Source organism: Bariatricus sp. HCP28S3_F11 (genome assembly GCF_052065395.1).
GTDB lineage: Bacteria > Bacillota > Clostridia > Lachnospirales > Lachnospiraceae > Allocoprococcus.
In genome coordinates this window covers 1-40,608 of the sequence record NZ_JBQHUC010000029.1, presented here as the reverse complement: position 1 = coordinate 40,608, position 40,608 = coordinate 1, and the positions used below count along the sequence as shown (strand labels likewise).

The window sequence follows — 40,608 nt, the reverse complement described above, 5'->3', positions numbered from 1 at the left end:
TGATTATATTGTACCACATCCGGCACATTAGAACAAGTGTTCTCTCGTATTTTTTTGCAATTCATCTCGCCACCTAAAGAGGTGGGAGAATTCTTGCTATATCTTGTTAAATTTGAGGACCTTATTGAACCGGAGCCTCATATCCAGCGAAATTCCTCCCAGAGTCGGCTCCACACCTCTTGTCACACTGCTGCCCCCGCCATATACATACAGTGGGATCTTGTGTTCTGTACAGTATGCCACGATCTGTTCCACCTGCTCAGTCGTATCCGGATAAACAACTGCATCGGGCAGCGAATCGATCTGATGTCTTCTGAGACGGATTGCATCGTATCCGGTCTTTCCATAAGCAACTGCCAGTCTCGGGTAGTCCTCTGTCGTGACATACTTTTCCCCAACAATCTTCTTCAGTGCTTCAATATGCTCCGTAGCAAGGCGGGACGGCTGATCAAGTACGACCTTCTCCATACCGATACTGCCATCGTACTGCTGGAAATCCGCATCCGTCATTTTAAATTTTTCTTTCATCATTTTGTACAGCGACTCTTTCGGATATTTCACAAAATCCGGATCGCCCCAACGGAAAATGGAACGATAACTGTCTTTCGGCGCAGCCTCTTTTACCCATTTGGGTTCAAATCCTTTATATGGTTTACTCATGTTACACTTCTCCTTTCATCAGGTCACTCGTTATCACGACATCGACGCCCAGCCCCAGTACATTTTCAATCACGATATCCCCCGTACCGAGCGGCTCTGTCACCTGCACTTTACTGATTTCCTTCATCACATCAAATATTCTTTCTTTTGGAATCTCCGCAGAGACTTTCACCGGCACGACCGGAACATTTTCGGAGGTTTGAGATTGCGGAACCTTTTTTCATACAGAATTTTGTCTCCTGAAAGGCAGGTAAATACCGCTTCCTCCATCTCTGCTCTGCTTCGGAAATAAAGAACGATCTTTTCCGTTCCAGCGCTCTTTTCGATCCTCTGTGGTACAACATACTGCAGGGAATCTCCCGCCTCCAGTTCTAAGTATTCCCGTTTTTTCTTTTCATAGACGGCAGCTGCCTTTCCCGCAGCGATCCCGCTCTCTGTCACATAATCCACAAGATCATTGACATGGAGCGCATTTCCACAGCAGAATATTCCTTCTTTTTCAGTCATAAAATGCTCATCACAAACCGGCCCTTTCGTATGCATATCCATTGGTATTCCCAGTGAACCTGCAATTTCATTCTCCGGTATCAGCCCCACAGAAAGGATCAGCGTATCACACTCCACAATTTCTTCTGTTCCTGCAATCGGTTCCATCTTATCATTGACTTTAGAGATCTCCACGGCAGTCAGACGACTGTCTCCGAATACACGGGTCACCGTACTGGACAAATGAAGCGGAATTCCATAGTCTTCCAGGCATTGGACAATATTGCGGGTAAGACCTGATGGGGTTGGCTTTGCCTCATACACACCAATCACTTCCGCTCCCTCCAGAGTAAGACGGCGCGTTTTCTCAGAAAATACCCAGATCACTCGAAACGTCTGTCTTATCCAAAAAACGGCACAGCCCTAAGGCCATGCCGTTTTTTTTATCCTTTATTTATCCTAGTACACCGAATAATAAGTAACTGACACCTTGACTTGTCTGATTGTTTCATCTGCAGTGTTGTCGTCAATCGACGTAGTCACCGCTACGCCTCATTCCTCCTTGCATATGAAACAATCATCCTGCGTCAATGTATCAGAAACTTATTTTTCGGTGTCCTAGTCTTCTCCGTACAGAGTAACCAGTTTCTTCAGATATTCATATCTTGCTTTTGCTTCAGCTTCATTCTTAGCGAACATTACTTCTGCTTTTTCAGGATTGAATCTTGCTAATGCGTTGTAACGAACTTCTCCGTTCAGGAAGTCTTTGTATCCTTCCATCTTAGGCTCCTTGCTGTCAAGAGTGAACTTAGCGCCTTCTGCAGCCGGATTGTAACGGAAGTTGTTCCAGTATCCGCATTCTACTGCTAAAGCTTCTTCTGTCTGAGCTTTGCTCATACCTTTCTTGATACCATGGTTGATACATGGAGCGTAAGCAATAATCAGAGACGGTCCCGGATATGCTTCTGCTTCAGAGATCGCTTTTACAGTCTGGTTGAAGTCAGCACCCATAGCGATCTGTGCAACGTATACATAGCCGTAGCTCATTGCGATAGAAGCAAGATCTTTCTTCTTAACTTCTTTTCCGCCTGCTGCGAACTGAGCGATTGCGCCGGTCTTGGTAGCCTTAGAAGACTGTCCGCCTGTGTTAGAGTAAACTTCTGTATCGAATACCATGATGTTGATGTCTTTTCCACTTGCAAGAACATGGTCAACACCGCCGAATCCGATATCGTAAGCCCATCCGTCACCACCGAAGATCCACTGCGATTTCTTAGCAAGGAAATCCTTATTATTAACGATATCTTTGCATAATTCACAATCGCATCCTTCTAATGCTGCAACTAATTTATCTGTAGCTGTTCCGTTTGTAACTCCGCATGAGTAGGTATCTAACCATTCCTGGCAAGCAGCTTTTGCTTCTTCACTGCATCCTTCTGATGCTGCGACAGCTTCAACTTTCGCTTTCAGGCCTTCTCTTAATGCTTTCTGAGCTAATAACATACCGTAACCAAACTCAGCAGCGTCCTCGAACAATGAGTTAGACCATGCAGGTCCCTGTCCCTTAGAGTTTACTGTGTATGGTGTAGACGGTGAAGAGTTACCCCAGATGGAAGAACATCCTGTTGCGTTAGCGATGTACATTCTGTCACCGAATAACTGTGTAACTAATTTAGCGTATGGTGTCTCACCACATCCTGCACAAGCTCCTGAGAATTCAAGAAGCGGCTGTTTGAACTGAGAACCTTTAACGGTATTTTCTTTGAATTTAGCAACAACTTCCGGTTTCACTTCGATTTCTGTACCAAAGTCGAAGTATACCTGTTCGCCTGCGTTTGCTTCCATGTTTTCCATAACAAGAGCTTTTTCACCCTTCTTTCCTGGACAAACGTTAGCACATGAGCCACATCCTGTACAGTCATATGCTGAAACAGTCATTGTGAACTTCAGTCCCGGCATACCGATCATATCGATTGTCTTGATTCCTTCCGGTGCTTTTGCAGCTTCTTCTTCTGTAAGTGCTACCGGACGGATTACAGCGTGCGGACATACATATGCACAACGGTTACACTGGATACAGTTTTCCGGTTTCCATACCGGGATATCTACTGCGATACCACGTTTCTCGTATGCTGCAGTACCGGACGGTGTAGAACCATCTACATATTCTGTGAATGCAGATACCGGCAGAGAGTAACCTTCCTGAGCGTTAACTTTAGCCTGAATATTCTTAACGAATGAAACAGCGTCTTCTCTTCCACCCTTAACTTCCGGTGTGAATAATCCCTCATCTGCGCAGTCTTTCCAGCTTTCCGGAACTTCTACTTCATGAACCTGTTTAGCACCTGCTTCGATTGCATCGTAGTTCATCTGAACGATCTTATCACCCTTCTTGCCGTAAGTAGCTTTTGCTGCTTTCTTCATCAGGTCGATTGCTTCTTCTTCCGGAATGATGTTAGCCAGTTTGAAGAATGCTGACTGAAGAACGGTGTTAATACGTCCGCCAAGTCCGATTTCTTTACCGATCTTGATTCCATCAATGGTGTAGAACTTGATTCCGTGGTTAGCGATGAATGCTTTCACCTGTCCCGGAAGATGCTTGTCAAGCTCTTCTGCATTCCATGGACAGTTCAGAAGGAATGTACCGCCGTCAACAAGTTCCTGAACCATGTTGTATTTATTTACATAAGACGGATTATGGCATGCAACAAAGTTTGCCTTATGAATCAGGTAAGTAGACTTAATCGGTTTCTTACCGAAACGAAGGTGAGACATTGTTACACCGCCTGATTTCTTTGAGTCATAATCAAAGTAAGCCTGTGCATACATATCCGTGTTGTCACCGATGATCTTGATGGAGTTCTTGTTGGCACCAACAGTTCCGTCAGCTCCAAGTCCCCAGAACTTACAGTTGATTGTTCCTTCCGGAGTAGTAACCAGAGGAGCACCAACTTCAAGAGAAAGTCCTGTCACATCATCAACGATACCAATTGTGAACAGTGATTTTGCTTCGTTCTCGAATACAGCTACGATCTGAGCCGGTGTTGTATCTTTAGAACCTAATCCGTAACGTCCGGAATTGATCTTAACGCCGTCGAATTTGCTTCCCTTTAATGCTGCAACAACATCAAGGTACAGAGGTTCTCCCTGAGCACCAGGTTCTTTTGTTCTGTCTAATACGTTGATGTATTTAACAGTATCCGGAATTGCATCGATCAGGGCCTGAGCGCAGAACGGTCTGTAAAGACGAACTTTAACAACACCGACTTTCTTGCCCTGAGCAAGTAAGTAATCAATTGTCTCGTCGATCGTATCACAAACAGATCCCATAGCTACGATCACGCTTTCAGCGTCTTCTGCTCCATGGTAGTTGAACAGTTTGTAATTTGTTCCGATCTTTTCATTTACTTTGTCCATGTATTCCTGTACGATTGCCGGCATAGCATCGTAGAACGGGTTACATGCTTCACGAGCCTGGAAGAAGATATCCGGGTTCTGAGCAGAACCTCTCTGGCAAGGATGATTTGGATTGAGAGCATGCTTACGGAAAGCATCAATTGCATCCTTATCTACCAGATCTTCCAGATCTTCGTAATCCCATGTCTCGATTTTCTGAATCTCATGAGAAGTACGGAATCCGTCGAAGAAGTTGATGAAAGGAATACGTCCTTTGATTGCTGCACAGTGAGCAACCGGTGTTAAGTCCATTACTTCCTGTACACTGGATTCACACAGCATAGCGCATCCTGTCTGACGGCATGCATATACGTCTGAGTGATCTCCGAAGATTGATAATGCATGGCTTGCGATAGCACGGGCAGATACGTTAAATACACCCGGAAGCTGCTCACCAGCGATCTTATATAAGTTAGGAATCATAAGAAGTAAGCCCTGAGAAGCTGTGTAAGTTGTTGTAAGCGCACCTGCTGACAGGGAACCGTGAACTGTTCCGGCTGCACCTGCTTCAGACTGCATTTCAGTTACCTGAACAGTCTGTCCAAAAATATTCTTTCTTCCTTGAGTAGCCCATTCATCTGTTGCCTCAGCCATTACGGATGAAGGGGTGATTGGGTAAATAGCAGCTACGTCTGTGTATGCATACGATGCATGAGCGGCTGCATGGTTACCATCCATGGTCTTCATTGCTCTTGCCATTTCTTGTTTCCTCCTTATTTATGCCAATTATTTAACATATATATTTATTATAGTCTGTTGATTTTCAAAAGTCCAGTAGTTATTCATCGAAGATTGTTCCTTTTCGGATACACCAACCGGACGTACTCTGTTTTATTTCCCGTGAAACATCTTCCTTGCATTTTTCGCATTTTTCTTAGCTTCCTTTTCGCGCATTCTCCGCAGTCTCGTTTTATCATCCTGCTGTCTGTTGTAAACAATCAGAATCAACGCCGCCACCGCAAGAAGCCCGGATAGAATCTGTGACACCGGGAGTTCCAGTCCGGTAACAGTCAGTTGATCTGTGCGAATTCCCTCGATCCACATTCTGCCTATCCCGTATCCGAACAGATATACCAGGAATAATTCGCCTTCAAACTTCCTGTATGAATAATAGAAAAAAATCACAATCAGAACCAAAAGGCACCAGAAAGACTCGTAAAGGAACGTCGGATGTGCCTGAATGAATCGGACCTCATCAATCAATTCAATGTGATTTCTCATGCGGTCTGTCACATCGGCAACTCTAACCGAATCGATCGGTAACATCATCGCAAATAACCCATCCGTATATTCTCCGAACGCTTCACGGTTAAAGAAATTTCCCCAGCGCCCCAACATTTGACCAACCAGAAGTCCTACACAGGCGGTATCCAGCATCTCGGCTGCCGACAGCTTCTTGATCCATGCAAATATAAAAACCGTTATAACCGCCGCGATCAGTCCTCCGTAAAGAGCGAGGCCTCCTTGACGAATATTAAAAATACTCAGCGGATGATCCTTATACAGCTCCCACGAAAAAGCTACATAAAACAACCTGGCGCCGATGATTCCGAATATCACTGCAAATACCGCAAGATCCAGATAATCCTCCGGATTCTGTCCCGTATACCTCGCAATCAGCACGGTAATAAGCGTGCCTATAAGTATAGCGGCTGCAATAATGATTCCATAATATGCGATATCAAATCCTAAAATCGAAACTGCTCTGCCCACATGTTTCAATTCAATTCCCAAATGAGGAAAGATGATTGCTTCTGACATATTATCCCCTTCTTTCTTTCGTTATACTACCCCTGATATTTTAAATTTACTAATTGATTATACATTAAACCGGAACAAAATGATATCGCCATCCTGAACCACGTATTCCTTGCCTTCCAGTCTGACAAGTCCCTTCTCCTTTGCTGCATTGTACGTACCGCAAGCCATCAGATCATCATAGGAGACAATCTCCGCCCGGATGAATCCACGCTCAAAATCAGAATGGATCTTGCCTGCCGCCTGCGGCGCTTTTGTTCCTTTCTTGATCGTCCATGCACGCACTTCCGGCTCCCCGGCCGTCAAATAACTAATCAGTCCAAGAAGACTGTAACTTGCCTTGATCAGTTTCTCCAGTCCGGATTCTTTAAGTCCCAGATCCTCAAGAAACATTTTCTTCTCATCATCCTCAAGCTCCGCGATCTCCTGCTCAATCTGTGCACAAACCACAAACACTTCACAGTTCTCATTTGCCGCATATTTACGCACACTCTGCACTCCTGCATTCGAAGCACCGTCATCCGCGAGATCATCTTCTTTCACATTTGCCGCAAAAATTACCGGTTTGTAAGTCAGAAGATTGTAGCTTTCCAGCCATGCCTGCTCGTCCTCATCCTGAACCCCGTCAAAAGTCTTAGCAAGCTTTCCTTCCTCCAGATGCGCCTTGATTCGCTCCATAAGAGCAAGTTCTTTCGCAACCATCTTATCATTTCTCGCAGCGCGAACAGCTTTCGAAATTCTTCTTTCCAATATTTCCAGATCCGAAAAAATCAATTCCAGATTGATCGTTTCAATATCACGGAGCGGGTTAATGCTTCCGTCTACATGTACAATGTTGCTGTCCTCAAAACATCTCACAACATGAACAATCGCATCCACCTCACGGATATTGGCAAGGAACTGATTGCCAAGTCCCTCTCCTTTGGATGCACCTTTTACCAGGCCGGCGATGTCTACAAATTCAATCGCTGCCGGGATGATCTTCTTTGTGTGGTACATTTCCCCGAGGACGTTCAGGCGCTCGTCCGGAACGGTAACAACACCCACGTTCGGGTCAATCGTACAGAACGGATAGTTCGCAGACTCTGCACCGGCTTTGGTCAGTGAGTTGAAAAGTGTACTTTTTCCTACGTTTGGTAATCCTACGATTCCTAATTTCATAATTTTCTCCTTTGCAGGGACGTTTCTTTTGCCACGAGCAGCGCCCTTTGGTGCGCTATTGTTTGCATATTCCCCAAAATATTACTTAATTTAATAATAATCAAAAATATTTGACGTGTAAATGCTACCACAGAAATAAAAAAAACTCAATATTTTACTCTTTACTTTTCTTCAAAAAGCTATATTATAGAATTATCGGAAACACAAGTTTCATGAAACATCCGTTCTTTTCAATTTTAATTTTGATTAACATTCCTAATTTTCACCCGTTTTTCGTTTCAAATAATCAAATATCAGCTTGGAGGGATTTTTATTGACAAGACATGCACGAAAAAAATCATCTACTCAGACTTATCATGTAGTAATCAAAAGAACCGACAGGCAACTACTTTTCGAAGAATCCAAAGATTATTTAAAATATCTGGATATTTTAGAATACTTTAAAGATCAATTTAAATTTGAGATTTACGCATACTGTTTGATGTCAAATCACGTTCATCTGCTTCTTCACCACCCGGCCACCGTTTCACTTGAATCTATATTCCGTCACATAAACACACCTTACGCCTGTTGGTTCAACGCCAAATATGATCGTACCGGTTTTGTTCAAGATTGCCACTATTTTAGTGAACCTGTTGATTCGGATAACGCTCTGTTGACTGTACTTCGCTATATTCATTATAATCCTGCCAAAGCCGGGCTGGAGAAATCCCCCGGATCCGGTTATCAATGGAGCAGTTATAACGACTATACCGGAAGGACGGGCGGATTAACCGACACAGCCTTTGTTCTCAGATTACTGGATACGATTGTTTTATTACATAAAAGAGGCATCTCGATTCGGCAGTTAAACCGCCTTACCGGGACACCTCGCGGTGTGATTGACCGAATTATTTCCCATCAACAGTCCTAATGCCAGCGCACTAGTGACCAAAGGGCACTGGTCGTGGCAGAAGAACCGTCCCCACTAGTCCCGGGTCTCCATCACCACCAGCACTCCGGACGTGAATTCAATTTCCACCTTATCTTCTTTAAATTGATTGCTTACAGTCAGGCTGTCACATGGCTTCAGAGTATGGTGGCTGAGCGGCCATTTTGTTCCTTTCAGATTCAGGTCGAACACTTCTCCCGAGAGTGAGAAAATGGACAGATATTTTCCGTATGCTTCTGATTTTTTCAGGACACACGGTTTATCGATTACCCGTATTTTATTTTTTTCGTCCAGTATGTATGCTTCTACTCCTGCCTGGCAGGCAACATACAGTGACTGGACATTGGCCCAGAGGTGATCGATCCTTCCGCCGGTCGCGCCGAGAATGATGATTTCTTTGCTTCCCAATGTGATTCCGAACCGGATGGCGATTTCTGTGTCGGACGCGTCTTTGATCGGGTTATATTCCCGTACCGGCACATGTGTCTCTTCTTTGTAGTATTTGATGACTTCAGGATCGATGCTGTCGAAATCTCCCACAATATACTGCGGCATGATCTGATTGTGATATAAATACTCTACACCTCTGTCCACACCGATTATGCAGGCTCCCTCGTTTTCGCCAAGTATCTTTTCTACGAACCCCTCGTCCAGTGCTCCCCCTGTGATAATCACGGTTTTACTCATAGCTTCTTAAACTCTCCATAAATTCCCTTGTATTTGCAGCCGCGTCACCTTTAAATACTGCAGAACCGGCCACCAGAACATTGGCTCCTGCATCAAGGATTTCGCGGACATTGCCCAGATGAACACCGCCATCCACCTGAATGTCGGTTTCTGTTCCTTTTTCTTCCAGCATGTTTCTCAGTCTCCGAACTTTATCAAGAGTCTCCGGAATCAGTTTCTGCCCGCCGAAGCCCGGATGAACGGTCATGACAAGAAACATATCTGCTTCTCCGATGAACTCCTCCAGCACCGTCTCGGGTGTCTCAGGGCAAATGGAAATTCCTGTCTTTACCCCCAGTTCGCGTATTTTCGCGAGTGTTGCTCTCACATCTTTACATGCCTCATAATGAATGGTGATGATATCTGCCCCTGACTTTGCAAATTCTTCTACATAACGGATCGGTTCTGTGATCATCAGGTGTACATCCAGAACTTGTCCGGTCACTTTTCTGACAGATTTGAGGACCGGCATTCCAAAAGAAATACTCGGCACAAAGACTCCGTCCATCACGTCAAAATGCAGATATTTCGCTCCTTCACTCTCTGTTTTTTGAATTTCATCTCCAAGTACGGCAAAATCTGCCGACAAAATGGAAGGTGACAATACATATTCCATTTTTAATATCTCCTTTTCTCCTTTTGTTCCAGTTCACAATACATCTCCAGATAATCGTTGTATCTTGTCCGGTGAATGTTCCCTTCTTCCAGCGCATTCTTGACCATACACCCCGGCTCGCTCACATGATTACATCCGAGGAATCTGCATGTCCCTTCATATTCCCTGAATTCCGGAAAATACGATTTCAGTTCTTCTTTTTCAAAATCATTGGTATACAGCGAAGAAAAACCCGGTGTATCCATGATATATGAATCTTCATCCACAGGAATCAGTTCGGAATGGCGTGTCGTATGTTTCCCGCGCTCAATCTTCCGGCTGATGCTCCCTGTCTCCATGTTGATGTTCTCCTGCAGGCAATTGATCAAGGAAGATTTACCCACCCCCGAAGGTCCGGCCACAGCCGTTATCTTCCCTTTCAACACCGCTTTGATTTCCTGAATATTTTCTTCTTTATAAGCACTCGTAAAGATAACCCGGTATCCGCATGATTCATAAGTTGCCTTTAATTCTGCTATTTCCTCTTCTCCTGCAAGATCCTGCTTGTTAAAGCAGATCACGACGGACATCTCCTGTCGTTCCATCATTACCAGAAACCGATCCAGAAGATTGAAGTGCGGTTTCGGCTTTGTCACTGCAAACACAACCAGTGCCTGATCAATGTTCGCAACCGCAGGCCGAATCAGTTCACTCTTTCTCGGAAGTATTTTCGTGATATTTCCGGTTCCTTCTTCTTTGTCAAGGACTTCATATTCTACCAGATCTCCCACCAGCGGTTTTATTTTCTCTTTACGGAAAATCCCCTTCGCCTTGCATTCATAAACAGCGAATTCTACTACGTCATAAACGTAGTAGAATCCTGCAATTCCTTTTATAATTCTTCCCTGCATAAAACAGTTCCTTCTATCATTTTCTTTAGCTTCCTACTGCTGAGTCTCATCGTCGCTGCCTTCATCGGGGTTTCCACCGCTTCCGTCACTTACATACAGTTTGACCGTAGAACCGATATCAACAGAGGTTCCTTCTCCCGGCTCTACCGAGATAACGGTTCCGGAAGGTTGATCACTGGTCTGTGTCACTTCCTCATAGAAAAGTCCTCTTGCCGAAAGTGCACTGATTGCATCGGCCAGACCTTTACCGGTTACAGACGGAACCTTCACCTGATCAGCCGGTTTCTTCCCTTTGCTGACCACATAGCTTACCGATGTACCGGAGCTCACCTTACTTCCCGGTGTCACGGACTGGGAAATGATGAGGCCTGCTTCATACTTGTCACTGTACTGCTCACTGCTGCCACCATCTTCAAGACCTGCACTTGCAAGCAGTTTCTGTGCCTCAGATACGGTCTTGCCCCTCAGGTCCGGAACATCCTTCTTCTGGGCGCCCTTGCTGACGATCAGTGTGATCTTGGTATCAACCGTCACTTTTTCTCCTGCTGCCGGATTCGTTCCGATCACCACACCATTTTCCCACTTGTCACTGTATTCAGAATCCACTGAAAAATCTGTGAATCCCTGTGCCTTCAGCGTCTTCTTTGCCGCATCTTCATCCATTCCCTCGACGCTCTCAATCGTAACTTCCTTCTCTCCTGAACTGATCACGACCTCGATCACGGTCTTCTTTGCAACCTTTTCGCCGGCTTCAATACTCTGCCGGATCACTGTATTCTCCGGATATTTATCCGAATTCTCCTTGCTCACTACTTCCATCACGAGATTATGCTTACTGCACATCTCATCAGCCACTTCTTTATTCTCGCCAACCAGCTTTGGAACCTCAATATTCTTACTATCCGTTTCCACTGCTTCTGTTCCCGGTCCGAATTTAAATACACCGGCCGCTTTGCCGATCACGAAGATCAGAATGAAAACAATGATCACAGCGACTACGATCGTGAGGATCTTCATCATCTTATTCATTCTTGGATTGACATCATTGCTCCTGCTGCCCTTCCGGCTTCTGTATTTCTCTTCTTCCTCGTCATCGTACCCATCATCATCATAATCATCACCGTACGATTCGTCTTCTTCGCCGTATTCGTCATCGTAGGACTCTTCATCATACTCGTCATAACCACGTCCGTTCCGGATACGCCCCATCTCTTCCTGGGAGATCATGACGGTGTTGCCGTCATCATAGGCCTGCCCCATATCCACAAACCTGCCGTCCGGATCCACCAGCGCCCGCTTCAGATCCTGAATCAGAAGACTGATATTCTGATATCTTCTCTCCGGGCTCTTCTGCGTACATTTTAAAATGATTTTTTCAAGAGCAGGCGAAACACTTGGCACAATCTCAGAAGGAGGCGTCATCGTTTCCTGAAGATGCTTCATGGCCACCGCCACGGTAGAATCCCCGTCAAACGGGACTTTTCCGGTTGCCATCTCATACATCGTAATACCGACTGAATATATGTCGCTCTTCGCATCACAGAAGCCGCCACGTGCCTGTTCCGGTGAAACATAATGTACCGATCCCATCGCACTGGAAGTGACGGTATGAGAAGATACTGCCTTTGCAATACCAAAATCAGTTACTTTTACCTTTCCTTCTTTGGAAATAATGATATTCTGCGGTTTGATATCCCGATGAATGATCTCATGCTTGTGTGCCGCTTCAATTCCGGTACACATCTGGATCGAAATACTGAGAACCTCTTTGTTGGACAGCCTTCCTTTTTTCTGTATATATTCTTTTAATGTAATTCCTTCCACCAGCTCCATTACCATATAGTAAAGTCCCCGGTCTTCACCCACATCATAAACATTGACAATATTCGGATTCTGAAGTCCTGCCGCAGCCTGAGCTTCCGAGCGGAATTTCCTTACAAAATTCTCATCTTCTCTATACTCTTTCTTCAATACCTTGATCGCCACATACCGGTTCAGCATGCAGTCGCGTCCCTTGTAAACATCCGCCATACCGCCAGCGCCGATCTTACTCAGCACCTCGTAGCGGTTGCTCAGGAAAATACCATCTTTTACCATATACTCACCTCATTAGAAAATGGCTGTGCCAAAACGACACCGATATTGTCCTTTCCCCCATTTTCATTGGCGCGGTCGATCAAAGTGCGCCCCGCCTCAACAATATCTCTTGCCCCCTTAATAATTGCAAAAATCTCTTCATCATCCACCATATTGCATAGTCCATCGGTACACATAAGAATCGTGTCTCCCTTTTTCAGGCTGAATTCAAAGAAATCCGCCTCCACGTTCTCCTTCACACCAATTGCTCTTGTGATGATGTTCTTATCCGGATGGTTCCTTGCCTCTTCTTCATTAATCCCGCCAAGTCTTACCATCTCTTCAACCAGAGAATGATCTCTGGATAACTGTCTGATATCTTTGTTGATCAAATACAGACGGCTGTCACCAACGTTAACAAAGTAAAGTGTATGATCGATCACCGTCGCCACAACGAGCGTAGTTCCCATACCTTCCAGTTTGATATCCTTGCCCGCCGCTTCAATCAACTTGTGATTCGCTGTCTGTACAGCATCAAGCAACACTTCCTCCGGTCCTTCTTTTAATGTATGCTTCAGTTCCTCCTCCAGAACCTCCACCGTATATTTGGAAGCAAAATCTCCCGCTTTATGTCCACCCATTCCGTCTGCCACAACCAGAAGATTCGGCAGTACTCCAAGCGGCTCATCAGTAGCAAACACATAATCCTGATTAATTTCGCGTTTTCTTCCCACGTCTGTCATGGAAAATATCTTCATAATCATACTCCTCGCATTGTCTTACGTCTCAACTGTCCACATGCCCCGTCTATATCAGAGCCCATTTCTCTTCTTATAGTAACATTTATCCCGCTTTTTTCAAGCTTATTTTTAAATTTCGCGGCACTTTTTTTATCCGGTTTCTCGTAATTTCGCTCCTTGATCGGATTCACCGGAATCAGATTCAAATGGCAGTTTCTATCCTTCAAAATCCGGATCAGTTCGCCTGCGTCTTCTTCCGTATCATTAACTCCGTGAACCAGGCTGTATTCAAATGTGATCCTTCGCCCGGTTTTCCGAAAATAATCGTCACATGCCCTCAGTACTTCTTCCAAATCATATTTATTTGCCACCGGCATCAGACTTTTCCTCTTTTCCTGCGTAGAGCCGTGCAGGGAAAGAGCCAGTGTGATCTGAAGTTTCTCATCCGCGAGCCGGTAAATATTCGGCACAATTCCGCAAGTTGAAGCAGTGATATTTCTTTGACTGATATTTAATCCATGTTCATCACTAATCATATGAATAAACTTCAGGAAATTGTCATAATTATCCAGCGGTTCTCCCGTTCCCATGATAACAATATTGGAAACTCTCTCCCCGCTGATCTTCTGAATCTGGTAAATCTGGCGCAGCATTTCCGAAGGTGTCAGATTCCTCTCCAGGCCATCCAGCGTAGACGCGCAGAAACGGCATCCCATACGGCATCCCACCTGTGACGAAATACAGACAGAATTCCCGTGCTTATATTTCATCAGCACGCTCTCCACCATGTTGCCATCCTGCAGGCAGAAAAGGAACTTGTTTGTCCCATCGATTTTCGAGATCTGTCGCCGCACCATCTCCACTTTTCGGATCTCATAATTCTGATCCAGCTTTTCTCTGAGTGAAAGCGATAAATTCGTCATCTCATCAAAGCGATCTGCAAGCTTTTTGTGAAGCCACTCGTAAATCTGACCGGCGCGAAACGGTTTTTCCCCAATCTCTTTCATCTCATTTTTCAATTCATCCAGCGTGAACGAAGCAATATCCTTTTTTGATTGTAGCATTTCTTCCATTCTACTGTCCTCCCGCCCTGCGTTTCAGCACGGCAATATAGAATCCGTCCGTTTCTCTGGACGGGAAAATCTGCTTTTCATTTTCCAACGAATATTCCGGAAAACATTCCAGAAACCATCTCGTATTTTCTTCATTTTCTGACCGCCAGATCGTGCAGGTACTGTAGACCAGCGTCCCTCCCGGCTTCACATAATCATGAACCGCAGCCAGAATTTCTCTCTGCAACTCTGCGAGCTCCTTCTCCTGTTCCGGTGTCATCTTATACTTCAGATCTGTTTTCTTTCCGAGAACTCCGAGACCGGAACACGGCAGATCAGCGATCAGGACATCCGCTTTCAGTGCCGATGCAGCATCGTACACCGTTGCATCCTGCTGAATAGCTTCAACATTTTCAAATCCCATACGGCAGATATTTTCCCGGATCAGTTCCACCTTATTCTCCGTCAGATCCCGCGCCTCCACGTGTCCGCTTCCTTCCAGAAGCTGTGCTGCATGAAGGGCTTTCCCTCCGGGAGCCGCACACACATCGATCACGTAATCACCATTCTTGATCCCGGCACTTTCTGCCACCAGGATCGAAGCAGCATCCTGCACCTGAAATGCTCCGTTTCGAAAGCTCTCGAGCGCTCCGAGATAATCATATCCGGAAATCAAGAGTGCAGAGGCGACCTGTGAATGTTCTTCCACTGTCACCCCTTCTTCTTCCAACTTCTTTTTCAGTTCCGCTCGTGACATTCTATTTTCATTCACCCGGATCGTTGTCGGACGTTCCAGATAGAAACTCTGCAGAATCTGCTCGGTCTGTTCCTTTCCATAATCAGCCAGCCACTGTTCCACGATCCATAGCGGCATCGAATATTTTATCGAAAAGTATTCCGCTGTGTTATTCTCATCTGGATATGAAATTTTCTCCAGATTTCTCGCAATGTTGCGAAGCACGCCATTTACAAATCCCTTCAAGCTCTTGAATCCCTTTTTTACCGCCAGGTTGACCGCTTCATTGCACGCCGCACTTGTAGGCACCTGATCCATATATTCCATCTGGTAAACCGCACACCTTAAAAGATTACGGATAACCGGTTTCATCTTATCAGTTTTAACTTTTGAAAACTGATTGATAATATAATCCAGTTCTATCCTTCTCTCCGTCGTCCCCTCACACAATCTGGTGAGGAAGGCACGTTCCTGTTTTCCCAGATACTGATACTTTTCCAGCACCTGTCTAAGCGCGATATGACTCTTTTCGCCGCGTTCTATCTCCAGCAGAACCGCCAGCGCAAGCTCTCTTTCACTGATTTCTTTAGTCATCGTTTCTTCGTCCTCTCGTAAGGATCAATAAACGCAGAAGCTGCAGGATCGCAGATGCTGCGCTTGCCACATAAGTGAGCGCCGCTGCGCGAAGTACCGATCTTGCCTTACCTGCCTCATCCGGATACAACATCCCTGTCCCTTCCAGAATATTCATTGCTCTTCTGGAAGCATTGATTTCAACCGGAAGCGTAACGATCTGGAACAGTACAGCCGCAGAGAACAGCAGTATTCCGATATTGATCAGAAAAGCCGCCATATCCCCGCGCATAAACAGGCCGACAATGATCAGAGGCCATGAAATACTGGATCCGAAATTTGCCACCGGCACCAACGCCCCCCGGATACTCAAAGGTGCATAATGGGTCGCGTGCTGAATGGCATGTCCGCATTCATGGGCAGCTACCCCTAAAGCTGCAACCGATGTGGAACCATACGTAGAATCAGAAAGTCTGAGTACCTTATTGGACGGATCATAGTGATCGGTCAATTTTCCTGAAACTCGTTCCACACGGACGTCGTAAATCCCAGACTGTCTAAGAATCTGTTGGGCAGCCATTGCCCCGGTGATCCCCGCATGGTTCCTTACGCGGCTGAATTTTGCATAAGTCGAATTCACTTTCGCAGAAGCGGCCATACAAAGAACCACTCCGATCAAAACAAGTACATAGGTTGAATCAAAATACATTGGATAATACACACTAATTCCTCCTTATCCCAAATGCTCCCCCACTTTTACCTGATACCCTCTTAAAAAGGCATCTGCTTCCATCCGCTTTTTCCCCGGAATCTGAAGCGCACGCACGCGCAGCTGACCGTCTCCGGTCTGCACGGCAAAATCATCTTTCGTCACATCCGTAATCGTGCCCGGAGCTTTTTCTGTATTTTCTCCCGGTACCGCGTCTGCTTCCCAGATCTTCATCGTTTTCCCATTCCAGTCTGTATAGGCGCTCGGCCACGGATTCAGTCCCCGGATCAGCCGTTCAATCTCAACCGCGGACTGTTCCCAGTTGATATCACCCAGCTTTTTATCCAGCATTCTTGCGTATTCCGTCGGACTCTCCCCCTGTTTCTGTGGCGTCAAGTCCCCTTGGACCAATTTGTCCAGTGTATGAACACAGAGCTTTGCCCCTGCCTCGGCAAGCTTGTCGTGCAGGCTGCCCCCGGTTTCTTTCTCATCCAGAATAATCTCGGTCTTTTCCAGCATGTCTCCGGTATCAAGACCTTCATCCATCTGCATGGTCGTCACACCGGATATTTTTTCTCCCCGGATGACAGCCCACTGGATCGGCGCTGCTCCCCGATAGCTCGGGAGCAAGGATGCATGAACATTGATACACCCATATGGGGTCATTTCCAGAATTTCTTTCGGCAAAATCTGTCCAAATGCGATTACAACACAGACATCCGCCTGATATTTCTTTAGCTCTTCCACACACTCGGGATCACGCACTTTTTTCGGCTGGAATACCGGAATCCCGTGTCTCAGCGCACATTCCTTCACAGGTGTGAACTGCATTTCCTTTCCTCGTCCCTTCGGCTTGTCCGGCTGTGTGACCGCAAGAACCACTTCATGACCGGCCTCGACCAGCGCCTCCAGTGTCCCGACCGAAAAATCAGGAGTTCCCATAAATATAATTCTCATTTCAATCCTCCTTCTTTTCATCGAATGATACAAGTTTCCTATTCTTCTTCATAATTCGTATCGTGCAGCTCTCCCTCAACCTTTTCCACATAAAGGTGCCCATCCAGATGATCCAGTTCATGGCAGATTGCTCTCGCCAGAAGTTCCTCACCTTCAATGATATACTCTTCCATGTTTTCATTAAGTGCCCGTGCCTTCACATAATTCGGTCTGGTTACCACACCGGCTTTTCCCGGAACACTTAAGCATCCTTCTTCTCCGGTCTGCTCTCCGGAAGTCTCCAGAATCTCCGGATTAATCATCACGATCGGTCCTTCTCCTACATCGATCACGACGATTCGTTTCAGAATTCCCACCTGCGGTGCCGCAAGTCCCACTCCGGCTGCCTGGTACATTGTGTCCAACATATCCTCGATCAGGATCCTTGTCCGAAGTGTCATCTTCGGGACTTCCTTACAAACCTTTGTTAATACGTCATCTCCCATTTCTCTGATTGTTCTGATTGCCATTTTACATCCTCCACTTCTCATTAAAATACGTTCATCGGGTCAAAATCGAACTGAATCCTCATCTTTGCAAATCCACTGTTGACCTCAATATATTGTTCCATTTTATTTTTAATTCCAACCAGCACATTGCCAGATTCATCCTTAATATACAGCACTCTGCGGTACACATCTTTCACTTTTCCCACATAAGGACTGGCGGGGCCGATAATCTTAGAACGGGTTCCTCTGGACACACGGAGCGCATACTCCTTCAGATAATGTGCACCTTTTTCCAGAAGTGCTTCATCTTCACCGGAAAGCAATACCGCCAGCAGATGTTCTGCCGGTGGATACCCCATGAGTTCCCGGTAATTCATCTCTTCCTCATAGAATGCTCTGTAATCCTGCCTGGCCGCAGTCTGGATGCTGTAATGATCCGGACTATAAGTCTGGATCACGACTTCCCCTTTTTTGTGTCCTCTTCCGGCTCTTCCCGCCGCCTGCGTGAGCAGTTCAAAGGTTCGCTCCGCCGAACGGTAATCGTCCGAATACAGAGACATATCTGCCGCCAGAATACCCACAAGAGTAACGTTGGGAAAATCATGTCCTTTCACGATCATCTGCGTGCCGATCAAGATATCTGCCTCTTCTCCGGCAAATGCCGACAGAATCTTCTCATGTCCTTCCTTGCTGCGGGTGGTATCCAGATCCATTCTGAGCACCCTTGCTTCCGGAAATTCCCGTTTCACCAGTTCCTCGATCTGCTGCGTACCTGCGCGGAAACCACCGATATGGGGCGACCCGCAGGAAGGACATACCTTTACCTGTGCCCGCTCGTACCCGCAATAATGGCAGACCATCCTGCCGTTTTTATGAATTGCAAGTGAAACATCACAATGAGGACATTTTACTACATATCCGCAAGACCTGCAAGAAAGGAATCCTGCATATCCTCTCCGATTCAGGAAAAGCATTATCTGCTCTCCTTTTTTCAGCCGGTCCTCCATCAGGCTGTGCAGCCGGTCGCTGAGAATGGACCGGTTTCCTGCCGACATTTCCTCACGCATATCCACCACATCCACCGTCGGAAGCAGACTTCCTTCTGTCCGGCCGGGAAGCTCCAGCATACGATACTTTCCTTTCCGACATCGGTAAAATGCTTCCAGTGACGGAGTGGCCGAACCAAGCACGACACTTGCTCCTTCCAGCCTTGCTCGCTCTTCCGCAGTCTCTCTGGCATGATACCGGGGAACCTGTTCACTTTTGTAAGCCGACTCATGCTCCTCATCGATCACGATCAGGCCAAGATCGGGAAATGGTGTGAAAAGGGCTGATCTCGGTCCGATCATCACATCCAGTTCCCCATTCTTCGCACGCATCATCTGGTCATACCGCTCCCCCGGCGAAAGTCGGGAATTCATGATCGAAACCCTGCTTCCGAACCGGCGGCAGAACCGCATGACGGTCTGATACGTCAGTGCGATCTCCGGAATCAGCACGATTGCCTGCCTGCCGCCAGCTACCACTTCCCGGATCATTTCCATATATACTTCTGTCTTCCCGCTTCCCGTGATCCCGTACAGCAGATAGGTGTGATAATCCTTTTTCCGGTAATCTTCCCGGAATGTCTCAATGGCTGCCTTCTGCGCCTCTGTGTACACAACGGTCTTTTCTTCCCTCTCCGTCTTCTTGACCGGATTTCGGTAGATCTGCTCTGAATAGACTTCCAGTACATTCTGTTTCTCCAACGCGCGCACTACTTCCTGTGTGATATTCAGTTTTTTCATGACTAGCGACGCATCAATTTCTTCATCATCCAGAAGTGCCTCCATCAGCCGTGCTCTCGCCTTCTGATTCTTGTGCCGGTATTCCTCCAGCCTCGCACGTCCCTCCTCCACAGAAATCAGCCTTCTTATGATCCTCTGTTGTTTGGCTTTTTCTGTTTTCTTGATTGGCAGAACCGTCCGAAGTGCCTGAATCATGGTCCCTCCATACTGTTCCTTCATCCAGGCCGCAAGTTCTACAAGATGCGATTCAATTGCTACACTTTTCTCTGCAGGTCTTAGTATTTCTTTCATCTTATCCGGTTCATAGTCACATGTTTCTGAAAAACCAACCACATATCCATGCCTTTCATGATTTCCTCTTCCAAAAGGAACCACGACTTCCATACCGACATGCAGAACTTGTTCCAGCCATTCCGGTACCCGATATTGGAAGATCCGATCCAGTTTTTCATTTGTAATATCTATGATAATATCTGCATACATCCTATTTTTCTTCACTTTCTGTCTGATGTCTTTTTTTGATTGCTTCGAGCACAAGTTCCCTGTCATCCATATGATACCGCATCGAACCGATTTCCTGATAGGACTCATGTCCCTTTCCGGCAATGACAAGGATATCTCCCGGTTCCGCCATGGAAATTGCCAGCGAAACCGCTTTTTTCCGGTCTTCTTCTACCAGATACATTCCCTTTGTCATTTCCATCCCTTCTAGAATCTCCCGAATGATCTGCATCGGTTCTTCCTCCCGGGGATTATCTGACGTGATGATCGTCATATCCGCCAGCCGTCCTGCCACTTTTCCCATCTCCAGTCTGCGTGAGGCAGCCCTTTCTCCTCCACACCCGAATACCAGCAGGATTCTTCCGGGCTGATACACTTTCAGCGTCGTAAGCACACACTGGAGACTCATCGCATTGTGCGCATAATCTATATAGCAAGCGATGTTTTTTTCAACGAGGATTCTCTCCATTCTTCCTTTTACATGCGCTTTTCTAAGCGTCTCTGCTGCCTGGCTGATATCAAGATCCAGGCACCGGATTGCCTGAAGCGCTGCCAGCGCATTATAGACATTAAACATTCCCGGCATCTCCATAGTAAATTCTGTCCCATCCGCCGTAAATCTGCTCACAGGGCCCTCTTCTTCCATTCCAAACGAAATTCCGGATGCAGCAAGTATATGATCTCCGCCGTCCCGCATTGTGGTGAAACCATATTTTCTGCAGGTTGCTCTTTTAAACATAAATCCGCAATTCCGGTCGTCCAGATTGCCGATTCCAATCCTGCAATGACGAAACAGACAAGATTTATAATACCGATATTCCGCAATACTTGCGTGCTCATGCGCTCCCACATGATCTTCTCCAAAATTGGTAAAAATACCAATTTCAAATTCAATTCCTTCGATCCGTTTCCACTTGATTCCCTGCGAAGATACTTCCATGACTGCATATTCGCATCCCATTTCTACCATTTTATCAAAATACTGGTGAATGGTAAAGGATTCATACGTTGTATTCTTCTCCGGGATCTGCATTTCTCCGATCACGGTCCCGATCGTGCCCATCAGCGCCGCCCGATGTCCGAGTGCCTCCAGCATCTGAAAAATCAGGCTGGCAACTGTCGTTTTCCCCTTGGTTCCGGTCACACCAATTACCTTCAGCTTTCTGGCCGGATATTGAAAATACGCAGCGCTGATATAAGCCAATGCTTCCCTCGTGTCCTTCACAAGGAGAACCGCCATCCCCTCAGGAATATGCAGAATTTCTTTATCCAGCACCAGCTTCTCTACAAGAACTGCCACGGCGCCTCTTATGCGTGCCTCACTGATATGCCGGTGGCCGTCATCCCTGCTCCCCGCCAGACATACAAACAGTTCTCCCTCTTTCGTCTCTCTGGAATCATAAGAGATTCCGGTAATCTCAATCTCTGCAAGCGGGCATGGGGCCCTAAGCACCGCATATTCCAATTGTCCTGTCAGATTTACAAGCTTCATACAAAACCTCTTTTCTAACAAACCTTCGCCCCTTGTGTTTCTGCTTCCAATTTGCTATACTTCTATCAGCAGGACATACTGTCCTTTTGTTATGGAGGTTTTTATGTTGCACATGTATGGGTGTCCGATTCACCTAGGGGTTGGTGACACCGGACTGATTCGAAGTCTTGCGTACTTAAACGCACATTATCCTAATTTACAGTTTCCTCTCATCCCGGAAATCAAGAAAGAGGAAGAGGGGCTGCTTCAGCTCAAAAATCTGAACAGCGTCGCTGCCACTTGCGAGAGCATTGCTTCCTATGGATATGAGGTACTTTCCAAAGGGGATACCCCACTTTTTATCGCAGGAGATCACAGCGCGGCCATGGGCTCCGTCTCCGCTTCCAGTGTATATACCCGCCGTACCTCAGGCGGCGATACCGGCCTTCTCTGGATTGACGCCCATCCGGACATCAATACGGATGAGACAACTGTAACCGGCAATATTCACGGCATGCCGGTTGCCGCACTGCTTGGTATGGGCGAGAAACGTCTGACCCATTTTCTGGACGAACAACCGAAACTAAAACCTGAAAATATCATCATGATCGGGCTTCGCGACATCGATCCGCCGGAGAAAGTTTTTCTGGATCAGCTTCACATACGCTATTATACATGGGGCGCGGTTCGTGCCAAGGGTCTTTCCCAGTGTCTGACCGAAATAATCGGCCGATTTTCGCACCTGTCCGCTGTTCATATCAGTTTTGACATTGATTCCATGGATCCAGAACTGATTCCGGGCGTATCCGTACCGGTTCCCGGTGGATTCAATCAGGCGGAAGTTATGGAAATGTTCCGCACACTTCTGCCTGCACTTCCCGTGATCGCATGTGATATTGTAGAATTCAATGTGGCGCACGACAAGATGGACCGAACCGCCGATTTCGTCTCCGAACTGGTTTCTCTGATTCACGAACTGTATGAGAGTTCTGCAGATTTCCGTTCTTTCTAAAATGATACCGACAGTGCTCTATACTTATATTATATGACAGGATCGAAGGATTGCTACGCATTTTAAAATAGGAAGTGCTTAGAAAGGCACTTCCTGTTTTTACTAATGCGTTTTATCATACTCTGCAAGCAGTTCTTTTACATACTGTACATCTGATTTACAATCCAGATATTCACATCCGTATTTTTGACGCGTCTCATTTCCCTTCCCGGTGATCAGAAGGATTGTCTTTCCTTCCGCTTCATCCATCGCGGCCTTGATTGCCTCTCCCCTGTTCTCGATCATAACATACGGACAGTTCTGCGCTTCTACATACTGCGCAATGTCTTTGGAAATGTCTTCCACCGGTTCGTATCCCGGATCCTCCGCCGTCAAATATACTTTCTTCGAATACTGCCCAGCAACCGTTCCAAGGTCCCTTCTTCGAATGTAGGCTTTCTTGCCCGGACAGCCAAAAATAGAAACGATCGCATAGTCCGGATACTCATCCTTCGTAGAAGAGAACAACTTTTCAAAACTGAGTTTGTTGTGTGCATAATCCACGACTGCAATCAGCTTCTTATCCTTGCTCGCATACAGTTCCATTCGTCCGCTGGATCTTGCACGGTAAAGTCCACTGTGCATATACTCCTTCGGAATACCGAGCAGTATGGATGCCGCGATTACGGCAAGCGCATTTTCCACATTGAAAAGTCCCGGCATAGTCAGACGGAATTCTTCATCAAACTCTGCTGTTTTTACCATAAATACGATCTCATGACCGTCTTTCTGAATGTCATACCCGTAAACATCCGCCTCCGGATTCCTAGTGCTAAATGTCAGCACCCGCTCACTTGCCTTTGACGCTTCCAGTATCCGGTCAGCGAAATCCGCATCCAGATTGACCACTGCGTTCTTTGCCTTTGCAAATATTTTAAGCTTAGAAGCAAAATAGTCTTCAAAATCAGGATGTTCGATCGGACTGATATGATCTTCGGAAATATTAAGAAATATCCCCACATCCAGCATCATATTATCAACACGGTTATATTTCAGCGCCTGAGAGGATACCTCCATCTCCACATAAGAAATTCCGCTCTCAACAGCATGACGGAAATGCTCCTGCAATTCCACCGCCTCCGGCGTCGTAATATGTGATTCTTTCTTGATCACGCCATCATAAATATCAATCGAAGAAATGACCGCACTTTCTTTTCCACCGGTTGCTTCCATGTAATCATCCACAATTGCTTTCATGTAATATGCAGAAGTGGATTTTCCCTTTGTTCCGCCTATTCCCACGATATTGAGTGATTTCCACGGCGCATTGTTGAACTTCTCCGCAAGATACGGCATTGCTTTTCTGATATCGTCAACCAGGAAATACGGCACATCTACTTCCGTATCATATTTCACCTCGCTCACATAAGCCACCGCCCCCTTCCGGATCGCGGCGTCGAGATATTCCGCTTTAAATGCGGCGCCTTTGCAGATGAATAATGTTCCTTCCACAACTTCTCTCGAGTCATAGGTCAGGTATTCAATCTGTGCATCTTCTTTTCCACAGGAATAAAATTCCTTCATCATCCGCGCATTCTGAAGAAGCTGCGCGTAAGCTTCCAATGTATATTTCTTCATCTGTAGCCTCTCCTTCCAGTTCTCCTTCGCCTATCTGATCTGAGCTCCCGAGCGGAGGATAGACTCCGTTACCAGAACATCCATAGCATCGAGACAGTTGACAGGTACCTGATAGTATTCTTTAAAAACAGAGATCTCTGTACATGCCAGAATAACAGCATCACATCCCTGTTCCATCAGATCGTTATATGCACAGTCAAATTTCGCCCTGTCTCCGGTCTTACCGCCTTTAATATCATCGTAGATCAGTGACATAACCTCCCGCTGCGCATCGCTCCGCGGCGAAACAGCCGCAATGCCGCGACGTTCGCATGCGCGATAATAGGTGCCTGCCTGCAAGGTGCCGTCTGTTCCCATAATACCGATCTTCTTCACATCCGGATGCTGTTCCGTCACATAGCGTACGCTTTCTTCCACCATGTTGATGATCGGAACCTTCGTCGCCGCCTGGATCTCTTTCAGGAAATAGTGGGAAGTATTGCAGGGAATTGCAATGTTCGCAACCCCAAGCTTCTCCAGATCACGGGCATCTTTCGTAATCGCCTTCAGAAATTCCTCTTTGTGTCCGGTAAGAATTGCCTTCGTTCTGTCCGGCATCGTAGCATGACTTAAGATCACCATGTCAATATGCTCCTGGTCACTTGCCGCCTTGGTTCTTGCTATGACCCTCGCATAGAAAAAGCTTGTCGCTTCCGGCCCCATTCCGCCGATCACTCCTAATTTCTTCACCATACGCATCTCCCCTGTCCGTTTTATTAATTCTGTCCGCTTCTATTCGGATTATTAACTGTAATACTTTTTAAACTTCACAAAGTGACTCAGATGTGTCTTCGCCATCGCAAGGAAACGTCTTGGCTTCAAATCTCCTCTCATGAAAACCGGATTTACCATTTTCTTCTCTTTAATCAGCTTTCTGAGTTTTGCTTTGTTCGCCTCTTCTTTCACATATTTAAATGCGACTGCTTTCGGAACAACCATCCAGAGATGTTCATCTTTGGCCAGTTTAAGCTTTAATTCTTTGCCGTAAACATATTCTTCAACAATATATTTTGCCACATTGAATCCGGATCCCGTCACATAATAATTACTTCTTCCCTGCCGTGTATTGATCTCAAAGAACTTAAATTTGCCGTCTCTTTTGTCGTACTTGATATCAAAATTGGAGAATCCAACATAATGCAGGTCTTCCAGAAGATTCTTCACTTTCATCATCAGTTCTTCATTCGGCTCCGTAATGATCACCGCATGATTTCCCAGGCCGTGCGGAGTATGCTCCTCCAGAAGAACGTGTCCCAGACACATCATCTTCACTTTTCCGTTCCGATCCGAATAGGAAGTCAATACATACATGTATTCATCATTTCCCGGAATCATATCCTGGATAATCAGCTTATCTGTATAGCCGGCACCATAGATCTGACCAATCACGCGCTCCAACTCTTCCCTGTCTTTGATCGTATAGACTTTATTCTGTGTTTCAAACTCATGCTCCCAATACTGGATACTATCCGATGGTTTCAGAATCACCGGAAACTGGAAATTCATCTCAAAATCCATTCCCATGGATGCATCGTAAATCAAAGTGCCCGGATAATCCACCCCGTGCTTTTCACAGAGCTTATAGAATGTCTCTTTCTGCTGCAGGCTGTTCATCAGTTCAAAATCAATGTACGGAGCAATGATATTGTCAGCAAGCTCGCTCTTATGCTTACTGATCAAAGCCACATAACTGTCCCCACATCCGATCAGGACAATCTTTTTATCCGCATGTTTTTTTGCAAAATGATTAACCGTCTTAAGGAAATAATCATCGGTATCGATCTTCGGGTTCGGATGATATTCGATGATCTTACTGTTATAGCTTGGTCCCGTTGGGAATTTTCCGAATATATATGTCTTTACCCGGTATTGTTCATAAAAAGCACGCGCAACACTGTATGTGTTGATATCGCCCCCCAAAAGTACCGGGATAAATTCTTTGTCTTGAAATTTCATGATTTGAAAAACTGCTCCTTCCTGATTGATACATATCACTTGATTATAACGCAGGCGAAGTACCAGTGTCAAGGAATGACCTTCTATTTGTCACATCCATCACCGTCACTTCGCCTCTTTTTTCGCCAGATCACTTGCCTTTACAACGGCATCCTTCCCGTAGCGTTTGCAAATGCTCTCCATTGCAGTATTCAATTTCTTATGCTTTTCAGACAGCTTCGCTCTTTTCGTCTGTTCTGCAACAAACTCTGCATCGAACATACTAATCTGTTCCGGCTGTCCGCTATCCGTAAGCTTAGACGATCGGATACCGAGAAGCCGGATCGGTTCTCCACTCCAGAGTTCGTCAAACAGCCGGCAGGCCTCCTCGTATATCACCTGATCTTCATCAGATGGGCGCGCAAGCTGTTTTTGATGGGATACACTCTGGAACGTCGCGTATTTAATCTCCGTGCTCACCATGCTTGCTTTCTTGCCGGCTTTGCGCAGTCTTCTTCCCACACTCTGTGCGAGTTCGTAAAGCACCTTCACTGCCGCTTCGCGGGTAACTGCATCCTGCGGTAACGTCGTAGAATTTCCGATTCCTTTTGCCGCGGTCTCCTCAGACTGTACGGAAGAGTCATCCATTCCGTTCGCAAATTCCCAGAGCATACGTCCATGACTCTTCAAATGCAATTCCAGAATTGAAGGATCCGTCTGTGCCAGATCTCCAATCGTGGAAATTTCCAGTTTTTGCAGCGTTTCCACACTTGCTCTGCCTGCCATAAAGAGATCCTGCACCGGAAGCGGCCACATCTTCACACGGATCTCTTCCGGAAATAAAGTATGGACCCGGTTTGGTTTTTCAAAATCCGATGCCATCTTTGCCAACAGTTTGTTGCTGGAAATTCCGATATTCACCGTAAATCCAAACATCTCATATATTTTGTCCTTAATTTCAAAAGCGGCCGCCACCGGAGAAGCATATTTTCCTGCAATTCCGGTGAAGTCCATATAGCATTCATCCACACTGACCTGTTCGATCTCCTTCGTGTATCCTCGCAGGAATTCCATCAGTTTTTCGCTATAATTATGGTATAGTTTATGATCCGGCGGCTCCATATGAAGATTCGGACATTTCCGCATGGCATTTGCTACCGGTTCCCCGGTGCGGATTCCGAACTTCTTCGCCGGAATGGATTTTGCCAGAACAACACCATGGCGGGACTTCTGATCCCCGCCAATAATCGCCGGTATCGTACGAAGATCAAGCGCCGCCCCATTTTTCAGTTGATCCACAGCCGTCCAGCTTAAATATGCAGAATTCACATCAATATGAAAAATAATCGGACGCATGATTTTGCCTTCCTGTTAAACTTTTTATAGTTATACTTCTACTTTCTTTTCTTCTTCCATTTCTGTTTCCGCCGTATTTTCCGCTTCTGATTCTGTTTCTTCAACAACTTCTTTTCGCGGTCTTTCGGTACGGAAACTCCTGATTGTCAATTTTTTGATTTCTTTTAACAATTCATCTGTGACTTGTCCTTCTTTTAGACGCCACTTCCAGTTACATCCGAGCGTAGAAGGCTTGTTGATCCTTGCCTCATTTCCAAGTTTCAGATAATCCTGCAGCGGGATCACACAAAGATTTGCACTGCTCATCATCGCGAGCTTAATGATCTCCCAGTTGATTTCTTCCTCCCCGACTTCCTTATCGATATATTCAAAAAGGAATTCTTTCTGTTCTTCCGTGAGTGTCCCAAACCATGAAAGAAGGGTATCATTGTCATGCGTTCCCGTGTATACCACGCAGTTTCTGTCATAAGAATGCGGAAGATATCCCGTATCCTCGTCCGGTTCAAATGCAAATTCCAATACCTTCATATTCGGATAACCACTGTCTGCTACCAGTTTTTCTACGGATGGGGTCATAAACCCAAGATCCTCCGCGATCACTTCCCGCTTCCCAAGTTTCCGCTCTAAAGTCCGGAACAGATCCATCCCCGGTCCTTTCTCCCAATGGCCGCCCATTGCCGTCTCATCGCCAAACGGAATGGAATAATACTCGTCGAAACCTCTGAAATGATCGATTCTCACTACATCATACAACTTGTAGCAGTGCTCCATTCTTCGTGTCCACCATTCATAATCTGTATTCTTATGATAATCCCAGCGATAAAGCGGATTTCCCCACAACTGACCCGTAGCGGAAAATGCATCCGGCGGACAGCCTGCCACAGCAACCGGCAGATTGTCACTGTTAAACTGGAAGAGTTGCGGATTCGCCCATGCATCCGCACTGTCAAACGCAACATAGATCGGAATATCACCAATGATCTTAATCCCCTTATTATTTGCATATTCTTTCAGTTTTGTCCACTGCTGCAGGAATTTAAACTGCAGATATTTATAAAATTCAATTTCGAAATAACAATTTTCCCGATAATAATCAAGCGCAAATCCCCAACGGAGACGGATATCTTCAGCCCATTCATTCCACGCAGCTCTGTCAAAGCGTTCCTTTACTGCCATAAAGAGCGCATAGTCATCCAGCCAGAAAGCATTTTCCTGTATAAACTTCTGAAATTCCGGCACTTCATAAATTTTGCTACGCTCATACGCCTTATAAAGAAGTTTAAATCTTTCTTTGTAAATCTTCCCATAATCTAGACTTTGTGGATCATCTCCAAAATCACAGGCGTCACATTCTTCTTTGGTCAGCACACCTTCCTCGATCAGCTCCTCCAAATCGATAAAATACGGATTCCCCGCAAACGTAGAAAAGGACTGGTATGGTGAATCCCCGTAACTGGTCGGTCCCAGTGGGAGTATCTGCCAGTAAGACTGTCCCGCCTCTGCAAGTTTATCTACAAATTCATACGCCTCTTTTGAAAATGCCCCGATTCCATATTTGGACGGAAGGCTTGTAATGGGAAGTAATATTCCCCCTGCTCTTTTCATCTTTTGTTTCCTCCTGATTCCCGTCTGTATTGTTTCATTTACAGACTTTTCTCCTTTTAAAATCATACCATACATTCCATGTCATGGCTTTACAAAAAACTATACTTGTTTTCTCACTTTTTAGAGGTCTTTCTTCATTTTCCGTACTATTCACACGGATAAGTCATTCCCCACTGTTCTCGGATCGAATCCATCATCTTCATAACACGAAGCGTTTCACTGTGCGGCATCTCCGGACACTCTGTTTTCCCCTCTTCGATTGCCTTCATGCAGGAGATAACTTCATATTCATAGCCGTTGATCTGCTGCGGCCGTTCATATCTGGCAATCATCTTCCGCGCCAGATCAAACACCCTGATTTCTTCACAGTTGTTAATATTCTGCACTTCGATGTATCCCTTATCCCCGTTTATGACACCCTGGCGGTCCGTCTGCGCCAGCATGTCGCTGTGGAGAACTGCCATTTTTCCGTCCGCAAACGTCAGCGTAATGCTGTTCATCCAGTCAATGCCCGCAGGAGAGAGCACCGCTGTCGAAGTAATATTCTGCACGTCTTCATGAAATGCCATAAGAGCAAAATTGATCGGATACACACCCAGATCCAGAAGAGCACCTCCCGCAAGTTCCGGTTTCTGCATACGTTCCACATGCGGAAGTACGTAACCCAGATTCGCGGTCAACGAGGTCACCTTACCGATCACACCACTGTCTACAATCTCATCAATCATCTTTCTGCTCGGCATATATCTGGTCCAGATCGCCTCTGCCAGAAGAAGTCCCTTGTCCTTAGCCATCCGAATCAATTCCTCTGCCTGCTTAGCATTTACGGTAAATGCTTTTTCCACAAGAACATGTTTTCCGTGCTCAAGACACATCTTCGTGTGCTGATAATGATGAGAATGTGGAGATGCCACATACACCAGTTCCACTTCCGGATCTTCCAGCATCTCCTCATAAGAGCCGTATGCCTTCTCAAAATCCCATTTATCAGCAAATTTTTTTGCACGTTCAATTTCACGGCATGCAACTGCATATTTCTCTACCGCATCAATTCCGCTCACCGCTTCTGCCATGCTGTTAGCAATATTTCCCGCTGCCAAAATTGCGAATTTCATTTCCCTTTGTCCCCTTTCTTTGCACCACTAAACTCAGATAAAATTATTGTATCATAGACAAAAAGAAGACGCAAACTCCAAAAAGTCATTCTCATGATTCTTTTCGGGGTCTGCGTCCTATAGAAATCCTTTATGAAATTATTCTGTATTCATTTACTTTACTTCGCGAACTCTCTGCTTCACTCTTGCCTCAAGTTTTCCATCCACCTCATCGATCAGAATGGTGTCTCCGCTTCCCACATTGCCACCAAGGATCAGCCGTGCCGCCAGCGTCTCCACATTCTTCTGCAGATACCGTTTCAACGGTCTTGCACCGTACATCGGATCATAACCACCCTCGACCACATGCTGTTTTGCAGCCTCTGTCAGTTCTACATCCAGCTCCTTATCTTCCAGACGTTTATTCACATCCGCAACCAGAAGATCAATGATAGAGTAAATGTTGTCCTTCGTCAGTGGCCGAAACATGATCGTCTCATCCAGACGGTTCAGGAATTCCGGCCTGAAGTGTGCTTTCAGATCATTCATGACCATCTGCTCTGCTTCCGGCTTGATGCTGCCGTCCTCATCAATACCGTCCAACAGATATGTGGATCCGATATTGGAAGTCATGATCAGGATCGTGTTCTTAAAGTCCACAGTCCTGCCCTGTGAATCGGTGATTCGTCCGTCATCCAGAACCTGAAGAAGCACATTGAACACATCCGGATGTGCCTTTTCCACCTCATCAAACAGAACGACCGAATACGGTTTTCTCCGCACGGCCTCAGTCAGCTGTCCGCCTTCGTCATATCCGACATATCCCGGAGGCGCTCCGATCAAGCGGGATACAGAATATTTCTCCATATACTCACTCATATCGATACGCACCATGTTGTTCTCGTCATCAAACAGGCTCTCTGCAAGTGCTTTGGCAAGCTCCGTCTTACCTACACCGGTAGGGCCAAGGAACAGGAACGAACCGATCGGCTTCGTCGGGTCTTTGATTCCTGCCTTGGAGCGGATAATCGCTTCTGTAACCTTCTGCACACCTTCATCCTGACCGATCACACGCTTATGCAGTTCCTTGTCAAGATTAAGCGTCTTACTTCTCTCACTTTCATTCAACTTCGCCACCGGAATTCCGGTCCAACGAGAAATGATCTTCGCGATCTCTTCTTCGGTCACGCTCTCATGAACCAGAGACATATCTTCGTCTTTTACCTTCTCTTCTTCCGCTTCCAGCTGCTTCTGAAGCTGTGGCAGGCGTCCATACTGAAGCTCAGCCGCCTTGTTCAGATCATACTGTTGCTGAGCCGTCTGAATTTCCCGGTTGACCTGTTCAATCTGTTCACGAAGTTTCTGCACGGATTCAATGGAACGCTTCTCATTGTCCCACTGGGCTTTTCGCTTTGCAAACTCTTCCCTGTGTTCTGCCAGATCCTGCTGCAGATGCTGCAGTCTCTCCTGACTTAACCGGTCATCCTCTTTCTTAAGAGCAGCTTCCTCGATCTCCAGCTGCATGATCTTTCGATTCAGCTCATCCAGCTCTGTCGGCATAGAATCCAGTTCTGTCTTAATCAGCGCACATGCTTCATCCACAAGGTCGATGGCTTTATCCGGCAGGAAACGATCGGAAATATACCGGTTCGACAAGGTTGCGGCTGCCACAAGTGCTCCGTCTGTAATCTTGACTCCATGAAATACTTCATAGCGTTCTTTCAGTCCACGCAAAATCGAAATCGCATCTTCCACCGTAGGTTCATCCACAGTAACCGGCTGGAAACGACGTTCCAACGCTGCATCTTTCTCAATATACTGACGATACTCATCCAGTGTGGTTGCACCGATACAGTGGAGTTCACCTCTCGCCAGCATCGGCTTCAGCATATTGCCGGCATCCATAGCACCTTCACTCTTGCCGGCCCCAACGATCGTGTGAAGCTCATCAATGAAAAGAATAATGTTTCCATCGCTATTTTTTACTTCCTCAAGAACCGCTTTCAAACGTTCCTCAAATTCACCACGATACTTCGCACCGGCAACAAGCGCTCCCATATCCAGAGCGAAAATCTTCTTATCCTTCAGTCCTTCCGGCACATCACCACGAACGATTCGCTGTGCAAGGCCTTCCACGGCCGCCGTTTTACCGACACCGGGTTCACCAATCAGAACCGGATTATTCTTCGTCTTGCGTGAAAGAATCCGGATCACATTCCGGATCTCTGCGTCACGCCCGATAACCGGATCCAGCTTCTGCTCTCTCGCACGTTCTACCAGATCCTGTCCATATTTATTCAGTGTATCATACGTTGCTTCCGGATTATCGCTGGTCACTCGCTGATTTCCTCTTACCGTAGAAAGTGCCTGAAGGAATCCCTCTCTCGTCACTCCCAGTTCTCTGAAAAGTGCCTTCATATCCCGGCTGGCATACTTCATAAGAGCAAGGAACAAATGCTCAACGGAAACATATTCGTCTCCCATCTGCTTCGCTTCATCCTCACCGTGAACCAACACATTATTCAGATTCTGCCCGATATACATCTGACCGCCCTGAACCTTCGGACGCTTCCTCAGGGCTTCCTCCACACGGTTGATGATCGTTTCTTTCGAAATCCCCATCTTTTCAAATAATTTCAAAATCAAACTGTCATCGATCGTAAGAAGAGCATATAATAAATGTTCCTGCTCAACCTCCTGATTGCCGTAGTCCATCGCTACTTTCTCGCAGCCCTGAACTGCCGCCATGGAGCTTTGTGTAAATTTGTTAATATTCATAACACACGCCTCCTTTATAAAAACTGATACAAATAGTGTACTCAGAACAACCCTTTTCTTTGTTCTAGTTGCAATATAACACTAATTATTAGCACTGTCAAGGGTTGAGTGCTAATTTTATAAAGAATTTAAACTCCTCATCCATTTCTTCTTTCTAAAAACCACTAGCGACATTCCAAACCTCACGCACTCCTCAAGCGACAAAATGAAATACACATACGGTATCTCCAACTTCCACACAAACGCGCTAAGAAGCCCCAGCGGCACTCCGAAAATCCAGGTTCCGATAAAATCAATCCACATCACATAGTTCGTCTTTCCGCCGCTTCGGATGATACCTCCGCCCAGTAACATATTCTGGACCTTCACCGGCGCAATCAGAGCATAGACGATCAGAAGCTGAACCGCCGTTTTATGAACTTCTGCCTCGACATGATAAATCTGCACATAAAATCTGCTCACTATACAGATAGCTGCCGAAAACGCCAATGATCCACACAGTCCATAAATCATCAGCCTCTTCGCTTCCCAATATGCCCGGTCATATTCTCCCGCGCCAAGCGCCTTTCCAATCAGGATAGCGGCCGCCTGGGACAATCCGCTCAGCGCTCCCATCATCAGTGTCTGGATCGGGATCGTCAGAGTCATGGCAGCACAAGCGGCTGTCCCGATATTACCGTAAATCGCAGCATATACATTTTCCCCAAGACTCCACAAAAATTCGCAGATGATGATCGGGCACAAAATCCTAAGGAACATTTCTGCATATTCTCTTGTCATTCTTCCTTCCGTTTTCAGACGAATCTCATTCCTCCTGCAAAAATGAATTCCAAATCCGATTGTAATCAGGCAAGCCGTCCACTGCGAAATCACGGTTGCTGCCGCAGCTCCTCTTACCCCGAGCTGCGGCAGCCCGATTTTCCCGAAAATAAGCAGATAATTCAAAGCTGTATTCAGAACTGCTGAGGCCATACTCGCATACAGCGGAAACATAGCCGCTTCCATACAGCGCAGCAGCGTTGAGAGGATCGATACGATTGCCATCGGGACAAAGGCCAGCGCCAGAATCCGGAGATATTCTGCTGCTATCCCTCTCGTCACTTCATCCTTCGTGTACAGCCACATAATCTGTCCCGGAAAACACATGCTCACAAAAACCGCAAGCATGGCAAGTCCCAGCGCAAGCTTCAGATTCAGTCGAAAGCTCCGCCCCATCTCGCCCGCATCCTTTTGCCCGATATACTGGGAAATCATGATTCCTGCCACGGCAGCAACCGCCCCCAGAAGCACCGTATACAGCGAAGAAAACTTTCCACCAAGCCCTACGCCCGCTATACTTGCACTTCCCAGTCTGCCGATCATCATCTGATCCACCACACTGAAGGATGCCTGTAAAAGCGACTGCAGTGTGACCGGAACGGCAATTTTTAATACCGTTTTGTAAAATGGTTCTCTGCTATTTAGAGTCTTCACCATATTTTCCTCCACTCTTCTTTTTCAGCTCCATCATTTTCACGCTTCCCCGTTCCACAAGATACACCGGAAGCCGCACCGTCTGCTCATCCCAAATTCCCTGCTTCAATTTACTGAGGAGCCTCACCGCCTGCTTTGCCCTCTCTTTTGTGTCCTGCCGCACACTTGTAAGTTCCGGGCTCACCCTCTCACAGAGCGGGCTGTCGTCAAAACCTGCCACAGAAATATCATCGGGCACACAGATCCCCTGTTCCTGAAGGCTGTGCATCAGTTCCGCCGCGTAGAAATCCGACACAGCAAAGACAGCCGTGTATTCCAGGATCTCTCCCAACCTTTCCCGATACATCCTCTTTCTTGCTTCCTTCTCAAAAGGGATCTGCAGAAATCCCACTTTTTCCTCTCCCAATGCCGCCTTGCAGCCTTCGATCCGTTCCTTATCCATGCAAATATAATTGTCAGCAATACACAAAACCTTCTCGTGCCCCATTCGTTTCAGATATTCTCCCATCTGTCGCCCGCCGTCATAATCATCAATGCTCAGATTACAGATACCCTCCGTCTCCCCAAAATATCCGTCATATACAACAAACGGAATGTGCATGGATTCCCGAAGTTTCTGATAATCCCGGTCACAGAAACCGATCAGGATCAGTCCTTCCATATTCCACATCGAAGCGATGCGGACGATTTCATTCCAGTCCGTCAGTGTCTCAACCATCATAAAAAACCCGGCCCGGTGTATTTCCTGCGACAGAGAATTCAGTGCGGCGGAAATAAAACAGTCCTCCAGCACATGTCCCTCATATTTTTCATGATTATTGATGATGACACCCACGATCCTGGAACTGTTCTGCGCCAGAAGAATCCCCGCCATATTCGGTATATATTTTTTCTCTTCCAGAAGTGCCTGAACCCGTTTCACCGTCTCATCCGAGATCTTTTTCGTCTTTCCGTGAATCACATTGGATACCGTCGTCGTACTGAGTCCCAGTTTCTCCGCAATGTCTGCGATCCGCACTCTTCCCTGTTCCATCGCACTTACCTCTCATTCTATCCGATTCTTTTTACTAACCCCTTTTTTCATTTTCATATGATAAAGTATAATAAAAGCCCTGTATTTCCGAAAGAGGTTAAACGCATAACCTATTCCAAAAATCAGGGACTTAATTTGTAAAATATATACAAACCATACGGTTTTCTTTCTTTTTTTCGACATCCATGCTAGAATAAGAAAGTATGCTTTTGTGCATTAATTTCATGTTTGGGGTATGATGATTATGAGAAAAACAAAAACACTGGACCTTACGCGCGGTCCTATTTTTAAAACACTGGCCGAACTGGCTCTGCCTATTATGGCTTCTTCCTTTCTCGGAACTGCCTACAGCATCACCGATATGGCATGGATCGGTATGCTCGGCTCCAAAGCGGTCGCAGGAATCGGAGTCGGAAGCATGTTCGTCTGGCTGTCCCAGGGAGTGGTCGCTCTCGCCCGGATGGGCGGTCAGGTTAATGTGGCTCAATGCTGCGGCAGAAATGATACGGAAGAAGCAACACACTACGCCTCCTGCGCGCTCCAGCTTACGATCGTGTTCGCGGTTCTGTATGCTGCTTTCTGTTTGATTTTCATGAAACCGTTGCTTTCTTTTTTTAACCTGTCCGACGCAGAATCATATGCTGCCGCAGCAATTTACATGAAAGTAACCTGTGGACTCATCCTGTTTTCATTTTTGAGTCTCACACTGACCGGGCTCTTTACGGCTCAGGGAGATTCCCGGACCCCCTTCCTTGCCAACCTGATCGGGCTGGTCGGCAATATGATCCTGGATCCGCTTTTGATCTTAGGTGTCGGACCCTTTCCCCGTCTGGAAGCAATGGGTGCTGCAATTGCAACTGTGACGGCACAGTTTCTGGTTATGTCGGTCATGCTGATCCACATCCTGCGTTCGAAAAACGAGAAAAATGTTTTGAAAAAACTAAAACTATTCTCGCTAAGTCCGGGCAAATACTATCGTTCCATCTGCCGAATCGGGCTCCCGACCGCGCTCCAGAGCAGCCTTTACTGTATGATCTCCATGGTTCTGACACGCATGATCTCCGGATTTGGAGCTGCCGCAGTCGCAACGCAGCGTGTCGGCGGACAGATTGAATCTCTCTCCTGGAATACTGCCGACGGATTCGGAGCTGCGTTAAATGCCTTTGTCGGGCAAAATTACGGTGCAAAGAAATCCGACCGTATTCGCAAAGGATATTCGATTTCCCTGCGTATACTGGTAGTCTGGGGTGCACTGATCAGCGCTGCATTTATTTTCCTTCCCACCCCGATCTCACACCTGTTCTTCCATGAAGCACAAGCCATCCGGATTTCTGCCGAATATCTGGTCATTCTTGGTTTCAGTGAGATCTTTATGTGTGTAGAGCTCATGACAGTCGGTGCACTCTCCGGTCTTGGAAAGACCACGCTCTGCAGTTTGATCAGTATCACGCTGACCGGAGTCAGAATTCCACTGGCCATATTCCTTACCGGCAGCGGAATGGGACTGTCCGGTATCTGGTGGGCCCTGACGATTTCATCGATAGCCAAGGGAATCCTCTTTTTCCTGACCTTCAAGTATACAGAACGCAAACTGTGATGTGCTTTTACTTGCGAAATACTCCCCGGTATTCTATACTGAAAATATAGTCACATTTTGTCGAATATCATCGATGAGGGAGAATACAAAATGGCAAGAAGAACACGAAAACGTAAATCAAAAAAGAGCAATAGAATTGTTTATATTCTTTCACTGATCCTTCTTTTGCTGCTGATCCTGGATGGATTTGCTGTCAAAGACTGGTTATCCGAGAACAGGCAGAATAAGGAAAAACTGCCGGTTGCCGCTTCGCCGAACGATTCCGGGACAACACTTCAGACTGAAGACTCGTCCGATGTGGTCAAAGAAGATGTTATTTCCACAAAAGAGGTATCCTTGATGGCCGTCGGCGACAATCTGATCCATACCGCCGTATGGCAATCCGGCCTGCAGCCAGACGGCACTCACGACTATACGCTTCTCTACAGCGACCTTGCACCCTATCTGGAGACATGTGACCTGAAAGTCATCAATCAGGAAACCATCTTCGGCGGTGATGAAAAAGGACTTCAGGATTACCCTGTCTTCAACTCTCCCCAGGCGATCGGAGATACGCTGGAGGAAGTCGGATTCAATGTTGTCCTGCATGCTTCCAATCATGGTTTTGACATGGGCCTGGACGGATTACTGAACTGTGTTTCATTCTGGAAGAACAGCCATCCCGATATGACAGTTCTGGGTATTTATGAAACTCAGGAAGAACAGTCCCGGATTCCGGTGATTGAGATAAACGGAATTAAATTTGCACTGCTGAATTATACATACAGCCACAACGCAGAAACCTTCAGCACGAAGGCTGAAGGTCATCTGAATATGCTTTATAATTATGACGCCAATTCGCGATACATCGATTTTAACACGATTCATCCGCAGGTTCTTGACGATATCCGCCGCGCAGAATCGGTGGCTGATTTTACCATTATATTTCCGCACTGGGGCATCGAATACACAATGGAAGCAACTTCTCAGGAAATTGCTTTCGCCCGCCAGATGACGGAAGCCGGTGCCGACCTGATCATCGGAACACATCCTCACGTGATCCAGCCGGTTGAATGGGTTACCGCCGATAACGGGAACCGCGCACTTTGTTACTATTCTCTGGGCAATTATACTTCAGCCCAGGACGGTGTGGCCCAGATGCTTGGCGGCATGGCCAATCTTACCATCGTGCAGGATGAATCCGGCACTTACATCCGCGAGGACAGTATCAAGGCAATTCCGTTAGTGACACATTTTATTTATCCCGGATGGACCGGATCCAGTGTCGTAGAAAGCACCTATCTTCTGGAGCATTATACAGAAGAGCAGGCCGCCGGACACGGACTTCGCAATGCCTGGGGTATCGTTCTGACAAAAGACGAATTACTGTCTCTGGCACAAGATACATTTGGAGAATATCTCAGCATGGAATAACCCGTGCTGAGATATTCTCTTTTCGCTCATCCGGTCTAAACCGTCATTCTCTTCGCATCTTCCATTTCCCAAAGTGCTCTGCGATCCTCACATTTTTCCAGATCCGGGCACTCACCTCGTACATATGCATAAACCGGTTTTTGCTGCTCATATTCCGCAATCGCCTGATCCAGTTTTGCCAGCATTCTTTCTCGGTCTCCCGGAAGAGTTCCCTTTACTCTGACTTCAATAAAATCATGAAATCCGTCATACAGAATCCCGTTCCCTTCCAGATGTTCCAGAAGACAGCGTTCCTCACGCAGATTTTCCACCTCATCGGCAGGCACGAACGTGCCGTCTTCGATATGTCGGTACAGCGGCACTTCCTGATGAAGAAACATCGAAAAATTCACCACATGTCTCGGATGCGCACGGTTCAGGAAATCCGCAAGTGCTTCTGCATTTTCCGTCCCTCTTCCTTTGCCGGCCACTCCTGTCATGATATGCGCATCGAACAGCATCCCGGCTTTCTGGATTCTCTCAATCGCAGTTATCGCCTGTTCCTGATTATGATCCTTCTCCATAAACTTCAAAACGTCATCCAGTCCGCTTTCAATCCCCAGATAAAGATGACGCACTCCGTTCTTGTATAGCATTTCCAGTTCTTCATCCGATTTTCTCAGAATGCTGGTCACGGTTGCATCCATATTGATGCACTGACATTCCGGAAAATATACGTGGATTCTGTCCAGAATCTCCAACAAATGTTCCGTTTTCAATCCGAACGCATTGCCGTCCCCCAGGAAGATTTTTTTCGGATTTCCACCAAGTCCGGCGACTCTCTTAAGTTCTTCCTCAATCTGCTCCATCGGCAGTTCCCTGTACTTCAGATGCCGGAACAAATTGCAGAACTTGCATCGGTTATAAGAACACCCTACCATAACCGGAAGCATAAATGACGCTCTCTCCATAGGAGCACGGCATATCTGACCTTCATAATTCATATTCATTCACCTCACATACTGACGCTTTCATTCGTTCTTACACAGACCTTTTGCTTTTCTGCTTTCAGTATAAATTCATTTTCCTCTCAGGTCAATTGCATACCTGATTTTCTTCGCAAATCCCGTCATTCCATATCGGTATATTCAAAAATTGAAGGAGAAAACCATGTCTGATTATTATATTGCAACGATACCGAAAGATGATATCCGGGTCAACCGGCAGATCGATCAGCTTCTCACTGCAGAGGGCATACGGCGCGACGCCCATCTGGACTACACCTGCGCCATGTTTGATGAAGACCTAAATGTCATTGCAACCGGAAGCTGCTTCGGCAATACCCTGCGCTGCATGGCAGTGAGCAGTGTCCATCAGGGAGAAGGTCTCATGAACCAGATTGTGTCCCACCTCATGGAAGTACAGTTTGAACGTGCAAATACACATCTGTTTCTCTATACCAAATGCAGCTCTGCCTAATTTTTCGGCGATCTTGGTTTTTATGAGATTGCGCGCATTGATGAACAGATCGTTTTCATGGAAAACCGCAAAACCGGATTCTCCCGCTATCTTCAGAAACTTTCTTCTGAGAAAAAAGATGGAACTCGCGTTGCGGCACTGGTTATGAACGCCAATCCTTTTACATCCGGTCATCAGTATCTTGTCGAAAAAGCCGCCTCGGAAAACGATGTTCATCCACTAGTGACATGCTCCCACTACTTAAGCCCTAAAGCTTTGAAGTAGGGGCTTCTTACTCAATAGCCCGATAGGGCTAAGTATCAATAAGCTATCTCCGCGTGCCCCGCGGTTCTTTTCTGCCCGGTTACGGGCATATTTCAGGCGCAGTTATGCGCATAAAATTCTTTTTCCTTCTTCACGGATATTGATCGCTGCATTCACATCC

General features: G+C 46.3%; 32 protein-coding genes and 1 pseudogene. 5 read left to right on the top strand and 28 right to left on the bottom strand.

Features of this window, described 5'->3' with window-relative positions:
• Positions 1–96: 96 nt before the first annotated feature.
• The 6 genes from ACTNBR_RS12520 to ychF form a co-directional block, all read right to left on the bottom strand.
• The gene (locus ACTNBR_RS12520; protein WP_427808282.1) at positions 97–660 is read right to left on the bottom strand and encodes an FAD-binding oxidoreductase; all 564 of its coding nucleotides are present in this window, start codon (positions 658–660) and stop codon (positions 97–99) included.
• Position 661: 1 nt separating this feature from the next.
• On the bottom strand, positions 662–838 hold the full coding sequence (locus ACTNBR_RS12515; RefSeq protein ID WP_441018508.1) for a DUF1667 domain-containing protein: 177 nt from the start codon (positions 836–838) through the stop codon (positions 662–664).
• Complete coding sequence (locus ACTNBR_RS12510; RefSeq protein WP_441029705.1) at positions 829–1,479, bottom strand: NAD(P)/FAD-dependent oxidoreductase; 651 nt, start codon at positions 1,477–1,479, stop codon at positions 829–831. Before ACTNBR_RS12510 ends, ACTNBR_RS12515 begins: the two co-directional genes overlap by 10 nt.
• Before the next feature lie 285 nt (positions 1,480–1,764).
• On the bottom strand, positions 1,765–5,301 hold the full coding sequence (gene nifJ / locus ACTNBR_RS12505) for a pyruvate:ferredoxin (flavodoxin) oxidoreductase (RefSeq protein WP_427820411.1): 3,537 nt from the start codon (positions 5,299–5,301) through the stop codon (positions 1,765–1,767).
• A 132-nt stretch (positions 5,302–5,433) separates the two neighbouring features.
• Positions 5,434–6,363, bottom strand: coding sequence for a prolipoprotein diacylglyceryl transferase (gene lgt / locus ACTNBR_RS12500; RefSeq protein WP_441018504.1), 930 nt, complete (start codon positions 6,361–6,363; stop codon positions 5,434–5,436).
• A 57-nt stretch (positions 6,364–6,420) separates the two neighbouring features.
• Positions 6,421–7,521: a redox-regulated ATPase YchF gene (ychF, locus tag ACTNBR_RS12495; protein ID WP_427808274.1), complete on the bottom strand. Its 1,101-nt coding sequence runs from the start codon at positions 7,519–7,521 to the stop codon at positions 6,421–6,423.
• A gap of 313 nt (positions 7,522–7,834) precedes the next feature.
• Here ychF and ACTNBR_RS12490 point away from each other — a divergent pair, with 313 nt between their 5' ends.
• Entirely contained in the window at positions 7,835–8,434 is a 600-nt protein-coding gene (locus tag ACTNBR_RS12490; RefSeq protein ID WP_441018502.1) for a transposase, read from the top strand.
• 54 nt (positions 8,435–8,488) lie between these two features.
• Here the strand turns inward: ACTNBR_RS12490 and ACTNBR_RS12485 are convergent, their stop codons facing one another.
• The 12 genes from ACTNBR_RS12485 to ACTNBR_RS12430 are packed head-to-tail and all read right to left on the bottom strand — an operon-like array spanning position 8,489 to position 21,795.
• Positions 8,489–9,139 carry a thiamine diphosphokinase gene (locus tag ACTNBR_RS12485; protein WP_441018500.1) on the bottom strand — a complete coding sequence of 217 codons (651 nt, stop codon included), beginning with the start codon at positions 9,137–9,139 and terminating at the stop codon, positions 8,489–8,491.
• Positions 9,132–9,794 carry a ribulose-phosphate 3-epimerase gene (gene rpe, locus ACTNBR_RS12480; RefSeq protein ID WP_441018498.1) on the bottom strand — a complete coding sequence of 221 codons (663 nt, stop codon included), beginning with the start codon at positions 9,792–9,794 and terminating at the stop codon, positions 9,132–9,134. Before rpe ends, ACTNBR_RS12485 begins: the two co-directional genes overlap by 8 nt.
• Before the next feature lie 2 nt (positions 9,795–9,796).
• Positions 9,797–10,684: a ribosome small subunit-dependent GTPase A gene (gene rsgA, locus ACTNBR_RS12475; protein WP_441018496.1), complete on the bottom strand. Its 888-nt coding sequence runs from the start codon at positions 10,682–10,684 to the stop codon at positions 9,797–9,799.
• Between the two features lie 33 nt (positions 10,685–10,717).
• Positions 10,718–12,781, bottom strand: a complete 2,064-nt coding sequence (pknB, locus tag ACTNBR_RS12470) for a Stk1 family PASTA domain-containing Ser/Thr kinase (RefSeq protein ID WP_441018494.1) — start codon at positions 12,779–12,781, stop codon at positions 10,718–10,720.
• The gene (locus ACTNBR_RS12465; RefSeq protein ID WP_427808262.1) at positions 12,775–13,518 is read right to left on the bottom strand and encodes a Stp1/IreP family PP2C-type Ser/Thr phosphatase; all 744 of its coding nucleotides are present in this window, start codon (positions 13,516–13,518) and stop codon (positions 12,775–12,777) included. Before ACTNBR_RS12465 ends, pknB begins: the two co-directional genes overlap by 7 nt.
• A 2-nt stretch (positions 13,519–13,520) precedes the next feature.
• A complete protein-coding gene (rlmN, locus tag ACTNBR_RS12460; RefSeq protein ID WP_427808286.1) occupies positions 13,521–14,564 on the bottom strand; it encodes a 23S rRNA (adenine(2503)-C(2))-methyltransferase RlmN in 1,044 nt (347 codons plus the stop codon).
• A 10-nt stretch (positions 14,565–14,574) separates the two neighbouring features.
• Entirely contained in the window at positions 14,575–15,882 is a 1,308-nt protein-coding gene (gene rsmB, locus ACTNBR_RS12455) for a 16S rRNA (cytosine(967)-C(5))-methyltransferase RsmB (RefSeq protein ID WP_427808260.1), read from the bottom strand.
• The gene (locus ACTNBR_RS12450; protein ID WP_427808284.1) at positions 15,875–16,570 is read right to left on the bottom strand and encodes a zinc metallopeptidase; all 696 of its coding nucleotides are present in this window, start codon (positions 16,568–16,570) and stop codon (positions 15,875–15,877) included. The genes rsmB and ACTNBR_RS12450 overlap by 8 nt, the downstream gene beginning before the upstream one ends.
• 24 nt (positions 16,571–16,594) lie before the next feature.
• Complete coding sequence (gene fmt, locus ACTNBR_RS12445) at positions 16,595–17,527, bottom strand: methionyl-tRNA formyltransferase (RefSeq protein ID WP_427808258.1); 933 nt, start codon at positions 17,525–17,527, stop codon at positions 16,595–16,597.
• A 38-nt stretch (positions 17,528–17,565) separates the two neighbouring features.
• Positions 17,566–18,036 (bottom strand): peptide deformylase, encoded by a 471-nt coding sequence (def, locus tag ACTNBR_RS12440; protein ID WP_427808256.1) that lies wholly within the window; start codon positions 18,034–18,036, stop codon positions 17,566–17,568.
• Between the two features lie 20 nt (positions 18,037–18,056).
• Complete coding sequence (gene priA / locus ACTNBR_RS12435; RefSeq protein WP_441018510.1) at positions 18,057–20,285, bottom strand: replication restart helicase PriA; 2,229 nt, start codon at positions 20,283–20,285, stop codon at positions 18,057–18,059.
• Position 20,286: 1 nt separating this feature from the next.
• The gene (locus tag ACTNBR_RS12430) at positions 20,287–21,795 is read right to left on the bottom strand and encodes a UDP-N-acetylmuramoyl-L-alanyl-D-glutamate--2,6-diaminopimelate ligase (RefSeq protein WP_441018492.1); all 1,509 of its coding nucleotides are present in this window, start codon (positions 21,793–21,795) and stop codon (positions 20,287–20,289) included.
• Positions 21,796–21,898: 103 nt separating this feature from the next.
• On the opposite strand from ACTNBR_RS12430, the gene ACTNBR_RS12425 reads away from it, so the two are divergent.
• Positions 21,899–22,786, top strand: coding sequence for an arginase (locus tag ACTNBR_RS12425; RefSeq protein WP_427820389.1), 888 nt, complete (start codon positions 21,899–21,901; stop codon positions 22,784–22,786).
• A 102-nt stretch (positions 22,787–22,888) separates the two neighbouring features.
• On the opposite strand, the gene ACTNBR_RS12420 is transcribed toward ACTNBR_RS12425, so the two are convergent.
• From ACTNBR_RS12420 to ACTNBR_RS12380, 9 genes are all read right to left on the bottom strand, one after another.
• Complete coding sequence (locus ACTNBR_RS12420) at positions 22,889–24,403, bottom strand: Mur ligase family protein (RefSeq protein ID WP_427820388.1); 1,515 nt, start codon at positions 24,401–24,403, stop codon at positions 22,889–22,891.
• A gap of 30 nt (positions 24,404–24,433) precedes the next feature.
• Entirely contained in the window at positions 24,434–25,135 is a 702-nt protein-coding gene (locus ACTNBR_RS12415; RefSeq protein ID WP_427808246.1) for an aspartate/glutamate racemase family protein, read from the bottom strand.
• Between the two features lie 51 nt (positions 25,136–25,186).
• The gene (locus ACTNBR_RS12410; protein ID WP_427808244.1) at positions 25,187–26,398 is read right to left on the bottom strand and encodes an ATP-grasp domain-containing protein; all 1,212 of its coding nucleotides are present in this window, start codon (positions 26,396–26,398) and stop codon (positions 25,187–25,189) included.
• Between the two features lie 105 nt (positions 26,399–26,503).
• Entirely contained in the window at positions 26,504–27,733 is a 1,230-nt protein-coding gene (locus tag ACTNBR_RS12405) for a DNA polymerase Y family protein (RefSeq protein ID WP_441018490.1), read from the bottom strand.
• Between the two features lie 30 nt (positions 27,734–27,763).
• On the bottom strand, positions 27,764–29,338 hold the full coding sequence (malQ, locus tag ACTNBR_RS12400; RefSeq protein ID WP_441018488.1) for a 4-alpha-glucanotransferase: 1,575 nt from the start codon (positions 29,336–29,338) through the stop codon (positions 27,764–27,766).
• A gap of 146 nt (positions 29,339–29,484) precedes the next feature.
• On the bottom strand, positions 29,485–30,453 hold the full coding sequence (locus ACTNBR_RS12395) for a Gfo/Idh/MocA family protein (RefSeq protein ID WP_441018486.1): 969 nt from the start codon (positions 30,451–30,453) through the stop codon (positions 29,485–29,487).
• A 153-nt stretch (positions 30,454–30,606) separates the two neighbouring features.
• Complete coding sequence (gene clpB, locus ACTNBR_RS12390) at positions 30,607–33,210, bottom strand: ATP-dependent chaperone ClpB (protein ID WP_441018484.1); 2,604 nt, start codon at positions 33,208–33,210, stop codon at positions 30,607–30,609.
• A 117-nt stretch (positions 33,211–33,327) separates the two neighbouring features.
• On the bottom strand, positions 33,328–34,686 hold the full coding sequence (locus ACTNBR_RS12385; protein ID WP_441042711.1) for an MATE family efflux transporter: 1,359 nt from the start codon (positions 34,684–34,686) through the stop codon (positions 33,328–33,330).
• Positions 34,667–35,716, bottom strand: coding sequence for a LacI family DNA-binding transcriptional regulator (locus ACTNBR_RS12380; RefSeq protein WP_441018480.1), 1,050 nt, complete (start codon positions 35,714–35,716; stop codon positions 34,667–34,669). The genes ACTNBR_RS12385 and ACTNBR_RS12380 overlap by 20 nt, the downstream gene beginning before the upstream one ends.
• A 244-nt stretch (positions 35,717–35,960) precedes the next feature.
• On the opposite strand from ACTNBR_RS12380, the gene ACTNBR_RS12375 reads away from it, so the two are divergent.
• Both ACTNBR_RS12375 and ACTNBR_RS12370 read left to right on the top strand, forming a co-directional pair.
• Positions 35,961–37,313 carry an MATE family efflux transporter gene (locus ACTNBR_RS12375; protein ID WP_441018478.1) on the top strand — a complete coding sequence of 451 codons (1,353 nt, stop codon included), beginning with the start codon at positions 35,961–35,963 and terminating at the stop codon, positions 37,311–37,313.
• Positions 37,314–37,403: 90 nt separating this feature from the next.
• Positions 37,404–38,726, top strand: a complete 1,323-nt coding sequence (locus ACTNBR_RS12370; protein ID WP_441018476.1) for a CapA family protein — start codon at positions 37,404–37,406, stop codon at positions 38,724–38,726.
• Positions 38,727–38,761: 35 nt separating this feature from the next.
• Here the strand turns inward: ACTNBR_RS12370 and ACTNBR_RS12365 are convergent, their stop codons facing one another.
• Positions 38,762–39,709, bottom strand: coding sequence for a radical SAM protein (locus ACTNBR_RS12365; protein ID WP_441018474.1), 948 nt, complete (start codon positions 39,707–39,709; stop codon positions 38,762–38,764).
• A gap of 166 nt (positions 39,710–39,875) precedes the next feature.
• Here ACTNBR_RS12365 and ACTNBR_RS12360 point away from each other — a divergent pair.
• Positions 39,876–40,394 (top strand): annotated as a pseudogene (locus tag ACTNBR_RS12360) ([citrate (pro-3S)-lyase] ligase); the annotation flags it as partial.
• Between the last annotated feature and the right edge of the window lie 214 nt (positions 40,395–40,608).

What these genes read in the sequence shown, in the direction of transcription:
- ACTNBR_RS12415 (WP_427808246.1), bottom strand. Translation starts at nt 25,135, where the DNA reads ATGGTGAAGAAATTAGGAGTGATCGGCGGAATGGGGCCGGAAGCGACA.
- ACTNBR_RS12375 (WP_441018478.1), top strand. Translation starts at nt 35,961, where the DNA reads ATGAGAAAAACAAAAACACTGGACCTTACGCGCGGTCCTATTTTTAAA.
- def (WP_427808256.1), bottom strand. Translation starts at nt 18,036, where the DNA reads ATGGCAATCAGAACAATCAGAGAAATGGGAGATGACGTATTAACAAAG.
- ACTNBR_RS12520 (WP_427808282.1), bottom strand. Translation starts at nt 660, where the DNA reads ATGAGTAAACCATATAAAGGATTTGAACCCAAATGGGTAAAAGAGGCT.
- ACTNBR_RS12420 (WP_427820388.1), bottom strand. Translation starts at nt 24,403, where the DNA reads ATGAAGAAATATACATTGGAAGCTTACGCGCAGCTTCTTCAGAATGCG.
- rpe (WP_441018498.1), bottom strand. Translation starts at nt 9,794, where the DNA reads ATGGAATATGTATTGTCACCTTCCATTTTGTCGGCAGATTTTGCCGTA.
- fmt (WP_427808258.1), bottom strand. Translation starts at nt 17,527, where the DNA reads ATGAGAATTATATTTATGGGAACTCCTGATTTTTCGGTCGGGACACTG.
- lgt (WP_441018504.1), bottom strand. Translation starts at nt 6,363, where the DNA reads ATGTCAGAAGCAATCATCTTTCCTCATTTGGGAATTGAATTGAAACAT.
- ACTNBR_RS12395 (WP_441018486.1), bottom strand. Translation starts at nt 30,453, where the DNA reads ATGAAATTCGCAATTTTGGCAGCGGGAAATATTGCTAACAGCATGGCA.
- clpB (WP_441018484.1), bottom strand. Translation starts at nt 33,210, where the DNA reads ATGAATATTAACAAATTTACACAAAGCTCCATGGCGGCAGTTCAGGGC.
- nifJ (WP_427820411.1), bottom strand. Translation starts at nt 5,301, where the DNA reads ATGGCAAGAGCAATGAAGACCATGGATGGTAACCATGCAGCCGCTCAT.
- ACTNBR_RS12450 (WP_427808284.1), bottom strand. Translation starts at nt 16,570, where the DNA reads ATGTATTTTGATTCAACCTATGTACTTGTTTTGATCGGAGTGGTTCTT.
- rlmN (WP_427808286.1), bottom strand. Translation starts at nt 14,564, where the DNA reads ATGCTACAATCAAAAAAGGATATTGCTTCGTTCACGCTGGATGAATTG.
- ACTNBR_RS12430 (WP_441018492.1), bottom strand. Translation starts at nt 21,795, where the DNA reads ATGAAGCTTGTAAATCTGACAGGACAATTGGAATATGCGGTGCTTAGG.
- ACTNBR_RS12425 (WP_427820389.1), top strand. Translation starts at nt 21,899, where the DNA reads ATGTTGCACATGTATGGGTGTCCGATTCACCTAGGGGTTGGTGACACC.
- ACTNBR_RS12405 (WP_441018490.1), bottom strand. Translation starts at nt 27,733, where the DNA reads ATGCGTCCGATTATTTTTCATATTGATGTGAATTCTGCATATTTAAGC.
- ychF (WP_427808274.1), bottom strand. Translation starts at nt 7,521, where the DNA reads ATGAAATTAGGAATCGTAGGATTACCAAACGTAGGAAAAAGTACACTT.
- rsmB (WP_427808260.1), bottom strand. Translation starts at nt 15,882, where the DNA reads ATGACTAAAGAAATCAGTGAAAGAGAGCTTGCGCTGGCGGTTCTGCTG.
- ACTNBR_RS12380 (WP_441018480.1), bottom strand. Translation starts at nt 35,716, where the DNA reads ATGGAACAGGGAAGAGTGCGGATCGCAGACATTGCGGAGAAACTGGGA.
- ACTNBR_RS12485 (WP_441018500.1), bottom strand. Translation starts at nt 9,139, where the DNA reads ATGAGTAAAACCGTGATTATCACAGGGGGAGCACTGGACGAGGGGTTC.
- ACTNBR_RS12410 (WP_427808244.1), bottom strand. Translation starts at nt 26,398, where the DNA reads ATGAAATTTCAAGACAAAGAATTTATCCCGGTACTTTTGGGGGGCGAT.
- priA (WP_441018510.1), bottom strand. Translation starts at nt 20,285, where the DNA reads ATGTATGCAGATATTATCATAGATATTACAAATGAAAAACTGGATCGG.
- pknB (WP_441018494.1), bottom strand. Translation starts at nt 12,781, where the DNA reads ATGGTAAAAGATGGTATTTTCCTGAGCAACCGCTACGAGGTGCTGAGT.
- ACTNBR_RS12465 (WP_427808262.1), bottom strand. Translation starts at nt 13,518, where the DNA reads ATGAAGATATTTTCCATGACAGACGTGGGAAGAAAACGCGAAATTAAT.
- ACTNBR_RS12385 (WP_441042711.1), bottom strand. Translation starts at nt 34,686, where the DNA reads ATGGTGAAGACTCTAAATAGCAGAGAACCATTTTACAAAACGGTATTA.
- malQ (WP_441018488.1), bottom strand. Translation starts at nt 29,338, where the DNA reads ATGAAAAGAGCAGGGGGAATATTACTTCCCATTACAAGCCTTCCGTCC.
- ACTNBR_RS12370 (WP_441018476.1), top strand. Translation starts at nt 37,404, where the DNA reads ATGGCAAGAAGAACACGAAAACGTAAATCAAAAAAGAGCAATAGAATT.
- ACTNBR_RS12365 (WP_441018474.1), bottom strand. Translation starts at nt 39,709, where the DNA reads ATGAATTATGAAGGTCAGATATGCCGTGCTCCTATGGAGAGAGCGTCA.
- rsgA (WP_441018496.1), bottom strand. Translation starts at nt 10,684, where the DNA reads ATGCAGGGAAGAATTATAAAAGGAATTGCAGGATTCTACTACGTTTAT.